General features: G+C 60.4%; 58 protein-coding genes (1 of these 58 only partly in view). 42 read left to right on the top strand and 16 right to left on the bottom strand.

Going from position 1 to position 55830, the window contains the following annotated elements; all coding sequences use genetic code 11:
* A protein-coding gene (gene mrcA, locus BVU99_RS04955; protein WP_049294950.1) for a peptidoglycan glycosyltransferase/peptidoglycan DD-transpeptidase MrcA crosses the window boundary here: on the bottom strand, positions 1–378 show its 5' end (the start). 2181 nt of this gene lie to the left of the window's left edge; only the first 378 of its 2559 coding nucleotides appear in the window; it begins with the start codon at positions 376–378; its stop codon lies off the left edge, out of view.
* Between the two features lie 121 nt (positions 379–499).
* On the opposite strand from mrcA, the gene pilM reads away from it, so the two are divergent.
* From pilM to trpS, 12 genes are all read left to right on the top strand, one after another.
* Complete coding sequence (gene pilM / locus BVU99_RS04950; RefSeq protein WP_099817005.1) at positions 500–1333, top strand: pilus assembly protein PilM; 834 nt, start codon at positions 500–502, stop codon at positions 1331–1333.
* Positions 1333–1872, top strand: a complete 540-nt coding sequence (locus BVU99_RS04945; protein ID WP_049208842.1) for a PilN domain-containing protein — start codon at positions 1333–1335, stop codon at positions 1870–1872. Before pilM ends, BVU99_RS04945 begins: the two co-directional genes overlap by 1 nt.
* A complete protein-coding gene (locus tag BVU99_RS04940) occupies positions 1865–2359 on the top strand; it encodes a hypothetical protein (RefSeq protein WP_099817004.1) in 495 nt (164 codons plus the stop codon). The genes BVU99_RS04945 and BVU99_RS04940 overlap by 8 nt, the downstream gene beginning before the upstream one ends.
* The gene (locus tag BVU99_RS04935) at positions 2352–2714 is read left to right on the top strand and encodes a HofP DNA utilization family protein (RefSeq protein ID WP_099817003.1); all 363 of its coding nucleotides are present in this window, start codon (positions 2352–2354) and stop codon (positions 2712–2714) included. The genes BVU99_RS04940 and BVU99_RS04935 overlap by 8 nt, the downstream gene beginning before the upstream one ends.
* Positions 2711–3955: a DNA uptake porin HofQ gene (hofQ, locus tag BVU99_RS04930; RefSeq protein ID WP_099817002.1), complete on the top strand. Its 1245-nt coding sequence runs from the start codon at positions 2711–2713 to the stop codon at positions 3953–3955. Before BVU99_RS04935 ends, hofQ begins: the two co-directional genes overlap by 4 nt.
* 349 nt (positions 3956–4304) lie before the next feature.
* Entirely contained in the window at positions 4305–4826 is a 522-nt protein-coding gene (gene aroK, locus BVU99_RS04925; RefSeq protein WP_004391482.1) for a shikimate kinase AroK, read from the top strand.
* A 106-nt stretch (positions 4827–4932) separates the two neighbouring features.
* Positions 4933–6033 carry a 3-dehydroquinate synthase gene (aroB, locus tag BVU99_RS04920; RefSeq protein ID WP_043138898.1) on the top strand — a complete coding sequence of 367 codons (1101 nt, stop codon included), beginning with the start codon at positions 4933–4935 and terminating at the stop codon, positions 6031–6033.
* 156 nt (positions 6034–6189) lie between these two features.
* The gene (locus BVU99_RS04915) at positions 6190–7203 is read left to right on the top strand and encodes an SPOR domain-containing protein (protein ID WP_099817742.1); all 1014 of its coding nucleotides are present in this window, start codon (positions 6190–6192) and stop codon (positions 7201–7203) included.
* A gap of 84 nt (positions 7204–7287) precedes the next feature.
* Positions 7288–8100, top strand: a complete 813-nt coding sequence (dam, locus tag BVU99_RS04910; RefSeq protein ID WP_025304536.1) for an adenine-specific DNA-methyltransferase — start codon at positions 7288–7290, stop codon at positions 8098–8100.
* Between the two features lie 50 nt (positions 8101–8150).
* Positions 8151–8828, top strand: a complete 678-nt coding sequence (gene rpe / locus BVU99_RS04905; RefSeq protein WP_004930320.1) for a ribulose-phosphate 3-epimerase — start codon at positions 8151–8153, stop codon at positions 8826–8828.
* Entirely contained in the window at positions 8821–9519 is a 699-nt protein-coding gene (locus BVU99_RS04900; RefSeq protein ID WP_043138894.1) for a phosphoglycolate phosphatase, read from the top strand. The genes rpe and BVU99_RS04900 overlap by 8 nt, the downstream gene beginning before the upstream one ends.
* Before the next feature lie 2 nt (positions 9520–9521).
* Complete coding sequence (trpS, locus tag BVU99_RS04895; protein WP_099817001.1) at positions 9522–10529, top strand: tryptophan--tRNA ligase; 1008 nt, start codon at positions 9522–9524, stop codon at positions 10527–10529.
* 51 nt (positions 10530–10580) lie between these two features.
* On the opposite strand, the gene cysG is transcribed toward trpS, so the two are convergent.
* The 4 genes from cysG to nirB are packed head-to-tail and all read right to left on the bottom strand — an operon-like array spanning position 10581 to position 15725.
* Positions 10581–11984, bottom strand: a complete 1404-nt coding sequence (gene cysG / locus BVU99_RS04890) for a siroheme synthase CysG (protein WP_089196325.1) — start codon at positions 11982–11984, stop codon at positions 10581–10583.
* A gap of 51 nt (positions 11985–12035) precedes the next feature.
* Positions 12036–12836 carry a nitrite transporter NirC gene (nirC, locus tag BVU99_RS04885; RefSeq protein WP_049206055.1) on the bottom strand — a complete coding sequence of 267 codons (801 nt, stop codon included), beginning with the start codon at positions 12834–12836 and terminating at the stop codon, positions 12036–12038.
* A gap of 16 nt (positions 12837–12852) precedes the next feature.
* Positions 12853–13179 (bottom strand): nitrite reductase small subunit NirD, encoded by a 327-nt coding sequence (nirD, locus tag BVU99_RS04880; protein WP_049294944.1) that lies wholly within the window; start codon positions 13177–13179, stop codon positions 12853–12855.
* Positions 13176–15725, bottom strand: a complete 2550-nt coding sequence (gene nirB / locus BVU99_RS04875) for a nitrite reductase large subunit NirB (protein WP_043138880.1) — start codon at positions 15723–15725, stop codon at positions 13176–13178. Before nirB ends, nirD begins: the two co-directional genes overlap by 4 nt.
* Positions 15726–16013: 288 nt before the next feature.
* Here nirB and BVU99_RS04870 point away from each other — a divergent pair, with 288 nt between their 5' ends.
* Entirely contained in the window at positions 16014–17297 is a 1284-nt protein-coding gene (locus BVU99_RS04870; protein WP_060441380.1) for a cytosine deaminase, read from the top strand.
* A gap of 54 nt (positions 17298–17351) precedes the next feature.
* Here the strand turns inward: BVU99_RS04870 and tsgA are convergent, their stop codons facing one another.
* From tsgA to BVU99_RS04850, 4 genes are all read right to left on the bottom strand, one after another.
* Positions 17352–18536, bottom strand: a complete 1185-nt coding sequence (gene tsgA / locus BVU99_RS04865) for an MFS transporter TsgA (protein ID WP_025304528.1) — start codon at positions 18534–18536, stop codon at positions 17352–17354.
* 191 nt (positions 18537–18727) lie between these two features.
* Positions 18728–19708 carry a LacI family DNA-binding transcriptional regulator gene (locus tag BVU99_RS04860; protein ID WP_025304527.1) on the bottom strand — a complete coding sequence of 327 codons (981 nt, stop codon included), beginning with the start codon at positions 19706–19708 and terminating at the stop codon, positions 18728–18730.
* Between the two features lie 70 nt (positions 19709–19778).
* Complete coding sequence (locus tag BVU99_RS04855) at positions 19779–21086, bottom strand: 6-phospho-beta-glucosidase (protein WP_025304526.1); 1308 nt, start codon at positions 21084–21086, stop codon at positions 19779–19781.
* Positions 21083–21421, bottom strand: a complete 339-nt coding sequence (locus BVU99_RS04850) for a PTS lactose/cellobiose transporter subunit IIA (protein ID WP_025304525.1) — start codon at positions 21419–21421, stop codon at positions 21083–21085. Before BVU99_RS04850 ends, BVU99_RS04855 begins: the two co-directional genes overlap by 4 nt.
* Positions 21422–21774: 353 nt before the next feature.
* Between BVU99_RS04850 and ppiA the strand changes: the two genes are divergently transcribed.
* The 6 genes from ppiA (at position 21775) to BVU99_RS04815 (ending at position 28582) form a co-directional block, all read left to right on the top strand.
* Positions 21775–22344 (top strand): peptidylprolyl isomerase A, encoded by a 570-nt coding sequence (gene ppiA / locus BVU99_RS04840; RefSeq protein WP_025304524.1) that lies wholly within the window; start codon positions 21775–21777, stop codon positions 22342–22344.
* Positions 22345–22499: 155 nt separating this feature from the next.
* On the top strand, positions 22500–24185 hold the full coding sequence (locus tag BVU99_RS04835) for a sensor histidine kinase (protein WP_043138870.1): 1686 nt from the start codon (positions 22500–22502) through the stop codon (positions 24183–24185).
* Positions 24185–24910, top strand: a complete 726-nt coding sequence (btsR, locus tag BVU99_RS04830) for a two-component system response regulator BtsR (protein ID WP_046688553.1) — start codon at positions 24185–24187, stop codon at positions 24908–24910. Before BVU99_RS04835 ends, btsR begins: the two co-directional genes overlap by 1 nt.
* Positions 24911–25061: 151 nt before the next feature.
* The gene (locus BVU99_RS04825; RefSeq protein WP_060448457.1) at positions 25062–26585 is read left to right on the top strand and encodes a helicase HerA-like domain-containing protein; all 1524 of its coding nucleotides are present in this window, start codon (positions 25062–25064) and stop codon (positions 26583–26585) included.
* Positions 26586–26657: 72 nt separating this feature from the next.
* A complete protein-coding gene (locus tag BVU99_RS04820) occupies positions 26658–27233 on the top strand; it encodes an aminodeoxychorismate synthase component II (RefSeq protein WP_089196324.1) in 576 nt (191 codons plus the stop codon).
* A 131-nt stretch (positions 27234–27364) separates the two neighbouring features.
* Positions 27365–28582: an aspartate aminotransferase family protein gene (locus tag BVU99_RS04815; protein ID WP_089196323.1), complete on the top strand. Its 1218-nt coding sequence runs from the start codon at positions 27365–27367 to the stop codon at positions 28580–28582.
* Positions 28583–28622: 40 nt separating this feature from the next.
* Here BVU99_RS04815 and BVU99_RS04810 read toward each other — a convergent pair whose 3' ends face one another.
* Both BVU99_RS04810 and crp read right to left on the bottom strand, forming a co-directional pair.
* Entirely contained in the window at positions 28623–30701 is a 2079-nt protein-coding gene (locus tag BVU99_RS04810) for a YccS/YhfK family putative transporter (RefSeq protein WP_025304518.1), read from the bottom strand.
* A 50-nt stretch (positions 30702–30751) separates the two neighbouring features.
* Positions 30752–31384 (bottom strand): cAMP-activated global transcriptional regulator CRP, encoded by a 633-nt coding sequence (gene crp, locus BVU99_RS04805; protein WP_004090925.1) that lies wholly within the window; start codon positions 31382–31384, stop codon positions 30752–30754.
* 382 nt (positions 31385–31766) lie between these two features.
* On the opposite strand from crp, the gene BVU99_RS04800 reads away from it, so the two are divergent.
* Positions 31767–32174 (top strand): OsmC family protein, encoded by a 408-nt coding sequence (locus BVU99_RS04800; RefSeq protein ID WP_025304517.1) that lies wholly within the window; start codon positions 31767–31769, stop codon positions 32172–32174.
* A gap of 38 nt (positions 32175–32212) precedes the next feature.
* On the opposite strand, the gene BVU99_RS04795 is transcribed toward BVU99_RS04800, so the two are convergent.
* The 3 genes from BVU99_RS04795 to BVU99_RS04785 all read right to left on the bottom strand — a co-directional run bounded on the left by BVU99_RS04795 (position 32213) and on the right by BVU99_RS04785 (position 34444).
* Complete coding sequence (locus tag BVU99_RS04795; RefSeq protein WP_025304516.1) at positions 32213–33082, bottom strand: phosphoribulokinase; 870 nt, start codon at positions 33080–33082, stop codon at positions 32213–32215.
* 151 nt (positions 33083–33233) lie between these two features.
* Positions 33234–33467, bottom strand: coding sequence for a YheU family protein (locus tag BVU99_RS04790; RefSeq protein WP_004930376.1), 234 nt, complete (start codon positions 33465–33467; stop codon positions 33234–33236).
* A complete protein-coding gene (locus BVU99_RS04785; protein WP_025304515.1) occupies positions 33464–34444 on the bottom strand; it encodes a hydrolase in 981 nt (326 codons plus the stop codon). The genes BVU99_RS04790 and BVU99_RS04785 overlap by 4 nt, the downstream gene beginning before the upstream one ends.
* Positions 34445–34562: 118 nt before the next feature.
* Here BVU99_RS04785 and BVU99_RS04780 point away from each other — a divergent pair, with 118 nt between their 5' ends.
* The 6 genes from BVU99_RS04780 to tauD all read left to right on the top strand — a co-directional run bounded on the left by BVU99_RS04780 (position 34563) and on the right by tauD (position 39523).
* Complete coding sequence (locus BVU99_RS04780; protein WP_025304514.1) at positions 34563–35165, top strand: LysE family translocator; 603 nt, start codon at positions 34563–34565, stop codon at positions 35163–35165.
* A gap of 10 nt (positions 35166–35175) precedes the next feature.
* On the top strand, positions 35176–35958 hold the full coding sequence (locus BVU99_RS04775; protein ID WP_099816999.1) for a PhzF family phenazine biosynthesis protein: 783 nt from the start codon (positions 35176–35178) through the stop codon (positions 35956–35958).
* 114 nt (positions 35959–36072) lie between these two features.
* Positions 36073–37068, top strand: a complete 996-nt coding sequence (tauA, locus tag BVU99_RS04770) for a taurine ABC transporter substrate-binding protein (RefSeq protein ID WP_025304512.1) — start codon at positions 36073–36075, stop codon at positions 37066–37068.
* A 9-nt stretch (positions 37069–37077) separates the two neighbouring features.
* On the top strand, positions 37078–37845 hold the full coding sequence (gene tauB, locus BVU99_RS04765) for a taurine ABC transporter ATP-binding subunit (RefSeq protein ID WP_025304511.1): 768 nt from the start codon (positions 37078–37080) through the stop codon (positions 37843–37845).
* Positions 37842–38678, top strand: coding sequence for a taurine ABC transporter permease TauC (tauC, locus tag BVU99_RS04760; RefSeq protein ID WP_033631937.1), 837 nt, complete (start codon positions 37842–37844; stop codon positions 38676–38678). The genes tauB and tauC overlap by 4 nt, the downstream gene beginning before the upstream one ends.
* On the top strand, positions 38675–39523 hold the full coding sequence (gene tauD, locus BVU99_RS04755) for a taurine dioxygenase (RefSeq protein WP_043138862.1): 849 nt from the start codon (positions 38675–38677) through the stop codon (positions 39521–39523). The genes tauC and tauD overlap by 4 nt, the downstream gene beginning before the upstream one ends.
* 3 nt (positions 39524–39526) lie before the next feature.
* Here the strand turns inward: tauD and BVU99_RS04750 are convergent, their stop codons facing one another.
* A complete protein-coding gene (locus BVU99_RS04750) occupies positions 39527–41440 on the bottom strand; it encodes an ABC transporter ATP-binding protein (protein ID WP_060435113.1) in 1914 nt (637 codons plus the stop codon).
* 129 nt (positions 41441–41569) lie between these two features.
* Between BVU99_RS04750 and kefG the strand changes: the two genes are divergently transcribed.
* The 7 genes from kefG (at position 41570) to BVU99_RS04715 (ending at position 48707) form a co-directional block, all read left to right on the top strand.
* The gene (gene kefG, locus BVU99_RS04745) at positions 41570–42121 is read left to right on the top strand and encodes a glutathione-regulated potassium-efflux system ancillary protein KefG (RefSeq protein WP_025159909.1); all 552 of its coding nucleotides are present in this window, start codon (positions 41570–41572) and stop codon (positions 42119–42121) included.
* Positions 42122–42123: 2 nt separating this feature from the next.
* Complete coding sequence (gene kefB, locus BVU99_RS04740) at positions 42124–43932, top strand: glutathione-regulated potassium-efflux system protein KefB (protein WP_049294935.1); 1809 nt, start codon at positions 42124–42126, stop codon at positions 43930–43932.
* Between the two features lie 14 nt (positions 43933–43946).
* Positions 43947–44150: a YheV family putative zinc ribbon protein gene (locus tag BVU99_RS04735; RefSeq protein WP_015379274.1), complete on the top strand. Its 204-nt coding sequence runs from the start codon at positions 43947–43949 to the stop codon at positions 44148–44150.
* A gap of 112 nt (positions 44151–44262) precedes the next feature.
* Entirely contained in the window at positions 44263–44850 is a 588-nt protein-coding gene (slyD, locus tag BVU99_RS04730; protein WP_004930407.1) for a peptidylprolyl isomerase, read from the top strand.
* Between the two features lie 92 nt (positions 44851–44942).
* Entirely contained in the window at positions 44943–45971 is a 1029-nt protein-coding gene (locus BVU99_RS04725; RefSeq protein WP_025304506.1) for a LacI family DNA-binding transcriptional regulator, read from the top strand.
* 122 nt (positions 45972–46093) lie between these two features.
* Entirely contained in the window at positions 46094–47533 is a 1440-nt protein-coding gene (gene nhaC, locus BVU99_RS04720) for a Na+/H+ antiporter NhaC (RefSeq protein WP_099816998.1), read from the top strand.
* A gap of 1 nt (position 47534) precedes the next feature.
* Complete coding sequence (locus BVU99_RS04715) at positions 47535–48707, top strand: MalY/PatB family protein (protein ID WP_049208852.1); 1173 nt, start codon at positions 47535–47537, stop codon at positions 48705–48707.
* 15 nt (positions 48708–48722) lie between these two features.
* On the opposite strand, the gene BVU99_RS04710 is transcribed toward BVU99_RS04715, so the two are convergent.
* A complete protein-coding gene (locus BVU99_RS04710; RefSeq protein WP_025304503.1) occupies positions 48723–48950 on the bottom strand; it encodes a SlyX family protein in 228 nt (75 codons plus the stop codon).
* A 356-nt stretch (positions 48951–49306) separates the two neighbouring features.
* Between BVU99_RS04710 and fkpA the strand changes: the two genes are divergently transcribed.
* From fkpA to BVU99_RS04665, 9 genes are all read left to right on the top strand, one after another.
* Entirely contained in the window at positions 49307–50146 is an 840-nt protein-coding gene (gene fkpA, locus BVU99_RS04705) for an FKBP-type peptidyl-prolyl cis-trans isomerase (protein ID WP_025304502.1), read from the top strand.
* A gap of 373 nt (positions 50147–50519) precedes the next feature.
* Positions 50520–51242 (top strand): transcriptional regulator, encoded by a 723-nt coding sequence (locus BVU99_RS04700; protein ID WP_004930418.1) that lies wholly within the window; start codon positions 50520–50522, stop codon positions 51240–51242.
* Complete coding sequence (gene tusD, locus BVU99_RS04695; protein ID WP_033636259.1) at positions 51242–51631, top strand: sulfurtransferase complex subunit TusD; 390 nt, start codon at positions 51242–51244, stop codon at positions 51629–51631. Before BVU99_RS04700 ends, tusD begins: the two co-directional genes overlap by 1 nt.
* Positions 51632–51638: 7 nt before the next feature.
* A complete protein-coding gene (gene tusC, locus BVU99_RS04690; protein WP_043138837.1) occupies positions 51639–51998 on the top strand; it encodes a sulfurtransferase complex subunit TusC in 360 nt (119 codons plus the stop codon).
* Positions 51999–52007: 9 nt separating this feature from the next.
* A complete protein-coding gene (gene tusB, locus BVU99_RS04685; protein WP_025304499.1) occupies positions 52008–52295 on the top strand; it encodes a sulfurtransferase complex subunit TusB in 288 nt (95 codons plus the stop codon).
* Between the two features lie 143 nt (positions 52296–52438).
* Positions 52439–52813: a 30S ribosomal protein S12 gene (gene rpsL, locus BVU99_RS04680; protein WP_004930426.1), complete on the top strand. Its 375-nt coding sequence runs from the start codon at positions 52439–52441 to the stop codon at positions 52811–52813.
* Between the two features lie 96 nt (positions 52814–52909).
* Complete coding sequence (gene rpsG, locus BVU99_RS04675) at positions 52910–53380, top strand: 30S ribosomal protein S7 (protein ID WP_004956203.1); 471 nt, start codon at positions 52910–52912, stop codon at positions 53378–53380.
* 93 nt (positions 53381–53473) lie between these two features.
* Complete coding sequence (gene fusA / locus BVU99_RS04670; RefSeq protein ID WP_025304497.1) at positions 53474–55588, top strand: elongation factor G; 2115 nt, start codon at positions 53474–53476, stop codon at positions 55586–55588.
* Between the two features lie 70 nt (positions 55589–55658).
* A partial coding sequence (locus BVU99_RS04665; protein ID WP_227255718.1) for a GTP-binding protein occupies positions 55659–55830 on the top strand: 172 nt, incomplete at its 3' end.

The following is a 55830-nucleotide window of genomic DNA, read 5'->3' as shown; positions in this document are numbered from 1 at the left end:
CGCCAGCTGTTGGGTAATGGTACTGGCCCCCTGCGAAGCGTGGCCGGAGACCAGCGCGATTGAGGCGGCGCGGAAGATGCCGACCGGATCGACGCCATGGTGATCATAGAAGCGGCTGTCTTCGGTGGCGATAAATGCGTGCACCATCACCGGCGGAATTTGTTCCAGTTTCAGCGGAATGCGGCGCTTCTCACCGTATTGGGCGATCAGTTCGCCATCGGCGCTGTAAACCTGCATCGGTATCTGCAGCCGTACGTCTTTCAGCGTTGCGACGTCGGGCAGCTGCGGCTCGACATATTTGTACAAGCCGAAAATCGAGGCTGCTCCCAGCACGATGCAACATACTGCAAGGATTAGTAAATACTTTACGAACTTCACCTGAGATTTCCCATTTCTAAGTCATTTGGGCAGTTTATAAACAACCGCGCGGTAGTATAAAGGCAAGCCTGCGACATGGATATGTTCTTTTATCATCTGATGTTATGGAGGCTTGCGAAACATGTTCCCTCAAGCATGGCAGGTGGGGCTGGATATACAAATCGACTGCGTGCGCGCGGTGGCGGCCCAACGCCGCCGCAATGGCTGGCAGTTGCGCCACTGGTGGCAGCAGGCGCTGCCGCAGGCGGTTTTACGCGATGGCTGCCTGGAACCTTCCGAATTCCTGAACCGGGCGCTGCGGCAATGGCGCGTTCAACTGCCGCGACATATTTCCTTACGCATTGCTCTGCCGGCGCAGCGCGTGTTGCAGCAGCGCATGGCGCAGCCGGACGCGCGGCTGCGCGAGCCGGAACGCAGCGACTATATCGGTGGCCACGGTTTGAAGCAGTTTCCGCTCGATGGCCAGACGCTGGCGCTCGACTATCGCACCGCGCCGGCGGATGAGGCGGCGCTGTTGCTGACCGCCGCGCGGCGGCAGGAGCTGCAGCAGTGGCTGCATTGTTTGCGTCAGGCTGGCCTGCATCCGCAAGCGGTCGATATCACCCCTTGTGCGCTGCGGATGATGGCGACGGCGGCAGGCGTACCGCCCGCTGCGGGGCTGATGCACCGTCTCGAACGAGAATGGCTGTGGGTGGCGCCGGCTGACGGCGCGTTCGCCTTTGGTCTGGCGCCGGGCGACGATGACGCGCAGGCGCTGCGGGCGCTGCAAGCCCAGATGCCGGCGGGCGACGATCGGCCGGTCTATGCCGGCAGCGTGCTGGCAGGTGCCTTGCCCACCGGTTGCCTTGCCTGGTCGCCGCTCAGCGCCTTCACGCAGTTGCGCCCACCGTTGCCTGCGCATCCTGCGGCGTTCGCATTGGCCGGTGGTCTGGCGCTGCGCGAGGAGGATCGCTGATGTATCAGGTCAACTTTCTGCCCTGGCGACAGCGCCGCGATCGGCGGCGCGGCTGTTTCTGGCTGGGTGCGCTGCTGTTGCAGGTAACGCTACTGCTGCTGGCGCTGTTTCTGGTTGCCGGCCAACTGCGTCACCAACAGGCGCAGCGGCAGGCGCGGCTAACGATGCTGGGTGAAGAGCTGGCGGCCTTGACGTTGCTCGCCCATCAGCAGCAGCAAGAGCGGGCGCAGCGAGCGCTGCACAGCGCCCGCGCCGAACGGCAGGCGCGCAACGGCCAACATAACCGGCGTTATTTGCAGTTGCTTCAGCAATTGTCCTTCAGCATTCCTCCACCGCTGTGGCTCACGGCGCTGGACAGCGATGCGACGAACGGTCTGCGGCTGCGTGGATTGAGCCGCTCTCCTGCGGCCATCACGCAGTTCGAACGGCGGCTGGCGGGGATGCCTGCGTTGCCACGGCTGCGTTTGGCTGAGGTAACGCAACGGGACGACGGTCTGTATTCCTTTCATCTGGCGGCGCAGTGGGGGCGTGATGGATAGCCGTTTGTCATCCGGGCTGCGCTTTTGGCTGAACTTGCCGGGCTGGCTATTGCTGGTGGCGCAAGGGCTGGGCATCGGCACGCTGGCGCTGTTGGGCGGCGGTTGGCTGCTGCAAGACGAATGGCGTCAGCGGGAAAACGCGGCGGAGCGGCAACAGCGCCTGTTGCAACAGATTTCCATGGTACAGCACCAACTGGACGAGGCGCCGGAAGCCCCTATGCCGCCAACGCCGATCGGTCCGACCACCGCCGGCGATCTGGCGAACGTGCTGCAACAAGCGGGGGGCGCCTTGTTGCGCTGGCAGCGGCAGGAAAAACCGCTGCGGCAAACGCTGAGTTTGCGCATTGATTATGCCGGTTTGTTGGCGCTGTTGGAGGCGCTGCCCGCCGATTTGCGTCTCGAACAATTGAGCGTGGAAACGCCGCCGCAGGGCATGACGGCGCGGTTGGTGTTGCAGGATGCCGCCGAGGAGCAGGCCGATGAGTAAAAGACCGGGCCGTTGGTGGTGGCTGCTATGGCCGTGGGCCTTGTGTGCAGAACCGCGCGATCCGTTTGCGCCGCCTCCGCTGCCTGTTTGTGCCCATAAGGAGGCATCGCCGGCGGGTTGGCGACTGAAAGGCGTCATCGGGCAACCGCCGCTGCGCTATGGCTGGGTGGTGACGCCGGCAGGGCAGTGGTTGCGCCTGCGGCCGCAGCAGTGGGTGCTGGACGAGCGTTGGCAGGTGGCGCAGGTGCGGGCGCGCAGCCTGACGTTAACGGCGCTGGCGGCCGAACCGGATTGTCCGGCGAGCCAGGGCGACATCTCGCTCATGATGGGCAACAACAAGGATGGCAAACCATGAAAGGACTCGCTGGATTGGGCGTGGCGTTGTGGTGTCTGTCGCTCGGCATCGTCCAGGCGCAGGATAAACAGCAGGTTTCCCTGGAGTTCCAGGATGCGCCAGTGACGGTCATCCTGCAGGCGCTGGCGGATTATCGGCAGATGAACCTGATCGTCGCGCCCGGCGTAAGCGGCAACCTGACGCTGCGGCTGGAGAATGTGCCCTGGCCTCAGGCGCTGGCGCTGACCCTGCGTATGGGCAAGCTGACGATGACGCGGGAGGGGTGCGTGATGCTGGTCGCCCCGGAGCCGGACGCGCAGGAAAAAAAACAGCAACGAGAAGCGCTGGCGCAGCGGCAGCCTTTGCACAGCCTGACCCTGACGTTACAAAACGGCGATGCGGCGGAGATTGCCGAAAGCCTCAATGCTCAACGCGGCGCCTTGCTCAGCGAGCGTGGCAGCGTGCTGGCGGATAAGCGCACCAATACGCTGTTACTGCGCGACACGGCGCCAATCCTGGCGCAGTTGAAAAAAAGGGTGACGGAAATGGACGCGCCGCTGGCACAGGTGCAGCTGGCGGCGCATATCGTGACCATCAACAGCGAAAGCCTGCGTGAACTTGGCGTGCGTTGGGGATTGGCGGCCGACGAAAAACCGACGCGGCCGCTGCGGCCGGGCAATCTCGGCGTTAATCTGCCGTTGGAGCGCAGCGCGGTGAGCGCCGGTTTCCATTTGGCGCGCATCAGCGGGCGTTTGCTGAGCCTCGAGCTGACGGCGCTGGAGCAGGAGAATCAGGTGGAGATCATCGCCAGCCCGCGTTTGCTGACGGCGCACCTGCAAACCGCCAGCATCAAACAGGGGACGGAGATCCCTTATGAAGTGTCGAGCGGCGCCAGCGGTGCGACCGCGATTGAGTTCAAAGAGGCGGTGCTGGGCATGGAGGTGACGCCGAAAGTGTTGCCGGACGGGCGCATCACGCTGACGTTGCACATCAGCCAAAATATGCCGGGACGCGCCATCAGCCGCGGGGCGGGGGAGGCATTGACCATCGATAAACAGGAGATTAAGACGCAGATCACGGTGAAAAGCGGTGAAACCCTGGTGCTCGGCGGTATTTTTCAACGGCATAGCGGCAAGACGGCGGACAAGGTGCCGGGATTGGGAGATGCGCCACTGCTGGGGGGCTTGTTCCGGCAAAGTGGCGTACAACAGAAAAAACGCGAGCTGGTGATCTTCATTACGCCGACCTTGATTAAGGGATAAGCGGCTGCCTGTCGGCTGGGCGGCAAATCTCCTAAAGTTGATGAGCAGATACACTTTTTTATCCCCTTGGGGGGATCTGCGTTTGACGCTGCGGCCGATTTAGCTTACAAGGGTTACCGAATTGAGCACCGAGGTTTTTTGTTAGCGTCAAGACGCCGTTAAAAACATATGGTTTCCCTCCCGCGGCGTGGATTGCGATTTATTCGGTTGCCAAACTACCAAGAGTGTTGAGATAATTTTTCGTCTGATCTCGCACTATCGCTCATGAGGTTTCAGTTTAGGTCCCGCCGCTGATTTGATTGGCGGGGCGGGTTAACATTAACGAATTGTCTTAGTAATACCGAAAAACATGGCAGAGAAACGCAATATCTTTCTGGTTGGGCCTATGGGTGCCGGCAAAAGCACTATTGGCCGTCAGTTAGCTCAGCAACTCAATATGGAGTTCTTCGACTCCGATCAAGAAATTGAGCGACGTACCGGAGCTGACGTGGGCTGGGTATTCGACGTGGAAGGGGAAGAAGGTTTCCGCGATCGTGAAGAAAAAGTCATTAATGAACTGACGGAAAAACAAGGGATTGTGTTGGCGACCGGCGGCGGTTCGGTGAAGTCGCGCGAAACGCGCAACCGTCTGTCCGCGCGCGGCGTGGTGGTCTATCTGGAAACCACGATCGAGAAGCAGCTGGCTCGCACTCAGCGTGATAAAAAACGCCCGCTGCTGCAGGTTGATTCTCCGCCGCGTGAAGTGCTGGAAGCCTTGGCGAAAGAACGTAATCCGTTGTATGAAGAGATTGCCGATGTCACCATCCGCACCGACGATCAGAGCGCTAAAGTGGTTGCTAACCAGATCATCAACATGCTGGAAAGCAACTGATTGCCAATTTTCGCGTTCGCCGTCGGCCAATGCGAAAAACTGATTTGTGTTCCCCGCTGTTGCGGGGATCAACCACCGCCGCACCATACAGAGAACTGAGCGCGACATGGAGAGAATTACTGTAACGCTTGGGGAGCGCAGCTACCCGATTACCATTGCCGCCGGATTGTTTAACGATCCGGCTTCTTTTATGCCGTTAAAGGCGGGTGAGCAAGCGATGTTGGTCACCAACCAGACCCTGGCGCCGCTCTATCTCGAGCGTGTCCGGCAGGTGCTGGAGCAGAGCGGCGTCGTGGTGGATCAGGTGATTCTTCCCGATGGTGAGCAGTACAAATCTCTGGCGGTGTTGGAGCAGGTGTTTTCGGCGCTGCTCGAAAAACCGCACGGTCGCGATACCACGCTGATCGCCCTCGGTGGCGGCGTTGTCGGCGATCTGACCGGTTTTGCCGCCGCGTGTTACCAACGCGGCGTGCGCTTCATTCAGGTTCCCACCACGCTGTTGTCGCAGGTGGACTCCTCCGTAGGCGGCAAGACCGCCGTCAACCACCCGCTCGGCAAAAACATGATCGGCGCTTTCTATCAACCCGCTTCGGTGGTGGTTGATCTGGATTGCCTGAAAACGTTGCCGATGCGTGAACTCTCTTCCGGCCTGGCCGAAGTCATCAAATACGGGATCATCCTCGATCGCGAGTTCTTCGTCTGGTTGGAAAATAACATCGATGCGCTGATGGCGTTGGATATGCAGGCGTTGGCCTACTGTATCCGCCGCTGCTGCGAACTGAAGGCCGAGGTGGTGGCCGCCGACGAACGCGAAAGCGGTCTGCGCGCCCTGCTGAATCTGGGCCATACTTACGGTCATGCTATCGAAGCCGAGATGGGCTACGGCGTGTGGCTGCACGGTGAAGCGGTGGCTGCAGGCATGGTGATGGCGGCGGAAACCGCGCACCGTCTCGGCCAGTTCTCTGTTGAAGACATCGAACGTATCAAAGCGCTGCTGCTGCGCGCCGGCTTGCCGGTCTGCGGGCCGCAGGAAATGACGCCGGAATCCTATCTGCCGCACATGTTGCGTGACAAGAAAGTGCTGGCGGGTGAACTGCGTCTGGTGCTGCCGACCATGATCGGTGCGGCGGAAGTGCGCGGCGGCGTAGGGCATGAGCTGGTGCTGGCGTCGATCGCCGCCTGCTTGCCTGAGCAGCAGCGTAATTAAATCGGACTAAGTAACAGTGGCTTAGCCGCCATTTGCATCTATATTAATACAGTGAGCAGAGCACGACGGGTGTCGCTTTGCCATCATCGGGTTAATCTGCCCGTGCCACGGTAGGTCTACGGTGGTGGGCTTTTGCCTCTAGTTGGAGGGTTTCAGATGGACGAGTTTAAACCGGAAGACGATCTCAGACCTGATAGCAGCGATCGTCGTCCTACGCGTTCGCGCAAGCCGGCCGCCGCGCCGCGCTTCGCCGTTTCGCGCCAGCATTTGATGATTGGCATCGGCATTTTGGTGCTGTTGCTGCTGATTATCGGCATCGGTTCCGCCCTGAAGGCGCCAACCAAACATGAAGCGGCTCAGGAGAGCGGCGCGCAAAACGGCGCGGCCCGCGATATCAACCTGTCCGGTTCTTCGTCGCTGACCACCGCCAATAACGGCGTGCCGGGCGGCACGACGGATACCCACGATAACAACGGCGTGAGCGCGACTCAGCCGCAGCAACCGCAGAACGGCAGCGTTCCGCCGATCTCCGGCACACCGACCGAAGCGCAAACGCAGCCTCAGCAGGGCGGCGCGCAGCAGCGCGTCGATTTGCCGGGCAACATGGCGGATGCGCTGTCGCAGCAGCAGGGGCAGGTGGATGCCGCGACTCAAGGCATGACCGGCGCAGCGTCGACGCTGCCGACCGCACCGGCGACGGTGATGAGCGGCGCCGCGGCGCGCGAAGCGACGCGTCCTGTGCAGGGCACCGCACCGCAACAGCATAAAACGCCGGCGAAAACCGCCGCCACCAAACCGACCGCGACGCAGCATAAATCACCGACCACGGTGTATACGCCGCCGGCCAAGCCGTCTTCCACCGCGAAAGCGGGAGCGGTCGCCAGCAGCGGCAGTTCACTGCAGTCTGCGCCGGGCAGCCACTATACCTTGCAGCTGAGCAGCGCTTCGCGTTCCGACACGCTGAACGCCTACGCCAAACAGCAGAAGCTGCAGAACTACCTGGTGTACGCCACCAAGCGTGACGGCAAACCGTGGTACGTGCTGGTGAGCGGCAACTATGCGTCTTCTGCGGAAGCGAAGCGCGCCATTGCTTCGTTGCCGGCGGATGTGCAGGCGAAAAAACCGTGGGTCCGACCTGTACACCAAGTGCAGCAAGATCTTAAAAAATAAATCATTTAAATTTGTGCGCTGATGTGCTGTCTGAAACAGAGTACAATCCGCCGCTCTGAATTGTATAAGTAGCTAATTGACGGCATGAAGAAAAACCGCGCTTTTTTAAAATGGGCTGGTGGAAAATACCCGCTGGTAGATGAGATTCGTCGCCATCTGCCGGCGGGAGACTGCTTAATCGAGCCCTTCGTGGGTGCGGGATCCGTCTTTCTGAATACGGATTACGACGCCTACATTCTCGCCGACATCAATAGCGATCTTATCAACCTGTATAACATCGTTAAGCTGCGCACGGATGACTTCGTGCGCGATGCCCGCACGCTTTTCGCCGATGAATTCAATAACTCGGATCAGTTTTACCTGCTGCGAGAAGAGTTCAATACTAGCACCGAGCCTTACCGCCGGGCGCTGCTGTTCCTGTACCTGAACCGTCACTGCTATAACGGCCTGTGTCGCTATAACCTGCGCGGCGAGTTCAACGTGCCGTTTGGCCGGTACAAGAAACCGTACTTCCCGGAAGAAGAGCTCTACTGGTTTGCCGAAAAATCGCGCAATGCCACTTTTGTCTGCGAGCATTACCGCGATACCATGGCGAAGGCCGTGGCCGGTGCCGTGGTGTATTGCGATCCGCCTTATGCGCCGCTGTCGGCGACGGCGAATTTCACCGCTTACCACACCAACAGCTTCAGCATCGCCGATCAGCAGAGCCTGGCGCAACTGGCGCACCAGCTCTCGGTAGAGAGCCAGGTACCGGTATTGATCTCCAATCACGATACCGAGCTGACGCGCGACTGGTACCAGAATGCTGCGCTGTATGTGGTGAAAGCGCGCCGCACAATCAGCCGCAACATTCTCGGCCGCAGCAAAGTGAACGAGCTTTTGGCGCTGTATCGCTAAGCCGGGGCACCCCGGCGCATAACAACTCGACCCTACGTTTGGAGAAGCGGATGAAAAAGTTCTTGATTGCCCCGTCCATTCTGTCGGCAGATTTTGCCCGGTTAGGTGAAGATACCGCTAACGTGCTGGCTGCAGGCGGCGACGTGGTGCACTTCGACGTGATGGATAACCACTACGTGCCCAATCTGACCATCGGTCCGATGGTGTGCGAAGCGCTGCGCAACTACGGCATTACTGCGCCGATTGACGTGCACCTGATGGTCAAGCCGGTGGACCGCATCGTGCCTGATTTCGCCAAGGCAGGCGCGTCTTATATCTCTTTCCACCCTGAAGCTTCCGAGCATGTCGATCGCACCATTCAGCTAATTAAAGAGCACGGCTGTAAAGCCGGCCTGGTGTTCAACCCGGCGACGCCGCTGAGCTACCTCGATTACGTGATGGATAAAATCGACGTGATCCTGCTGATGTCGGTCAACCCGGGCTTCGGCGGCCAATCGTTCATCCACGGTACTCTGGACAAGCTGCGCCAGGTGCGCAAATTGATCGACGACAGTGGTCGCGATATCCGCCTGGAAGTCGACGGCGGTGTGAAGGTGGATAACATCGCTGAAATCGCCGCCGCGGGCGCCGATATGTTCGTCGCCGGTTCCGCCATCTTTGGCCAGCCGGACTACCGCAAGGTGATCGACGAGATGCGCAGCGAGCTGGCGAAGGTTACCCATGGCTGATTTCGGCGCGATCCGCGCATTGGCCTTCGATCTGGACGGCACGCTGGTCGACAGCGCGCCGGGTCTGGCGGCGGCCATCGATATGGCGCTGGAAGAGACGGGCCTGCCGCAAGCGGGTGAGGAACGGGTCGGCACCTGGATCGGCAACGGCGCCGACGTGCTGGTGCAACGCGCGCTGCGCTGGGCGGAAGCGGAAGGCACGCCGGCGCAGTGCAGCCGGCTGCGTGAGCGTTTCGACCATTTCTACGCGCAGACCGTTGACAGCGGCAGCCGCCTGTTCCCGCAGGTGCAAGAGACGCTGGTCCGCCTGGCCGCACACGGTTACCCGATGGCGCTGGTGACTAACAAGCCGACGCCGTTCGTGGCGCCGCTGCTGGCATCGTTGGGCATTGGCGATTATTTCTCGCTGGTGATCGGCGGCGACGACGTGACGGAAAAGAAACCGCACCCGGCACCGCTGTACCTGGTGCTCGGCAAGCTTGGGCTGCGCGCGCATGAACTGCTGTTCGTTGGCGACTCGCGCAACGATATTCAAGCCGCACAGGGCGCCGGTTGCCCGAGCGTCGGCTTTACCTACGGTTATAACTACGGTGAATCGATCGCCCTGAGCCACCCCGATCGGGTGTTGGAGCGCTTCGCCGATTTGTTGCCCGCTCTTGGGCTGTCATCTTTAGAGAATCAGGAAATTTAAACATGAGTAAGCCCATCGTATTTAGCGGCGCGCAGCCGTCCGGCGAACTGACCATCGGCAACTACATGGGTGCGCTGCGTCAGTGGGTGCAGATGCAGGACGACTACGACTGCATCTACTGCATCGTCGATCTGCATGCCATCACCGTTCGCCAGGACGCCGAGAAGCTGCGCAAGGCCACGCTGGATACGCTGGCGCTGTACCTGGCCTGCGGTATCGATCCGGAAAAAAGCACCATCTTCGTGCAGTCGCACGTGCCTGAGCACACGCAGCTGAGCTGGGTGCTGAACTGCTACACCTATTTCGGCGAACTGAGCCGCATGACGCAGTTCAAGGACAAATCCGCGCGCTACGCGGAGAACATTAACGCCGGGCTGTTCAGCTATCCGGTGCTGATGGCGGCAGACATCCTGCTGTATCAAACCAACCAGGTGCCGGTGGGCGAAGACCAGAAACAACACCTGGAGCTGAGCCGCGACGTGGGCCAGCGTTTCAACGCGCTGTACGGCGGCGTGTTCAAAGTGCCGGAGCCGTTTATTCCTAAATCCGGCGCGCGCGTGATGTCGCTGCAGGAGCCGACCAAGAAGATGTCCAAGTCGGACGACAACCGCAACAACGTGATCGGCCTGCTGGAAGATCCGAAAGCGGTGACCAAGAAGATCAAACGCGCAATGACCGACTCGGAAGAGCCGCCTGTCGTGCGTTACGACGTGGTCAACAAGGCGGGCGTCTCCAACCTGTTGGATATTCTCGCCGGTGTGACCGGCAAGAGCATCGCGCAGCTGGAAGCCGAGTTCGAAGGCCAGATGTATGGCCACCTGAAAGGCGCGGTGGCGGAAGCCGTCTCCGGCATGCTGGGTGAGCTGCAGGAGCGCTATCACCGCTTCCGCAACGATGAAGCCTACCTGCAGCAGGTGATGCGCGACGGCGCCGCCAAAGCCCGCGCACGCGCGCAGGAAACCCTGGCGAAGGTGTATCAGGCCGTCGGTTTCGTACCGCCGCAGGCATAACGCCGGCGCAAATAGAAAAAGCGGCCATAGGCCGCTTTTTTTACGTCGGTATTATGCCATTTGCGCCAGGCTGGCAGGCGATTCTTCGCTGGCGAACCAATTGAGCTTGCTGCGCAGACTGACCACGCTGCCGACGATGATCAGGCTGGGGCTGGTGGCCTGAAGGGACAAGGCGCCCAGTTGGCGGAGCTCCCCTTCGATCACCCGTTGGCGGCAAGAGGTGCCGTTTTCCACCAGTGCCACCGGCGTGGCGGCTGGCAACCCGTTAGCGATCAGCTGGCGTTGGATTTCAGCCGCTTGCGATAGCCCCATATAGAACACCAGCGTCTGTTGCCCGGCGGCCAGCGTCGCCCAATCCAATCCACCGTCGGCCTTGGCGTGGCCGGTCACCAGGCGCACGCTCTGCGCGTGGTCGCGGTGGGTGAGCGGGATGCCGCTGTAGGCGGAACAGCCCGAGGCGGCGGTAATGCCCGGCACCACCGAGAACGGCACGTTGGCGTCTGCCAGCGTCTCCAGCTCTTCGCCGCCGCGGCCGAAGATAAAGGGATCGCCCCCTTTCAGGCGCACCACGCGTTTGCCTTGCTGCGCCTGCTGCAGCAGGATTTGATTGATCTGCTCCTGCGGCACGCAGTGGTGGCCGGCGCATTTGCCGACGAAGATACGCTCGGCGTCGCGGCGCACCAGCGTCATGATCTCTTCGGAGACCAGCCGGTCGTAAACCACCACGTCGGCCTGCTGGATTTGTTGCAGCCCTTTCAGCGTAAGCAGGCCGGCATCGCCCGGCCCGGCGCCCACCAGCACCACTTCACCGCGATCTGCCGGCTGTTCGCTGAACAGCTGCTCGAGCTGGCGTTCAGCCAGCGCGGCGTCGTCGTTGGCCAGCGACTGCGCCAGCCGATCGTGAGCGAACAACCGTTCCCAGAAGCGCCGACGCGCGCCGAGGCTGCTGAAGCGTTGTTTTACCCGCTGGCGCAGCGAGCCGCCCAGTTGGGCCAGCTTGCCGAGGTGCTGTGGCAGCATCGCTTCCAGCTTCTCGCGCAGCAGCCGCGCCAACACCGGTGCTTTGCCGCCGGAGGACACCGCGACCATGATCGGCGAACGGTCGATAATCGACGGCATGATAAAGCTGGCGCGTTTCGGATCGTCCACCACGTTGCAGAACACCCGCTGCTGGTTGGCGCACTGATACACCCGTGCGTTGACCTCTAGCCGGTCGGTAGCGGCGATCACCAGCCATTTTTCCACCAGCAGGGCCGGGCTGAATTCGCCTTCGGCCAGCGTCAACCGGCCTTCTGCCGCCCACAGGCGGAACTGCGGGGTGAAGTCTACGGCGTTGACGGTCAGCGCCGCACCGGCGTCCAGCAGCAGGCGCGCCTTGCGTTCGGCGATCTCGCCGCCGCCGACCAGCAGGCAGGCTTTGTGTTGCAGTTGGCAGAAAATCGGCAGGTAGTCCATCGGCACTCCTCGGGGGTAATCAGTGTGGGGGCGAAATGCGCCCCCGAAAACTTAGGCGGTCTGACGTACGGCGGCTTTCGCCGCCTGCGGGCGTTCGGCGCGCGGCGTGGCGTACCAATACCCCAGACCCATTAGCACCGAGCCGGACAGGATGTTGCCCAGCGTCACCCACAGCAGGTTGTGGCCGATGCCGGTGAGGGTGTAGGCCTCGCTGTGGTTGCCGAACCAGGAGAGGGCAAACAGCGTCATGTTGGCGACGGAGTGTTCGTAACCCGAGGCGATAAAGGCCAGCAGACACCACCAAATGGCGATGAACTTGGCGGCGCCTTCTACGCGGATCGCCATCCAGATCGCCAGGCAAACCAGCCAGTTGCACAGCACGCCCTTGAAGAACAGCACCTCGGCCGGCGCGGTGGTTTTTGCCAATGCGGCGCTGTGCACCAGACTGGTATCCACCGGCAGCAGGCTACCGCCGCCGTAGTAATACATCAGCGCCACCAGCACCGAGCCGAGCAGGTTGCCGAACCAGGTTTGCGGCAGCACTGCCCACATCTGGCTTTGGCGGATGGTGCCGGCCTTGACGCCGAGCGTCAGGAACATCGTATGGCCGGTGAACAGTTCGGAACCGGCGATGATCACCAGCGTCAGCGCGATGCCGAAGGTGGCGCCCATCACCAGCGGCCGCACGCTTGGGTCGGCCAGGTTGCCGAGGGTGAAGATCAGGATGATGCCGAGGCCGACGTAGGCGCCCGCCATCGCCGAGCTGATCCAGAAGCCGAGCGGGCTCTCCTTCGCCAGGCGGACGATGCGCGCCGCGTTGGCGGCGCATTTGTTGATCGTGTCGGTAAACATGTTGCCTCCCGAAAGGTTATGCCGCGACTTGCACGATGCCGTCGATCACCCGGCTGGTGAAGCTGGCGACGGAACGGCTGTCATCTTCCAGACAGTGTCCGTCGTACAGGCGGAAATGCTGTTTCTTCAGCGGGCTGGCGACCCACAGTTCGCCTTGATGCTCGGCGATCAGCCCGCGTGACAGCACGCTGGCCTGGGCGAACGGGTCGATATTGCTGATGGCGAACACCTGTTCGTCGGCATAGGGGCGGAACACCGCCACCTGCCGATCGCCGATCAGGGCGCACACGCCGGTGCCGGGCAGAATGTCGGCGACGGGACAAACGGTAATCCACTGGCTCATGCGTGGCTCTCCTCGGTATCGATCAGGGTGACGGGAATGCGCTCATCAGGGCGCGCCGGGCGGTGCTGGTCGCGTTCGGCCACTACCTGCACATTCGGATCGCGCAGCGGGCTGTTGATGAAGTGAGCGAAGCGAAGCTGCGTTTCCGGATGCTCGACGGTCTCTTTCCACTCGCAGACCACCGCGTCGCGCAGGCGGGCGATCTCCGCTTCCAACTGCTCGTTGATGCCGAGCTTATCGTCGACGATCACCTTGCGTAGGTAATCGATGCCACCTTCCAGGCTCTCCAGCCATACCGAGGTACGCTGCAGCTTATCGGCGGTGCGGATATAGAACATCATGAAGCGGTCGAGGTAGCGCACTAGGGTCTCGCGATCGAGATCGGCGGCCAGCAGATCGGCGTGGCGCGGTTTCATGCCGCCGTTGCCGCAAACATACAGGTTCCAGCCGTTCTCGGTGGCAATGATGCCGACGTCCTTACCCTGCGCCTCGGCGCATTCGCGGGTGCAGCCCGAGACGCCGAACTTCATTTTGTGCGGGGTGCGGATGCCTTTGTAGCGATGTTCCAGCGTGACGCCGAAGCCGACGCTGTCGCCGACGCCGTAGCGGCACCAGGTGCTGCCGACGCAGGTTTTCGCCATGCGTAGCGCCTTGGCGTACGCGTGGCCGGTTTCAAAGCCGGCGGCGAGCAGCTTGCTCCAGATGGCCGGCAGATCGTCTTTCTGCGCCCCGAACATGCCGATACGCTGCGAGCCGGTCATTTTGGTGTAGAGATTGTACTCCTTGGCGATCTGGCCGATGGCCAGCAGGCCGTCCGGGGTGATTTCGCCGCCGGCGGAGCGCGGGATCACCGAGTAGGTGCCGTCTTTTTGGATATTGCCGAGGAAGTTGTCGTTGGTATCCTGCAGCGGCGTATGCTGCGGCTTGAGGATGTACTCGTTCCAGCATGAGGCCAGCAGCGAGCCGACGGTCGGTTTACACACTTCGCAGCCGTAGCCTTTGCCGTATTTGGCCAGCAATGCCTCGAACGACTTGATGCCTTCGACGCGGATCAGGTGGAACAGCTCCTGGCGTGAATAGGCGAAGTGTTCGCACAGGTGGTGGTTGACCTCGATGCCTTGCTTGCTCAGCTCGGCGTTCAGTACCTGGGTGAGCAGCGGGATGCAGCCGCCGCAGCCGGTGCCGGCCTTGGTTTCGGCCTTCAGCGCCGCCACGGTGTGGCAGCCTTTGTTGACCGCCTGGATGATGTCACCTTTGCTGACGTCGAAGCAGGAGCAGATCTGCGCGCTTTCCGGCAGCGAGTCCACGCCGATGGCTGGTTTGCTGCCCGCATGGGCCGGCAGGATCAGGCCGTCCGGGTTCTCCGGCAGCTCGATGCCGTTCAACGCCAGCTGCAGCAGGTTGCCGTAGTCGCTGGTGTCGCCCACCAGCACTGCGCCGAGCAGGGTTTTATTGTCGGCGCTGACCACGATGCGTTTGTAGACTTCTTTGCTTTCATCCAGATAAACGTAGCTGCGGGCGCCTTCGGTGCGGCCGTGTGCATCGCCGATGCCGCCGACGTCCACGCCCAGCAGCTTCAGCTTGGCGCTCATGTCGGCGCCCTGGAAGCCATTTTCGCGGCCCAGCAGGCGATCGACGGCCACCTGCGCCATTTTGTACCCCGGGGCCACCAGACCGAAGGTGCGATCGCGCCAGGCGGCGCACTCACCGATGGCGTACACGTCCGGATCCGACGTCTGGCAGCTGTCGTTGATGGCGATGCCGCCGCGGCGGCCGATCTCCAGCCCGCACTGGCGCGCCAGCTTGTCCTGGGCGCGGATGCCGGTGGAGAACACGATGAAATCCACTTCCAGCAGGCTGCCGTCGGCGAAATGCATGGTTTTGCGCGCCGTGCCGCCGCCGTTGACGATCTCCTGGGTATTTTTGCCGGTGTGTACCTTGACGCCCATGCGCTCGATCTTACGGCGCAGCTGGTCACCGCCCATCGGGTCGAGCTGTTCGGCCATCAGCATCGGAGCGAACTCGATCACGTGCGTTTCCACCCCCAGGCTTTTCAGCGCGCCGGCGGCTTCCAGCCCCAACAGCCCGCCTCCGACCACCGCGCCCCGTTTGCTGCGGCGCGCGCAGGCTTCGATGGCATTCAGGTCTTCGATGGTGCGGTAAACGAAGCAGTCCTGGCTATCCGAGCCTTTAATCGGCGGGATCCACGGATAGGAACCGGTGGCCATGATTAGCTTGTCGTAATAGACGGTGCGGCCGGTGTTGGAGTGGATCACTTTCTCGTCACGATTGATGGTGATAGCGCGTTCGCCGACCAGTACCTTTACGCCGTGTTTTTCGTAAAAGCCTTCGCGCACCAGCGACAGCTCTTCGGCGGTGTGGTGAGAGAAGTAGGAAGAGAGGTGCACGCGATCGTAAGCGATACGCGGCTCTTCGCAAAATACGGTGATTTCGAACTGGTCTTTGTCTGCTTTATCCAACAGATCTTCGATGAACCGGTGGCCGACCATGCCATTGCCGACGACGGCAAGTTTGACTCTGCTCATTATTGCCTCAAAATTCTGGTTTCCTAGGGTTACCTTATCCCTCCCGATGAGCAATTTATTGATGCAAATCAATCACACTCCCATATACCTCCAATGTGGTATATAAATGATTTTTCACGTTTTTTGATAAGTTGCGGATTTTATTCATCTTTAGCTGAAGCGAGTCAGTTTGCAGGTAAATTACCCCGCAGGGAGTAAACGCAAGGGGTAGGCATGGCACGGCGACTTTGTCAGCGCGATCCGCTGCCAGTATGATGAAGAAAACCAGCGCAACGGCAGAGGTGAAGGGTGGCGAAACGTCCATTGAAGTTTATCGACAACCTGCGTTTAAGCGGGCATGAAGGATTGTGGCAACTGGCAATCGAGCAGGGGCGCATCGCGCATCTGGTGCCACAGCCGGAAGGACAGGAGTGGCGCAGCGACGTGCTGGATGCGCAGGGCGGGTTGGCGTTGCCGGCGTTCGTCGAACCGCATATCCACCTGGATACCACGCAGACCGCCGGTCAGCCGGCCTGGAACCAGTCCGGCACGCTGTTCGAGGGCATTGAGCGCTGGGCTGAACGCAAAGCGCTGCTGACTCATGAAGACGTCAAACAGCGCGCCTGGCAAACGCTTAAGTGGCAGATCGCCAACGGCGTGCAGTATGTGCGTACCCACGTCGACGTTTCCGATCCCACGCTGACCGCGCTGCGCGCCATGCTGGAGGTGAAGCAGGAAGTGGCGCCTTGGGTGACGCTGCAGATTGTCGCCTTCCCGCAGGAGGGGATCCTTTCCTACCCCAACGGCGAAGCGTTGCTTGAAGAAGCGTTGCGGCTCGGGGCCGACGTGGTGGGCGCCATTCCGCACTTCGAATTCACCCGCGAGTACGGCGTGGAGTCGCTGCATAAGGCGTTCGCGCTGGCGCAAAAATACGATCGGCTGGTGGACGTGCACTGCGATGAAATCGACGACGAGCAATCGCGCTTCGTCGAGACCGTGGCGGCGCTGGCACTGAAGCTGGAGATGGGAGCGAAAGTCACCGCCAGCCACACCACGGCGATGCACTCTTACAACGGCGCTTACGCCTCGCGGCTGTTCCGTCTGTTGAAGATGTCCGGCATCAACTTCGTCGCCAATCCGCTGGTGAACATTCACCTGCAGGGCCGTTTCGACAGTTACCCGAAACGGCGCGGCGTGACCCGAGTGAAGGAGATGCTGGAGGCGGAGATCAACGTCTGTTTCGGCCATGACGACGTGTTCGATCCTTGGTACCCGCTCGGCACCGCCAACATGCTGCAGGTGCTGCACATGGGGCTGCACGTGTGCCAGCTGATGGGCTATGGCCAAATCGACGACGGACTGAAGCTGATCACCCACCATAGCGCGCGCACGCTTAACCTGAGCGACTACGGCCTGGCGGCCGGCAACAGCGCCAACCTGGTGATCCTGCCGGCGGAAAGCGGCTTCGACGCGGTGCGTCGCCAGACGCCGGTGCGTTATTCGATTCGCCAGGGTGCGGTGATCGCCGAAACGCGGCCGGCGGAAACCACGCTGCATTTGCAGCAGGATGAGACGGTGGATTTTCGGCGCTAAGGCGCAAAAAAAGGGCGCCTTGCGGGCGCCCTTGATGTATTTGATGCGAAGAAATCAGTGCGTCACGTGACCGTGGCTGCGGTGCTTGGTCACGAAGCCCAGCAGCAGACACATCACGAACACCGCCAGATACAGGCCGTTAGCGGTGGTCAGCGCCGCATGCGCGCCGCCTTTCGCCACGATCGGGCCGGTGACCACGAAGGTCAGCATGGTGCCGATGGTACCGCAGGTCAGGATAAAGTTGACCAGCTTCGGCGAGGAGACCTTAGTCTGCAGCGAGCCGAGGGTGATCAGCGTGGTGTAGATGGCGCTGGAAACGAAGCCCAGGGCCATGATGTAGTAGCCCAGGTGCTCCGGATTGTCGGTGCTGACGAACAGGTACATCGCGCCGGTAGCCAGCGCGGCCAGCACGGTGACGATGCGTTGCAGATCGAAGAAGCGCAGGATGAAGCTGAACACCCACATGCCAACCATATAAGAGGTCCAGAAGTCGCTCACCAGCTTACCGGCCTGGCCGATGTCCATGTTGAACGACTTGGTGGCGTACTCAGGCACCCACTGAATGAAGCCCAACTGGCCGAGGATGTAGCACAGCGCGGCGATCGACAGGAACAGCACGCCGATGCCCCATTTTTCTTTCTCGACTGGTTGACCGGCATCGGCGCCTTTCTTGCCCAGCACCGGGAAGTCGGAGCACAGGGTCAGCACGAAGATCCCCACGTACAGCAGGCCGATGCAGGCATAAACCCAATACCAGCCGATATGGCGGGCCAGCAGCATCGCGGCGACGATCGGGAAGATCATCCCGGCCATGCTGAAGAAGGAATCGGTGAACAACAGGCGCGAACCGCGCTGGCGGCCGGCATACATGTGGGTGATCAGGAAGGTGCCGATCGACATGGTGATGCCGCTCACCACGCCGAGGATAAACATGCACAGCGAGAACATGGTCAGGCTCTTGCCGAGCATCAGCCCTGCGACCGCCAGCACCATCAGGACAAAGCCGAAGATCAACTGACGCTTCAGCGGGATGATTTCCATCAGCCAGGCATTGAGGAAGATCGAAATCAAAATACCGGCGTTGAGGAAAGTAAAGGTGTTACTCATGCTGGAAACCGGCAGATTAAAGTATTCTGCAATGTTTCCCATCACCATCCCTGTGACGATCACTAAAGCACCGGTCAGCGCGTACGAAAAGAAGCTGATCCAGGTAAGCCGTATGCGGTTACTGTCATTCATTTTATAGGCCTGAATATGTCTGTTAGAGGTTTTAAAGCTGGCATAAGGCCGCTGGCTTTTCCTGGCAAACGCAGAAAAAAGTCCCGATCAGGCCACCAGGGGGCGGATCCTAGCACAGACAACGGGATTTTTTGTGATGGCTGTCGATTTTTTGATGCAACCCATGAAGGGATGATACGCATTATTGTGATCTATTTGCGTACCGTCACAATGGAATCACGGTTGATGATCGTCGGCTCAAACCGGTGCGCCGGGGTGGCAGGGTCGATCAGCCTGCGCGCCGCGTATTGGGCCATTTCGCTGATGGGAAAATGTACGCTGCTCAACGCCGGGCGCACGAAAGGTGCGCGTTCGCCGCTGTCGTAACAGATCAAGGAGATATCCTGCGGTACCCGCAGGCGGTGCTCGTTGATCGCCAGCAGCGCGCCGATCGCCATCTCTTCGTTGCAGCAGTAGATGGCGCTGGGCAGTGCGGTTTGCTGCAGCAGATGATCGGCGCAGCGGTAACCGCTTTCCAGATCGTAGACGCCCTCCAGACAGGCTACCGGCTCGATATTCGCCGCCTGCATCGCCTCTTCAAATCCTTGCAGCCGCAGGCGGCTCGACGGGCGCTCGCGCGGGCCGCTGATGCAGGCGATGCGCCGGTGCCCGGCGTCGAGTAACTGCTGCGTCGCCATGCGGCTGGCAAGCGGGTGATCGAAGGTGACGCAGCGGTCTTCCAGCCCCGGCACCAGACGATCGAGCAACACGAAATCACGTTGCTCCGCCGCCAGCTGGCGCAGCCGATCGTCGCTGAGAAAACGCACGTGCAGGATCACGCCGTCGCAGCGCAGGCTGAACAGCCGCTGCACCGCCTGCCATTCGTTTTCGGCACTGTTGCGGCCCTGGGTCACCAGCAGCTGCTTGCCGTGGGATTCGGCCTCGGTCTGCACGAAGTCCATCAGCGCGCCGAAGAAGCCACCGCGGTACGACGTGGTGACCAACCCGAGGGTATTGCTGTGGCTGGAAGCGAGCGCACGGGCCGCCGGGTTGGGGGTATAACCGAGCTGGGCGACGGCGCGTTCAACCTTCTCGCGGGTCGGCGCCTTGACGTTGCTGTCGCCGTTCACTACCCGCGATACGGTGGCGCGCGATACGCCCGCCAGCGCCGCGACATCTTCCAGTGTCACCATCGTCCAACTCCTGATTACGGCTAAAAAAATGGGTTCGGCGTGCCGAACCCCTGTCATACCGCGCCGGCGCTTACCTGAACTGCGGCAAGTACGGCGCGTTTATCGTCAACACCTCGTCCAGCAACGGCTGTGCCAGGTTGGCGTTGCCCACCAGCGGGTTGGCGATCAGCGCCAGCAAGCCGCTGCGGCGATCGCCGTGCACTGCCGCCTCGATGGTCAGGCGCTCGTAGGCTTTTACCTGCTGCGTCAGCGCCTGCATCGGTTCCGACAGCGGGCCGAACGTCAGCGGATGCGCGCCCTGGGCATCGACGATACAGTTGATTTCTATCACAGCATCGTCCGGCAGGCCATGGATTGCGCCGCGGTTTGCGGTGTTGACCACTAATTGCGTGCCGAGATTATTATGGATAGCACGGATCAGCTCCAGCGCAACTTCGGAATAGAAAGAACCGCCGCGGAAGCTGAGTTGCTCCGGTTTACTGTTCAACTGCGGATCGGCATACAGCTCGAACAGCTCTTTTTCTACCTGCATCACCTGCTCGGCGCGGGTGCCGCGCTCGCCGGCGGCAGCCATCTCTTCCGCCAGCATCTCGCGGGTCTGGTAAAAATAGCGGTGGTACGGGCAGGGGATGGCGCCGAGCGCGCGCAGGAAGTCCGGCTGCCAGGGCTCTTCCTTGATGTTGTTCATGGTCAGCGCCGCGCCGTCGCACAGCATGTCGATCACGTTGCCGGTGACGTCGCGCCCCTGCTGCGTGACCTGATGCACCCAGACCATGTGATTCAAACCGGCGAACCGCAGCTGCACGTCGGCGTAAGGCGCCTGCAGCATGTTGGCGATCATGTGATGCATGCTGATCGGTACGTTACACAGGCCGATGATCTTCGCTTTGGTAAAGCGGGACACCGCCTCGGTGACGATGCCGGCCGGGTTGGTGAAGTTGATGATCCAGGCGTCCGGCGCCAGCTTTTCCACCCGACGGGCGATATCCAGCATCACCGGAATGGTGCGCAGCGCCTTGGCGAAGCCGCCGACGCCGGTGGTCTCCTGGCCGAGCAGCTGGTATTTCAGGCCCAGCCGTTCATCGGCGGCGCGCGCCGGCAGTTGCCCGACGCGGAACTGGGTCAGCACGAAAGCGGCGCCGTGAATGGCGTCGTCCAGCGCGAAGTGCACGCTGACCTTCACCTGTTCCAGCCCGTGGCGCGCCAGCATGCGGCGGGTCAGGGCGGCGATGGTTTCCACTTTTTGGCGGCCTGGCTCGACGTCCACCAGCGCCAGTTCGGTGACCGGCAGCTCATCGATGCGTTGGATCAGCCCATCGACCAGTTCGGGAGTGTAGCTGCTGCCACCGCCAATCACCGCGATTTTGAGCGTGTTCATGAGCGGCCCTCCGTCTGTGACTGACGGCGATAGAGTTCGATCATGTCGTCGGCCAGATCCTGGATGACCATGGCGTTCATCAGATGATCCTGCGCATGCACGGTGATCAGGTTGATCGCCAGCTTGCCGCAGCCTTCGTCCAGGCCGATCAGCTCGGTCTGGATCAGGTGCGCCTTCTTCACCCACTCTTTGGATTCGACCATGTGTTTGGCCGCGGCGGCGAAGTCACCGGCGCGCGCTTGCCGCAACGCCATCAACGCATTACTGCGCGCGCTGCCGGAGAACACCAGCAGTTCCATGATGGTGCTTTCAAACTCGGGGCTGACTTCAGTCATCAATTCACTCACGTCATTTCTCCAGGGGTTGCGCGGCAACGCCGCCGTGGGATACCTCAGTATCCGTTCTTTTTATAATGAGAGCGCTCTCATTTATATAGGGTAACGGCAACGGGGGTGCAAACTGGGAGGTAGATCGCAAAAAACGCCCCGGGGCGGCGCTGGGCAAAAAATGCGTGACGCGGTTGGCAAAAAAGCCTTCTGCGCCCATACTTTCCGCAGCAAAATTCAGGGCCGCCTAGGATATGTCCCGTAATTGGGTAAATATAGGTAAATGGCTGGTACTTGCCGATACAGCTCTTTAGAATCAAAGCGCTTTTCCGTTGTTTGTCTCTCAGAGAAAGGACCCGTTAATGTTCAAACGTACTTTAGTGACCTTCGTCGCGCTGTGTTCCCTGACAGCGATGGCGCCAGCGGCGCTCGCTGCCGGTGAAACCCACGTCATGCTGACCACCTCGGCAGGGAATATCGAGTTGGCGCTCGACAGTCAGAAGGCACCGGTTTCCACCCAGAATTTCGTCGATTACGTGAACAGCGGGTACTACAACAACACCATTTTCCATCGCGTGATCCCGGGCTTTATGGTTCAGGGCGGCGGTTTCACCGCTGACATGCAGCAGAAATCCACCAAGGCGCCAATCAAGAACGAAGCCGACAACGGCTTGCGCAACCTGCGCGGCACCATTTCGATGGCGCGCACCGCCGACAAGGACAGCGCCACCAGCCAGTTCTTCCTGAACGTGGCGGATAACGCCTTCCTGGATCACGGCCAGCGCGATTTCGGCTACGCCGTGTTCGGCAAAGTGGTGAAAGGCATGGACGTCGTGGACAAGATCGCTCAGGTGCCGACCGGTAACGTCGGCCCTTACCAGAATGTGCCGACCAAACCGGTGGTGATTCTGTCGGCCAAGGTGTTGCCGTAAGTTTTTTGGCCGATCCCGCCGGGGTCGGCCGCCCTTCCTCACGAAGCCTTGCCTTCATCACTGTTTTCTCCCGTGCCCCATGCTCTAATCGGCAGACAATAACCAGACCGGAAATCCGGCGTTCGCCCTTTGTTGTCTCTGGATGAGTTGCTGCCATGTATGAATTTAACCAGGTGCTGTTGCTGTTGCAGCAGATGTGCGTCTATCTCGTCATCGCCTATCTGCTGAGCAAAACCCCGCTGTTTATCCCGCTGATGCAGGTGACTATTCGCCTGCCGCACAAGCTGCTGTGCTACGTGATCTTCTCGGTGTTCTGCATCATGGGCACCTATTTTGGGCTGCACATTCAGGATTCGATCGCCAACACCCGCGCGATAGGCGCGGTCCTGGGCGGGCTGCTGGGCGGGCCGTCGGTGGGCTTTCTGGTCGGGCTGACCGGCGGCCTGCACCGGTATACGCTCGGCGGCATGACCGACGTGGCCTGCGCGATTTCCACGGTGTCGGAAGGCCTGGTCGGCGGCATCGTACACAGCATCGCCATGCGCCGCGGGCGCATCGAGCTGCTGTTCAATCCGCTGTTCGTCGGCGGCGTGGCGCTGGTGGCGGAAGTGCTGCAGATGGCGATCATCCTCGCGGTGGCGCGCCCCTACGACGAAGCGTTGCAGCTGGTAGAGCACATCGCGCTGCCGATGATGATCGCCAATACCGTCGGTGCGGCGATGTTCATGCAAATCCTGCTGGATCGGCGCGCGATGTTTGAGAAATACACCAGCGCTTTCTCTTCCAAGGCGCTGAAGATCGCCGAGCGCACCGAGGGCATCCTGCGCCAGGGCTTCGATCAAGAAAACAGCATGAAGGTCGCCCGGGTGATTTATCAGGAGCTGGGTATCGGTGCAGTGGCGATCACCGATCGTGACAAGCTGCTGGCGTTTATCGGCATCGGCGACGATCACCACCTGCCGGGCACGCCGATCGCCTCGGTGCATTCGCATCGCGCCATCGACAACAACGAGGTGGTGTACGCCGACGGCAATCAGCTCTCTTACTGCTGCTCGATCAATCCGGCCTGCAAGCTGGGATCGACGCTGGTGATCCCGCTGCGCGGCGAAAACCAGCGGGTCATCGGCACCATCAAGCTGTACGAACCGAAAAGCCAGCTGTTCAGCACCATCAACCGCACGCTGGGCGAAGGCATCGCCAGCCTGCTGTCGGCGCAGATCATGGCCGGACAGTACGAGCGCCACAAGCAGCTGCTGGCACAGTCGGAGATCAAGCTGTTGCATGCGCAGGTCAATCCGCATTTCCTGTTCAATGCGTTAAATACGCTGGTGGCGGTGATCCGCCGCGATGGCGAACGCGCCTGCGATCTGGTGCAGTCCCTCTCGACTTTCTTTCGTAAAAACCTCAAACGTTCGGATGATGAAGTCAGCCTGGCGGACGAGATTGAGCATGTGAACGCCTACCTGCAGATTGAGAAAGCGCGCTTCGCCGATCGGCTGGAGATCGCGGTATCGCTGCCGGAGGCGCTGCTGGCGGCGCGGCTGCCGGCGTTTTCGCTGCAGCCGATCGTCGAGAACGCCATCAAGCACGGCACCTCGCATCTGTTGGGCGTGGGCCGCATCGAAATCGGCGCCTGCTGCGAAGGCGAGCATCTGCTGCTGCAGGTGACGGACAATGCCGGGCTGTTCCAGCCGAAGCCGAACTGCAGCGGGCTGGGGATGAACCTGGTGGATAAGCGCATTCGCGTGCGCTACGGCGAAGGCTATGGCGTGCGGGTGGATTGCCGGCCGGACGCCTATACCCGCATTACGCTCAATGTTCCCATGGAGAGGGCCGCCTGATGTTAAACGCACTGATTGTTGACGATGAGCCTTCCGCGCGCGACAACCTGCGCCATCTGCTGGAGGCCGAAGCGGGGATCGCGATCATCGGCGAATGCGCCAACGCCATCGAAGCCATCAGCCAGATCCACCGGCTGCAGCCGGACGTGGTGTTTCTCGATATTCAAATGCCGCGTATCAGCGGGCTGGAAATGGTCGGCATGCTGGATCCCAATCGGATGCCGCACATCGTGTTTCTGACCGCCTACGACGAATACGCGGTGCAGGCGTTCGAGGAGCACGCCTTCGACTATCTGCTGAAGCCGGCGGAGCCGAAGCGGCTGAGCAAGACGCTGCAACGCCTGCGGCAGCGCAGTGCGCCGCAGGACGTGACGGCGCTGGATGAGAGCGCCGGTTACCTGAAATACATTCCCTGCACCGGCCACAGCCGCATCTATCTGCTGCGGTTTGACGAGGTGTTGGCGATCCGTTCCAAACTGAGCGGGGTATTCGTGGTGCGCAGCGACGGCATGGAGTGTTTCACCGAATTGACGCTGCGCACGCTGGAAAGCCGTACGCCGCTGGTGCGCTGCCATCGGCAGTATTTGGTCAACCTGGAGCAGGTGCGCGAGATCCGCTTCGAAGAAGGCGGCGCGGCGGAGATGATCATGTCCGCCGGCGATCCGGTGCCGGTCAGCCGGCGCTATTTGAAAGCGCTGAAGGAGCAACTGGGGCTGCGGGGGTGATGCAGGTCTTAGGGGGATTCTGAAAAGACAGGCATCATGGGCGTCCCGACGGCGCCCATTTTGTTTGTCCTTGACGGGGTTACGCGGCGCTTATAGCTTTATTGCATCAACAGGCGCGTTTCGCGCCGCGTCAGCGTCAAAGGAACAGAAAATGAGTGAACCACGGATTATCGCCAAAGCGATGAAAGACGGAAAACCGGAGCAGGATCTGGTGATTTTGCCGGCGTTGGCCAACCGCCACGGGTTGATTACCGGGGCAACCGGCACCGGCAAGACGGTGACGCTGCAGAAAATGGCCGAGCAGTTCTCGCGCATCGGCGTACCGGTGTTCCTGTCGGATGTGAAGGGCGATCTGTCTGGCATCGGCGCCGAGGGCGTACCGTCCGAGAAGCTGCAGGCGCGCCTGGCGGCGATCGGCGTCACCGACTGGCAGCCGCAGGCCTGCACCATTATCCCGTGGGATATTTACGGCGAAAAGGGCCACCCGATCCGCGCCACGATTTCCGATCTCGGGCCGCTGCTGCTGGGGCGTCTGTTGGATCTGAACGAAGTGCAAAGCGGCGTGCTGCAGCTGGTGTTCAAAATTGCCGATGACAACGCGCTGCTGTTGCTGGACATGAAAGACCTGCGCGCCATGGTGCAGTTCGTCGGCGACAACGCCAAACAATTCCAAACCCAGTACGGCAATATCTCGACCGCCTCTATCGGCGCCATTCAGCGCGGATTGTTGACGCTGGAAGAGCAGGGGGCCAACCAGTTCTTCGGCGAGCCGATGCTGGACATCAACGATCTGATGAAAACCGACGCCAACGGCCACGGCGTGATCAATCTGCTGGCGGCGGACAAGCTGATCAATCAGCCAAAGCTGTATTCGGTGTTCCTGCTGTGGCTGCTGGCCGAGCTGTTTGAGCACCTGCCGGAAGTGGGCGACCCTGAACAGCCGAAGCTGGTGTTCTTCTTCGATGAAGCGCACCTGTTGTTCAACGATGCGCCGGCGGCGCTGTTGACCAAGATTGAACAGGTAGTGCGCCTGATCCGCTCCAAAGGCGTCGGCATTTACTTCGTCACCCAGAACCCGCTGGATATCCCGGACAGCGTGCTGGGCCAGTTGGGCAATCGCGTACAGCATGCGCTGCGCGCCTTCACGCCGCGCGATCAGAAGGCGGTGAAGACGGCGGCGCAAACCCTGCGCGCCAATCCGGCCTTCGATGCCGAAACGGCGATCACCGAGCTGGGCGTGGGCGAAGCGCTGGTGTCATTCCTCGACGAGAAGGGCCGGCCGAACGTGGTGGAGCGGGCGATGGTCATCGCGCCGGAATCCAAAATGGGCATGCTCGGCGCGGAAGGGCTGAACAGCGCGATCAACAAGTCGCCGCTGTATGGCCGCTATGAAGACATGATTGACCGCGAGTCCGCCTACGAGAAGCTGTCGTCGGGCGGCTTCGCCACCGTCGGCACTGCGCAGCAGGGGCAGCAACCGCAGGCGCAAGCGCAGCAACAGACGGGCGGCGGCCTGATGGACGGATTGAACGAGCTGCTGTTCGGTTCCACCGGCCCGCGCGGCGGCAAACGCGACGGCATCGTCCAGACCGCCGCCAAGAGCATGGCGCGCGATCTCGGCCGACAGATCCTGCGCGGCGTGCTGGGCTCGATCACCGGCGGCCGTAAAAAGTAAGCGGAAATTATCGTCGGCAGCGGCGGGTTAAATCAGTACACTGTGGCGGCGTTTTTCTCTGCCGGACCTAACATGCTGCTGCTGATCGATAACTACGACTCCTTTACCTATAACCTTTACCAGTACTTCTGCGAATTGGGCGCCGAGGTGCTGGTGAAGCGCAACGATGAGCTGCAGCTGGCCGATATCGAGCGACTGGCGCCGCAGCATCTGGTGATTTCCCCTGGCCCCTGTACCCCGAATGAAGCGGGTATCTCGCTGGCCGCCATTCGTCATTTCGCCGGCAAGCTGCCGATCCTCGGCGTATGCCTGGGGCATCAGGCGCTGGGGCAGGCGTTCGGCGCCGAAGTGGTGCGCGCCCGCGCGGTGATGCACGGCAAAACTTCGGCGATTCGCCATCTGGGCGTCGGCGTGTTTCGCGGCCTGAACGATCCGCTGACCGTGACCCGCTATCACTCGCTGGTGCTGAAAGCCGATACGCTGCCGGATTGCTTTGAAGTGACCGCCTGGAGCGAACGCAACGGCGTGCGCGACGAGATCATGGGCATCCGCCACCGCACGCTGGCGCTGGAAGGCGTGCAGTTCCATCCGGAAAGCGTGCTGAGCGAGCAGGGCCATCAACTGCTGGATAACTTCCTCAACCGTTAATCCCGATGCGTTTTTTTCGCTCGTCAGGCGTTTTGCGTTTGCGCTTGATTGGTTTTTTATGCATATTTCGTGATTATGTTTTCAATATAACATTACGATAGCGCTGAAAAACCTTCAGGGTGGAGCCGAAAATGACTGAAAAATCCGCAGTGAGCCGCAGTACCTTTGACCAGGTTATCCTGCCTGTTTATGCGCCTGCCCAGTTTGTGCCGGTGCGCGGCAAAGGCAGCCGGGTCTGGGATCAGCAGGGAAAAGAGTACATCGATTTTTCCGGCGGCATCGCGGTGACGGCGCTGGGACACTGCCACCCGGCGCTGGTCGAGGCGCTCAAACGTCAGGGCGAAACCCTGTGGCATACCAGCAACGTCTTCACCAATGAACCGGCGCTGCGCCTGGCGAGCAAACTGATCGACGCCACCTTCGCCGATCGGGTGTTCTTCGCCAACTCCGGCGCGGAGGCCAACGAGGCGGCGTTCAAACTGGCGCGTCATTATGCCATCACCCGCCACAGCCCGTACAAAACCAAAATCATCGCCTTCTATAACGCGTTCCACGGCCGCACGCTGTTCACCGTATCGGTGGGGGGGCAGGCCAAATATTCCGACGGATTCGGGCCGAAGCCGGCCGACATCGTACACGTGCCGTTCAACGATCTGGCGGCGGTGAAAGCGGTGATGGACGACCACACCTGCGCAGTGGTGATGGAGCCGATTCAGGGCGAGGGCGGCATTACGCCGGTCGACGCCGACTTCCTCAAAGGCGTGCGCAAACTGTGCGACCAACATCAGGCGCTGCTGGTGTTCGACGAAGTGCAAAGCGGCATGGGGCGCAGTGGCAAGCTGTTCGCCTATATGCATTATGGCGTGACGCCGGACATTCTCACCACCGCCAAGGCGCTGGGCGGCGGTTTCCCGGTCAGCGCCATGCTGACCACCGAAGAGATTGCGTCGGTGATGCAGGTGGGCACCCACGGCACCACCTACGGCGGCAACCCGCTGGCCTGCGCGGTGGCGGAGGCGGCGCTGGATGTGATCAATACGCCGGAGGTGCTGAGCGGCATCGAGCAGCGCCATGCGCTGTATGTGCAGGCTTTGCAGAATATCGGCGATAAATACGGTATTTTCACCGCCATTCGCGGCATGGGGTTGCTGATCGGCGCCGAGTTGACGCTGCATTATCACGGCAGAGCGCGCGATTTCCTCACCGCCGCCGCCGCGCGTGGGCTGATGATCCTCAACGCCGGGCCGAACGTGATCCGTTTCGCGCCGTCGCTGGTGGTGGAGCTGCAGGACATCGAGGCCGGCATGGCGCTGTTCGAGCTGGCGGTGCAGGATGTGATCAACGCCTGAAGCCCGTGTGACGAATAACGGGGCGCGGCATGCCGCGCCCTTATTGATCGCGCAGTTTGCGCTTGAGCCAAATACCGTGGTGCGGCCGTTGGCGCCAGGCCAGCGATGAAATGGTGTGCATTACGCTCAGGTGCGACAGAATGCGCCGCAAATGACGCTCCATCTCGGTAACGGGCATCTCCGGATGCAGATCCGGCGGCTGCATGATGCCGCTGCTGCCGCTGCTCGGGCCGTCGTACTCCAGGCGTTGCTGGCAGCTCTGCAGCGCAATTTCACAGGTTTGCAGATACGTTTCCGCCAGCTTCGGCGTCAGCATATAGTGCTCGCGCGCCAAAATGGTCATGGCATTCAGGTGTTCGACGATGAACTGGCTGTGAGTGACCCATAAACGCATATCCGCCAGATAGTTCGACGCGAATCCCGGCTCCTGCATCGCCTGATTGAGCGAGGTGAACAGCGCGTTGTGCGCCTGGTTGACCTGCATGCGGGCATAGGCCAACGCGGTGGCGTCCGGCTCCGGCTGTTCCAGCATCAGCCGCAGCGCGGCTTGATCGTTTTCCAGTGCCTGATGGGCATTCTTGCGCAGCAGCCCGCTTTGCCACTGCGGCCATAGCCAAATGGTGCCGCCGAACGCCAGCACGCAGCCGATCAAGGTATCAATCAGACGAGGCACCAGAAAATGCGAGCCGTTCAGCGCCAGCAGCTGCAAGGTGTAAACCGCCGTCACCGTAAAGCCAATCACCGATAGCCCGTAGTTCTTGCGTGAAACCAGGTAGGCTAGCAGCGTGATCACCAGCATGATGCTCAGCGTTTCGCCTTCCGGTAACTGCAGCTGCAGCAGCCCGGCCGCCAGCAACAGCCCGGCAATCGTGCCCAGCGCACGGTGCTGAATACGCACCCGGGTGGCGTTATACCCGTTTTGGCTCACCAGCATGATGGTGAGCAGGATCCAGTAAGGCTTCGGCAGGTTGAACACCGCCCCCAGACTGCTGCCGACCGCCAGCGTCACCCCCAGCCGCGCGGCGTTGCGCAGGGCGGTAGATTTGAACGACAGATAGCTGGCTAGCGCCGGCCAAAACGGCAGGCGGTGCTGGCCGGGCATCAGATCGCGGCGGTACAGCGGATGCTGGGTGCGCAGCAGGCGGGCGATGCGGCTGAAGTGGTAATAACAAAACTGGCCGACCGGGTTATCGGGATGCTGCGCCGCCATTTTTTCCAGCGCCGCCAGCTCGTGGGCCATGGAAAAGCGCTTCGAATGTTGATGGTAGAGTATATCGTGCGCCACCACGCGCAGCCGGCCGGCGATCACCTGAGCGTTGCGGCGAATGATCGCTTCGGCCTGGCTCTGCTCCACCAGTTTTTGCACTTCCTCCGGCAGATGCAGGCTGACGGTGATGTGCTCCTGCAGATCCATCGCCACCTGAAAGGCGCGCTGCAGTCGCTTTTGATCGAGGTTGTTGGCGTGCGGCAGGAAATTAAGCTGTTGGTACAGCAGGCTGATCAGATCCATCACCTTTTGCTGGCGCACCAGCAGTGGCGGCAGCGCGGTCTGCGGATCGGTGTGCTGAGTCAGCAGGGAGTATTTGGCTTCGAAGTAGTCCGCCAGTTCCAGATAGAGCTGGCTGAGCGTCTCGCGCATCGGTTGCTCTTTCCACAGCCGGAACCAGAACCAGGTGAATAAGCCGTACCAGACGGTGCCGATCGCGTACAGCAGCGGCGCCTGCCAGACAGGCACCGTGCCGGCCGTGCTGAGAGCGAAGATGGCGGCCACCAGCGCCGCCGGCAACAGCCGGGCGTGCAGCGGGCTGATTTCGCCGGTAACGCCGAGCAGCAGCGCCAGGCCCAGCATCAGCGCCGGCAGCGGCACGTGCCACAGCAGTGCCTGTTGCAACAGCACGCTGCTGAAGGCGAACAGCGAGCCGCCGACGATCAGCCGTTTAAAGAAGCGCTTATGCGGCGTGTCCAGACCGGCGATATTGCAGCAGGCGGGCACCAGAGAGAACATCAGGCCGAGCTGCAGCTGGCCTATCAACAAGCCAAACAGCACCGGTAGGCACAACACCAGCGTTTGTCGCAGTGCGTAGTTGATTTCCGGGTGGTAGATCAGGCGGCGCCACATGGCAGAGAGCAGACAAAAAAACGGCGCAGATTGCGCCGTTTCTTCAGGGATTAACGGGTGCCGTAGACGACAATGGTTTTGCCGTGGGCGGAAATCAGGTTTTGATCTTCCAGCATTTTCAGAATACGGCCAACGGTTTCACGCGAGCAGCCGACGATCTGGCCGATCTCCTGACGGGTGATCTTGATCTGCATGCCGTCCGGGTGAGTCATGGCGTCAGGTTGCTTCGCCAGATTCAGCAGGGTTTGCGCGATGCGGCCGGTCACGTCCAGGAAGGCGAGGTTGCCCACTTTTTCGGAGGTAACCTGCAGGCGGCTCGCCATTTGGGCGGACAGGCGCATCAGGATGTCCGGGTTCACCTGGATCAGCTGGCGGAATTTCTTGTAGGAAATTTCGGCCACTTCACAGGCGGTTTTCGCGCGAACCCAGGCGCTGCGCTCCTGGCCTTCTTCGAACAATCCGAGCTCGCCGATGAAATCCCCCTGGTTGAGGTAGGACAGGATCATCTCTTTACCTTCTTCATCCTTGATCAGCACCGCGACGGAGCCTTTCACGATGTAGTAAAGCGTTTCGGCCTTTTCACCTTGGTGAATCAGCGTACTCTTCGATGGATATTTGTGGATATGGCAATGAGACAGGAACCATTCGAGAGTAGGGTCTGTTTGCGGTTTGCCGAGAACCATTCGCTGTTATCCTCTGTTGTTATCGCTGCCTTGTGTCACAGGGGTCAGAGTTCCCTGTAAAACCCGCCTGTAGCCGCAGTCATGAGCGAGGGCTACCGGCAAGTTTTGAGGCGTGTCATAAAAATACGCTGTCGCTCTAGCATATTAACTTGCCGTAAGCGCTGCAAGCTACATTCTGTTAACATACCGGTAAAGGAGCCTTTCTCTGGGCGTTTCCCTGAAATTCAGTGTCCCGGAAAGATTTATTGCGGCTCTGTTTGTAGCACAGAGTAAGGCGGGTGTCTCGTGTTGTCTCGCTTCAGCATGATTAGCATCAGGTTACGTTGCCTGTTTCTATGCGAAAGCGTACTCTGATTTTAAGAAATTAACCGGAGTGACCAGAATGCAGGCAAGAGTTAAGTGGGTGGAAGGGTTAACGTTTTTGGGTGAATCGGCCTCCGGCCACCAGGTGCTGATGGACGGCAACGCCGGCGATAAAGCGCCGAGCCCGATGGAAATGGTGCTGATGTCGGTGGGCGGCTGCAGCGCGATTGACGTGGTGTCCATCCTGCAAAAAGGGCGCAACGACGTGCGCGACTGCGAGGTGAAGCTGACCTCCGAGCGCCGTGCAGAAGCCCCGCGGTTGTTCACCCATATCAATCTGCACTTCATCGTCACCGGTCAGGATCTGACCGACAAAATCGTAGAGCGTGCGGTGAACCTGTCGGCGGAGAAATACTGCTCGGTGGCGCTGATGCTCAACAAGGCCGCCACGGTGACCCACAGTTTCGAGATCCGCCAACCGGCGTAATCGAGACGGAGCGCGGCCCGCCGCCGCGCTCAACGCATTTATTCGATCTTCTTGCCTTCCAGCAATCGCTGCACCAGCGGCGCCATGATCAGCTCCATCGCCAGCCCCATCTTGCCGCCCGGCACCACTAACGTATTGATGTGCGAGATAAACGAGCCCTGCAGCATCGCCAGCAAATAGGGGAAGTCAATCTGATCCAGCCCGCGGAAGTGGATCACCACGAAGCTTTCATCCAGTGAGGGAATGGCTTTGGCGGCGAACGGGTTGGAAGTGTCCACCGTCGGCACGCGCTGGAAGTTGATGTGGGTGCGCGAGAACTGCGGCGTGATGTAGTTGATGTAATCTTCCATCGAACGCACCACCGAATCCATCACCGCCTCGCGGGAGTGGCCGCGCTCGCCGGTATCGCGGATCAGCTTCTGGATCCACTCCAGGTTGACGATCGGCACCACGCCGACCAGCAGATCGACGTGGCTGGCCACGTCATGGTGTTCGGTGACCACACCGCCGTGCAGCCCCTCGTAGAACAGCACGTCGGTCGGCGCCGGCAGTGGCTCCCACGGGGTGAAGGTGCCCGGCACCTGATTGTAGGGCACCGCTTCGTCGTAGGTGTGCAGGTACTTGCGCGAACGGCCGGTGCCGTTTTTGCCGTACTCGATAAAGCTCTGCTGCAGCAGGCCGAAGTCGTTGGCCTCGGGGCCGAAATAGCTGATGTGTCTGCCCAGATCGCGCGCCTTGCGGATCGCCGCGTCCATTTCCGGCCGGGTGTAGCGGTGGAAGCTGTCGCCCTCCAGTTCGGCGGCGCGAATGTTGAGCTGTTGGAAGATTTTGCGGAACGCCACGCTGGTGGTGGTGGTGCCGGCGCCGCTGGAACCGGTCACCGCGATAACGGGATGTTTGGCAGACATGGTGGTTGTCACTCCGTGTTGAATGCGCCGGCGTCAGGGGATTATTGTGGCTCTTGTTGACGCTCTCTATGTCAGGAAAAAATGGCGCTCGCTGGTTTGCAATGTCCCATTGTTACCTGATTTTTTCCGTCAGTCATAGAACCGAACGCCACTAAATTTCTTCCTGCCCGGCGCGGAACTGGCCGCGCGGCATGATGTTGACGCTCTCATGCAGTTCTGACCACACCAGCACCACTTCGCCGTTTTTCAGCTGGCGGCGCACGTCCTCCACCTTCTGTTCCAGCGATCGTTCGTGCTCGCCGTAATCGGTGCCTTCGCGCAGCACAAAGGATTCGATCAGGCTGTTCAGGGTGTCGGTTGCCAGTTCTTGCCAGGGAATGATCACGTCGGGATGTCCAGATAAGGGGAAAGCCAGGCCGGAATGCGATGCTCCAGCCACATGTGCGGTTTTTTCAGCGTGCCGCCGACAAAGCCGACGTGGCCGCCGAACTCGGTCAGCTGATATTCGATATTGCGCGGCAGGCCAGCGACGTCGGGGATCACCTCATGGGTCATGAAGGGATCGTCCTTCGCATGGATGATCAGCAGCGGCGTTTGGATCGCCGGCAACAGCGGCAGAGCGCTGCAGCGGCGATAATAGTCGGTGGCGTCGCTGAAGCCGTGAATGCGCGAGGTGATGGCGTCGTCGAACTCGCGGATGCGCCGCAAACCGTTCAGCTGTGACAGCTTGAGCGGCAGGGTGTCCGGGTAGTGCAACAGTTTGCGGGTGGCGTTTTGTTTCAGTTGCCCCAGCAAATAGCGCTGATAGACACGGGAGAAGCCTTGCTCCATGCGGTAGGCGCAGGGTTCCAGCATCAGCGGCGCTGAGACCACCACCGCCGCCTGCAGCAGGCTGTCGGCGCCTTGCTGCGCCAGATAGCAGGCCAGCATGTTGCCGCCGAGCGAAACGCCTACCGCCGCGGTTGGCACCTCGCCGTAGCGGTCGCGCAGCCAGCGCAGGAAGAAGCGCGCGTCTTCGGTTTCACCGGAGTGGTAGATGCGCTGCTTGCGGTTGGGCACGCCGCTGCAGCCGCGAAAGTGCATCACCACGCCGAGCCAGCCGCGCTCACGCCAGGCGTTGAGCAGGCCATGCGCGTAGGGGCTGTAGAAGCTGCCTTCCAGGCCGTGGAACAGCACCGCGCGCGGTTTGTCGCGCGCCTGCGCCGGATCCTCGCTCCAGGCAAGATCGACGAAGTCGCCGTCGGGCAATTCCAGCCGTTGCCAATGCGGTTTCAATAACACGCGGCGGCGCACCAGCCGCGGCAACAGCGTTTGCAGGTGCGGGTTACTGGCCCCGGTCAGGGGGCGAAAGGTGTTAGGCATAGGCTGAGTAAAATGTTGTGGGCGGCTATTGTGAGATCCCTAGCGCACTGTTAGCTTCAATACCAAGAATTAACAATGATACTGCAAAAAAGCGCCTTGGGTGAGGAGCACCCGTGCCATGGAACCGAGTTTATTCCTTTCGATGCTGGGCTTCCTGTGGGTCGCCGCCATCACGCCAGGCCCCAATAACCTGCTGCTGACCACCTCCGGTGCTAACTTCGGCTTTATGCGTTCGCTGTGGCTGATGATTGGCATCATGCTCGGCATGCAAAGCATTTTGCTGCTGGTGGCCTTCGGCGTCGGCAGCCTGATCCTGGTTTACCCGTCGCTGCACCTGATCCTGAAAATCCTCGGCAGTTTGTACCTGCTGTGGCTGGCGTGGAAAGTCGCCACCGCCGCCTATGAAAAGCTGGAAACCGACGTGGCGCCGCCGCAGCCGGTGCGGCTGTATCAGGGCTGGCTGCTGCAGTTCCTCAACCCGAAAGCCTGGCTGATGGCGCTGGGCGCGGTGGCGAGCTTCAGCCTGGCGGGCGATAAGTACAACGGTTCCATCGCGGCGATCGCGCTGGGCATTTTGGCGGTAAACATCGTCGCCGGCGTTATCTGGCTGGCGTTCGGTACCCTGATCGGCCGCCTGCTGCGCAGCAAAAAGGCCTGGGTTATCTTCAACGTTTCCATGGGGTTGTTGACCGCAGCCTGTGTGTTACTGATCTGGCATTAAGGAGTGAACGATGGCGGAAAATTATTATCACGTGGTTGCTTTTACCGGCAAAGGGCTGCGCGGCAACCCGGCCGGGGTTTGCCTGCTGACGCAGCCGCTGCCGGCGGAGCGGTTGCAGGCGATCGCCAACGAGATCGGCCTGCCGGAAACCAGCTTTGTTTGGGATGACGGCGACATGACCGCCATTCGCTGGTTTACCCCGGAGCGTGAGGTCGATCTTTGCGGCCACGGCACGCTGGCGGCGGCGCATGTGATGTTCAGCGCGGTTAACCCGGCGCTGAAGGATATTCGCTTCCGTTCGGCCGGCGGCGAGCTGTTCGTCAAGCGCGATGAGCGGGACGGGGAGCGGCTGGTGCTTGATTTCCCCGCCAGGCCGCCGCAAAAAGTCGCCGAACCGGCGGGCCTCGCGGCGCTGCTGGGCGTGCAGCCGCAGGAAGTGTGGCAGGCGAAAGCGCTGCTGGTGGTGGTGGAAAATGAGGCGCAGGTGCGCGCTCTGCGCCCGGACATCCCGGCGCTGATCGCATTGGCCGGCCGCGCGGTGATCGTCACCGCGCCGGGTGACACCGTGGACTTCGTTTCGCGCTATTTCACGCTCGACGGCGGCGAGGATCCGGTGACCGGCTCCGCGCATTGCACGTTGATGCCTTACTGGACGGCGCGCCTCGGCCGCCATCGGCTGCATGCGCAGCAGATCTCGGCACGCGGCGGCGAACTGTTCTGCGAACTGCAAGAGGATCGCACGCTGCTCGGCGGCTATGCTCATGTGTTCCTGCACGGAAGTATCGCGCTGTAATCTGCGGTTATATTACTCAAGGTAATAAAGAAGACTTTTTTATTCTTTTATCGCCCGTCATCGCTCAGATAAAACTGTCAGCAACTGAACAGATTTTTATCAACGGAGCGGAACATGGCGGGCAAACTCTTTTCCTTACGTAACGTGGCGCTGCTGGCGTTGTCGCTCAGCGCGGCCAGCGCCTACGCGGTGGACGTGACCGTGGCGTACCAGACGTCGGCAGAGCCGGCCAAGGTGGCGCAGGCGGAAAACAGCTTCGCCAAACAGTCCGGTGCGACCGTCGACTGGCGTAAGTTCGACAGCGGCTCCAGCGTGCTGCGTGCGCTGGCCTCCGGCGACGTGCAGATCGGCAATATCGGCTCCAGCCCACTGGCGGTGGCCGCCAGCCAGAAACTCCCCATCGAAGTGTTCCTCATCGCCTCGCAGCTCGGCAGTTCTGAAGCGCTGGTGGTGAAGAATGACATCAAAAGCCCGCAGGATTTGATCGGCAAGCGCATTGCGGTGCCGTTTATTTCTACGACTCATTACAGCCTGCTGGCCTCGCTCAAACATTGGGGCATCAAGCCTGAACAGGTGAAGATCCTCAATCTGCAGCCGCCGGCCATCGCCGCCGCCTGGCAGCGCGGCGACATCGACGGCGCCTACGTCTGGGCGCCGGTGGTCAACGAACTGGCCAAACAGGGCAAGGTGCTGACCGACTCCGCGCAGGTGGGCGAGTGGGGTTCACCGACGCTGGACGTGTGGGTGGTGCGCAAAGACTTCGCCGAGAAACATCCCGACGTGGTGACCGCCTTTGCCGCCAGCGCTCTGCAGGCGCAAAAGGCCTACCTGACGGCGCCGGAACAGTGGCTGAAAGATCCGAGCCATCTTAGCACCTTGGCGCGCTTGAGCGGCGTACCGGAAGCGCAGGTGCCGGAACTGGTGAAGGGGAACCGTTATCTGCCGGTGGCCGATCAGGTTGCCCAGCTCGGCCAGCCGGTGGACAAGGCAATCCGCGATACCGCCGAATTCCTCAAGCAGCAGGGCAAGATCCCGCAGGTCGACAGCGACTACAGCGCTTACGTCACCGACCGTTTTGTGAAACAGGTGCAGGCTGCGCCGCAGTCGTAAGGAAGCAGGATGCTAAACGTCAATCATCTTTCAGCAGAGTATCAGGGGCGGCCCGCGCTGCGTGACGTGTCGTTCCAGATCGCCGCCGGGCAACTGGTGGTGGTGCTCGGCCCATCGGGCTGCGGCAAGACCACGCTGCTGAATTTGATCGCCGGGTTTATCGAGCCTTCAGCTGGCAGCATCACGCTGGATGGAACGCCTGTTCACGGCCCGGGCGCTGAACGGGGCGTGGTGTTCCAGCATGAGGGTTTACTGCCGTGGCGTAACGTGGTGGACAACGTCGAGTTCGGTCTGCAGCTGGCCGGCGTCGGCAAGGCGCAGCGCCGCCAGGTGGCGGAGCAGATGCTGCAGCGCGTCGGTCTGGCCGGTTACGAGCGGCATTTCATCTGGCAGCTTTCCGGCGGCATGCGCCAACGCGTCGGCATCGCCCGCGCCCTGGCCGCGGATCCGCGCCTGCTGTTGCTGGATGAACCGTTCGGCGCGCTGGACGCGTTTACTCGCGAGCAGATGCAGGAGCTGTTGCTGACTATTTGGCGCGATACCGGCAAGCAGGTGCTGCTGATCACCCACGATATCGAAGAGGCGGTGTTCCTCGCCAGCGAGCTGCTGCTGCTGTCGCCGGGGCCGGGGCAGGTGGTAGAGCGATTGTCGCTGAACTTCGGCCAACGCTATGCCGACGGCGAAGCCTGCCGCTCGATTAAGTCCGATCCTGAATTTATCGCGCAGCGCGAATACGTGCTGGGCAAAGTTTTCCAACAGCGCGAGGCCTTGCTATGAGCCTGCATTCCACGTTAAAGGCCGCGGCGCAGCCGCAGGGCAAAGCGGCGCGCCGTTTCAGCGTGCCGCGCAACGTTTGGTTGAGCGGCGCCACGCTGTTGACGGTGTTGATCGTCTGGTGGGGCGTGACGGCGCTGCAGCTGATCAGCCCGCTGTTCCTGCCGGCGCCGCAGCAGGTGCTGCATCAACTGATCACCATCGCCAGCCCGCAAGGCTTTATGGACGCCACGCTGTGGCAGCATCTGGCGGCAAGCCTGGGGCGCATTTTGGTGGCGCTGCTGGCGGCGGTGATCGTCGGCATTCCGGTGGGCATCGCCATGGGGCTGAACGACACGGTGCGCGGCATCCTCGATCCGCTGATTGAGATCTATCGTCCGGTGCCGCCGTTGGCGTATTTACCGCTGATGGTAATTTGGTTCGGCATCGGCGAGACCTCGAAAATCTTGTTGATTTATCTGGCGATTTTCGCGCCGGTGACGCTGTCCGCTGTGGCCGGTGTGCGCAGCGTGGCGCAGGTGCGGGTGCGCGCCGCCCGCGCGCTGGGCGCCACGCGTTGGCAGGTGCTGCGTTTCGTGGTGCTGCCGAGCGCGCTGCCGGAGATCCTGACCGGCATCCGCATCGGGCTGGGCGTCGGCTGGTCGACGCTGGTGGCTGCCGAACTGATCGCCGCCACGCGCGGCCTGGGATTTATGGTGCAATCCGCCGGTGAGTTTCTGGCGACCGACGTGGTGCTGGCCGGCATCGGCGTGATTGCGGTGATTGCATTTGGGTTGGAGCTGGGGCTGCGCGCCCTGCAGCGCCGATTGACCCCGTGGCATGGAGTACAGCAATGAACGAACGTCTGAATATCACCCCGCTGGGGCCTTACATCGGGGCGCTGGTGGAAAACGTCGAGTTGGCCCGGCCGTTGGGCGATGGCCAGTTTGAACAGCTTTATCATGCGCTGCTCAAGCATCAGGTGCTGTTCTTCCGCAACCAGCCGATCACGCCGCTGCAGCAGCGCGATCTGGCCGGCCGCTTCGGCGATCTGCACATCCATCCGGTCTATCCGCACGCCACCGACGTGGAAGAGATCATCGTGCTCGATACCCACGACGACAACCCGCCGGACAACGACAACTGGCATACCGACGTGACCTTTATCGAGAACCCGCCGCTGGGGGCGATTCTGGCGGCCAAGACCTTGCCTTCCACCGGCGGCGATACGCTGTGGGCCAGTGGCATCGCGGCCTACGAGGCGCTGTCGGCGCCGTTCAGAACGCTGCTCGCGGGGCTGCGCGCGGAACATGACTTCACCAAGTCGTTCCCGGAGTACAAGCATCGCGGCAGTGAAGAAGAACACCAGCGTTGGCAACTGGCGGTGCAGAAAAATCCGCCGCTGCTGCATCCGGTGGTGCGTACTCATCCGGTCAGCGGCCGGCAGGCGCTGTTCGTCAATGAAGGGTTCACCACGCGGATCGTGGATGTGGCGCCGAAGGAGAGCGACGCTTTACTGAACTTCCTGTTTGCTCACATCACCAAACCGGAGTTTCAGGTGCGCTGGCGCTGGCAGGAAAATGACGTGGCGATCTGGGATAACCGCGTGACGCAGCACTACGCCAACGCGGATTATCTGCCGCAGCGGCGCATCATGCACCGCGCGACCATTCTGGGGGATAGGCCTTTTTACAAGGACTGAGGCTTAGGCTTCGAACGCCTGCGTTAACTGCTCCAGCTGTTCCTGTGCATCCAGCCAGGTCATTTCCGTCTCTTCGAGCGCGGATTTGGCCTGGCTTTGCTTTTGCAGGCAGTCGGTCAGTTCGGCCTTGCGGCTGATGTCGTACAGTGCGGGATCCGCCAACTGCTCTTCCACCGCCGCCAGTTCGGCGCCCAGTTTTTCCATCTGCTGTTCCAGCTTGGCGATCTGCTTGCGCAGCGGTTGGGTCTGCGTACGGAACTCCGCCTCGCGGCGTTTTTGGTCCTTGCGCGCCTGCGCGCTGTTGCCGCCGCTCTCTTTTTCCGGTGCATCCTGCTGGTTTTCCTGGCGCTGCAGGTCGACAAGCCACTGCTGGTAGTCGTCGAGATCGCCCTCGAAAGGCTCGACCTGGCCGTCATGCACCAAGTACAGATCGTCGGTGGTGGAGCGCAGCAGGTGACGGTCGTGCGAGACCACCACCAACGCGCCTTCGAAATCGATCAGCGCCTCGGTCAGCGCCTGACGCATGTCGAGATCCAGGTGGTTGGTCGGTTCATCGAGCAGCAGCAGGTTCGGGCGTTGCCAGACGATCAGTGCCAGCACCAGCCGCGCCTTCTCGCCGCCGGAGAAACGTTCGGTCACTTCGCTGACCTTGTCGCCCTGGAACCCGAAACCGCCCAGGTAATCTCGCAGCTGCTGCTCCAGCACCCGTGGCGCGATGCGGCTCAGATGCTGCAACGGCGATTCGTCGGCGCGCAGGAATTCCAGCTGGTGCTGGGCGAAGTAACCCAGCTTGATGCCTTTCGCCAGGCCGATCTCGCCGCTCAGCGGTTCCAGGGTGCCGGCCAGCAGTTTGATCAACGTCGATTTACCGGCGCCGTTGCGGCCGAGCAGGCCAATGCGTGAACCGGGTACCAGGTTCAGCTTGATTGACTTCAAGATCACTTTATCGCCATATCCGGCGCTGACTTTTTCCATGCGCAGCAGCGGGTTCGGCAGGCTTTCCGGCGGGCGGAAGCTGAAGGTGAACGGGTTGTCGACGTGCGCCGGGGCGATCAGCTCCATGCGCTCCAGCATCTTGATGCGGCTCTGCGCCTGCTTGGCCTTGGAGGCCTTCGCCCGAAAACGGTCGATATAACTTTGCAGGTGCGCCACTTTTTCTTGCTGATGCTGATACAGCGACTGTTGCTGCGCCAATTTGGTGGCGCGCTGGCGTTCGAACGACGAGTAGTTGCCGGTGTATTCGTTCAGGGTCTGCTGTTCGATATGCAGGATCTTGTCGACAATCGGATCGAGGAAGTCGCGGTCATGCGAGATCAGCACCAGCGTGCCGGGGTAGCTTTTCAGCCAGCGCTCCAGCCAGATCACCGCATCGAGATCCAGGTGGTTGGTCGGTTCGTCGAGCAGCAGCAGGTCGGAACGGCACACCAGCGCCTGCGCCAGGTTGAGACGCATGCGCCAGCCGCCGGAAAAGTCGCGCACCGGGCTTTGCAGCTGTTCGTTGGAGAAGCCTAGGCCGTGCAGCAGGCTGGCGGCGCGGGAACGGATGGTCCAGGCGTCGATGGCGTCCAGCTTACCGTGCAGGGTGGCGATGGCGTGGCCGTCGTTGCGGTCGTTGGCGGCCTGCAGTTCGGCTTCGAGCTGGCGAAACTCGCGGTCGCCGTCGATAACATACTCGATCGCCGGCACGTCCAGCGCCGGCGTCTCCTGGTTGACCCAGGCCAGCGCCCAGTTGCCGGGGAAGGTAAAGCTGCCGCCATCCGCCGCGATCTCGCCCTTCAGCAGCGACAGCAGCGTGGATTTGCCGCAGCCATTTTTGCCCACCAGGCCGACCTTCTGACCTGGATTAACCGTCGCCGTGGCGTTGTCCAGCAGGACGCGGATGCCGCGTCGGATTTGTAGCGAGGAGAATACAATCATAAAGCGCCGTATGTTCAGAGTATGTTAAATTATCATTAAGGTAACAGAACGCGCACCGCGCGCTGTTTTTGTCTTTGCGATGCATGGTAGCGGAAAACCGCTACTCTGACGACGCTTTGGAGGGGAATGATGTCGCAGCCGCCCAAGGTCTTGCTGCTGTATGCCCATCCGGAATCCCATGACTCGGTGGCGAACCGGGTTTTGCTTCGACCGGCGCAGCAGTTGGAACATGTCACCGTGCACGATCTCTACGCGCACTACCCTGATTTTTTTATCGATATTCATCACGAACAACAGCTGCTGCGTGAGCATCAGGTCATCGTGTTTCAGCACCCTCTGTATACCTACAGCTGTCCGGCGCTGCTGAAGGAGTGGCTGGATCGCGTGCTGTCGCGCGGCTTCGCCAGCGGGGTGGGCGGCAATGCGCTGGCGGGCAAATACTGGCGCTCGGTGATCACCACCGGTGAGCCGGAAGGCGCCTACCGCACCGGCGGTTATAACCACTATCCGATGGAAGATATCCTGCGGCCGTTCGAGCTGACCGCCGGGATGTGCCATATGCACTGGCTGACGCCGTTCGTGGTCTATTGGGCGCGGCGGCAGAAGCCGGAGGTGTTGCGCAGCCATGCAGACGCCTACGGCGAGTGGCTGAGCCACCCGCTGCCGCACGGAGGGCGGTGACCATGGAAGGATCGACCTTACTGACCGCCATTTTGCTGTTCCTGTTTGCCGCGGTGGTGACGGTGCCGATCGCCCGTCGCCTGGGGATCGGCGCGGTGCTGGGCTATCTGATCGCCGGCATTGCCATCGGCCCTTGGGGATTGGGCTTCATCCGCGACGTTGACGAGATCCTGCACTTCTCCGAGCTGGGCGTGGTGTTCCTGATGTTCATCATCGGTCTGGAGCTGAACCCCAGCAAGCTGTGGGAACTGAGGCGCTCGATTTTCGGCGCCGGCGCCGGCCAGGTGTTGCTCACCGCGGCGGTGCTGGGCGCGTTGCTGTACCTGACGCACTTCGCCTGGCAGGCGGCGGTGATCGGCGGTATCGGCCTGGCGATGTCTTCCACCGCCATGGCGCTGCAGCTGATGCGCGAAAAGGGCATGAACCGCAACGAAGGGGGGCAGCTCGGTTTCTCGGTGCTGCTGTTCCAGGATATGGCGGTGATCCCGGCGTTGGCGTTGATCCCCATTCTGGCCGGCGCCGGCGGCACCAGCGACGACTGGGCGAAGATCGCGCTCAAGGTCGCGGCGTTCGGCGGTATGCTGATCGGCGGACGCTTTCTGCTGCGGCCGCTGTTCCGCTATATCGCCGCCTCCGGCGTGCGCGAGATTTTCACCGCCGCGGCGCTGTTGTTGGTGCTCGGCTCGGCGCTGTTTATGGAGGCGCTCGGCCTGTCGATGGCGCTCGGCACCTTCATCGCCGGGGTGCTGTTGGCGGAGAGCGAATATCGCCACGAACTGGAGATCTCCATCGAGCCGTTTAAAGGGCTGCTGCTGGGGCTGTTCTTTATCTCGGTGGGCATGGTGTTGAATATCGGCGTGCTCTACACCCACCTGGCCGAGGTGTTGATCGGCGTACTGGCGCTGGTGGCGGTCAAATCCGGCGTGCTCTATGGCGTGTCGCGTCTGTTCGGCCTGCGTAGCTCGGTGCGGCTGCAGTTTGCCGGGGTGCTCAGCCAGGGCGGTGAGTTTGCCTTCGTGCTGTTTTCGGCGGCGGGGGCGCAAAAGGTGCTGCAGCCGGATCAACTCTCTTTGCTGCTGGTGGTGGTGACGCTGTCGATGATGACCACGCCGCTGCTGATGCAGGCCATCGACCGCATTTTGGCGCGCCGCTATAACGCTAAAGGCGAAGACGAGGAAACGCCGTACGTAGAGGATGACGATCCGCAGGTGATCATCGTCGGCTTCGGGCGTTTCGGCCAGGTGATCGGCCGCCTGTTGATGGCCAACAAAATGCGCATTACCGTACTGGAGCGCGACGTCAGCGCCGTCGGCGTGCTGCGGCGTTACGGTTACCAGGTTTATTACGGCGACGCCACCGAGCTGGAACTGTTGCGCGCGGCGGGCGCCGAAAAGGCCAAGTCGATCGTGATCACCTGCAATGAGCCGGAAGACACCATGGAGATCGTGCGGCTGTGCCAACAGCACTTCCCGAACCTGAGCATTCTGGCGCGCGCGCGCGGCCGCGTGGAGGCGCATGAGCTGCTGCAGGCGGGCGTGAAACAGTTCAGCCGCGAAACCTTCTCCAGCGCGCTGGAACTGGGGCGCAAGGCGCTGATGGAGTTGGGCATGCACCCGCATCAGGCTTTCCGCGCCCAGCAGCATTTCCGCCGCCTGGATATGCGCATGCTGCGTGAGCTGATGCCGCCGCATCAGGGCGACGTGGCGCAAATTTCCCGCGTGAAAGAGGCGCGGCGCGAGCTGGAAGAGCTGTTCCATCGCGAAATGCAAAAAGAAAGTCGCCAGTTCGACGGCTGGGACGAATACGAATAAGCGGGAGCATAACGATGTCTGCAACACGTAAGAGATTTATCGCCGGGGCGGTGTGCCCGAGCTGTAGCGCTATGGATACGTTGGCGGTATGGCGGGAGGATCAGGTGGAAGTGGTGGAGTGCGTCAAGTGCGGACACCATCAGCGCCAGACCGAACAACAGGTGGAAAAACACGTTCGCCCGCAAGAGCAGGTGATCGGCATTTTCCAGCCGAAGTAGCGTTTTTTTATCCCGGAGGGTACAGCGAGGCAGATTTCCGTTACAATCTGTCCGGAAAAGGCGCGCATCCCGATAACGGTGCGCGTCCTAGTAGCCAACGGTAGGAGATATCATGAAAGTAGCAAAAGACTTGGTGGTCAGCCTGGCTTACCAAGTACGTACAGAAGACGGTGTTTTGGTTGATGAGTCTCCGGTGAGCGCACCGCTGGACTATCTGCACGGGCATGGTTCTCTGATCGCAGGTCTGGAAAAAGCACTCGAAGGCCACGACGTTGGCGATCGTTTTGACGTTCACGTCGGCGCGAACGACGCGTACGGCAACTACGACGAAAACCTGGTGCAGCGCGTACCGAAAGACGTCTTCATGGGCGTTGACGAACTGCAGGTCGGCATGCGTTTTCTGGCTGACACCGATCAGGGCCCGGTACCGGTTGAAATCACCGAAGTTGACGGTGACCACGTCGTGGTTGACGGCAACCACATGCTGGCCGGCCAAAACCTGAACTTCAACGTGGAAGTTGTCGCGATCCGCGAAGCGACCGCAGAAGAGCTGGCGCACGGTCACGTACACGGCGAGCACGACCATCACCACGAGCACGGTGAAGGTTGCTGCGGCGGTCACGGCCACAGCCACGATCACGACCATGGTCACGACCACGGTAAAGGCGGTTGCGGTAACGGTGGTTGCGGCTGCCACTAAGCAGAACGCAATCCCGAGACAAGAGGGCGGCCATTGGCTGCCCTTTTTTATGCGCGGCGCACCAGGCGCCGAACGGCAAAACAGGACATGCCATGGCCACCATGAAAGACGTTGCGCGCCGCGCCGGCGTTTCCACGGCCACCGTCAGCCGGGTGATCAATAATACCGCCTACGTTGAACCGGTGACCCGCGAACGCGTCGAGAAAGCGATGCGCGAGTTCAATTACCACCGCAACGCCGCCGCGCTGGCACTGGCGAAAAGAAGCGGCAATATGCTGGGGTTGCTGACCGGCAACCTCGACGATCCGTTTTTCTCGCGCCTGGCGCGGGGCGTGGAAGACATCACGCGGCAGGCCGGCGTGCGTTTGATGTTGTGCAGCGGCGGGCATCAGGCCGAACTGGAAAAAAGCGGCCTCGACTTTCTCATCAATCAGGGATGCGAAGCCATTGTGGCGCACGTCACGCGCATGGGAGAAGAGGAGCTGCTGCGCTACGCCGCCCACACGCCCGCGTTGGTGCTGGTCAATCGCTACCTGCCGGCCATCGCCAATCGTTGTATTTGGCTCGACAATGCCAAGGCGGCACAGGCGGCGACCGAGCTACTCATTCGTCAGGGGCATCGGAGAATCGCCTGCGTGACGGCGGATTTGCCGATCGACGACCGCGCACAGCGGTTAGCGGGTTACCGCAAGGCCATGGCCGCCGCTGGTATTGAGGTGCCCGGAGCCTGGATCATCAGCGTGCCCTTCAACGAGAAAGGGGGCGAGTTAGCGGCCGAGCGCGTGCTGGCCAGCGACCCACGCTTCACCGCCGCAGTGACGTTCAACGACGTGATGGCCGCCGGCATGATGCGCACCTGCCATCAACGGCACATTCAGTTGCCCGAGGCGCTGTCGATCGTTGGCTTTGACGACATTGCCCTGGCGAAATATCTCCACCCTTCGCTGACCACTGTGCATTACCCCATCGAGAAAATGGCCCGACGCGCCGCGCGCCTCGCGCTGCAGATCCACAGCGGCAGCGACGTCGCGCCGCAGAACAACCGCTTTTCGGCCGAGCTTATCCTGCGAGACTCTGTCACCGATGGCGAGCCGCATGAGCAAAGCAAGCGCGGCGAATGAGAGACAAGTCACACAATGTGAGCGCATGAAACCGATTACATGGCCGGTTGCCTGCGCTCACATCCTCCGATTATCGAAGCCATTACGCTGTTGCAGTACCCCATCTTCAACAGGAGCCGTATATGGATAATAAGAAAACGCTCAACCTTGGGTTGGCGACGCTGCCGATTGTGGCCATGCTGTTGCTGCTCATCATCGGCTATGGCCAGTTTGGCCTGCGCATTGAACCGCTTCTGCTGGTTTCCGCCGCCATCACCGCCGCGCTGGCCTGGTGGCAAGGTTACCGCTGGGACGACATCATCGAGGCCATCGTGGCCAAGCTGGCGAAGGCCATGCCGGTGATCATGATCCTGATCTGCGTAGGTGGCCTGATCGGCACCTGGATGATCAGCGGTACAATCCCTTACATGGTGTATTGGGGGCTGAAGCTGATCAGTCCGCAATATATTCTGATTGCCGCGTTCTTCATCACCAGCGTGATCTCGGTGTGCACCGGCACCTCGTGGGGGGCAGCCGGCACCGTGGGCGTGGCGCTGATGGGCGTGGCCGCCGGTTTAGACGTGCCGCTGGCCGCCGCGGCTGGGGCGGTGGTGTCCGGCGCCTACTTCGGCGACAAAATTTCGCCGTTGTCCGATTCGACGAACTTCGCGGCTATCGTTGCGGATACCGATCTCTACAGCCATATCCAGCATCTGATGTACACGACGTTGCCGAGCTTCATCCTGGCCGCCGTGGTGTACCTGATCGCCGGCCACACCGGCGCGGTGGGCAGCGTGGCAACGCCGGAAAAAGTGACCGAAATCGTCAGCGCGCTTGAGGGGCTGTACCATTTCAACCTGCTGTTGATCCTGCCACCGGTGCTGGTGCTGTGGGGCGCGGTGACCAAACGGCCGGTGATCCCTGTCATGCTGGCCGCCTGCGCGCTGGCGATTGCCATCGGCGTCGCGCTGCAGGGTTTTAGCCTGCAACAGGGGCTGAATGCGTTGATGGACGGTTTCAATCTGTCGATGTTCGCCAGCCAGGGCCATAACGTCGAAGGGATCGTCGCCGATGTGCCGCGCCTGCTGAACCGCGGCGGCATGTTCTCGATGATGAGTACGATCCTGCTGGTGTTCTGCGCCTTTTCCTTCGCCGGCGCCCTGACGCTGACCGGCGCCCTGACGGTGATCATCAGCCGGCTGCTGCACGTGGTGCACACCACCGGCCAACTGATCGCCGCCACCGTTGCCACCACGATCCTGGTGACCGGCGCGACCAGCGACGGCAAGCTGGCGCTGCTGATCCCAGCGGAGCTGTTCAAAGGGGCCTATCGGCGCATGGGGCTGGACAACAAAAACCTGTCGCGCACCGTCGAGGATGCGGGCACCGTTATCGAGCCGCTGATCCCGTGGACGGCCGCCGGTATTTACATGGCGACCACGCTGGGGGTCAGCACGCTCGATCTGCTGCCGTGGGTGATCCAATGTTATGCCGCGGTGGTGTTCGCCCTGATTTATGGGTTCACCGGCTTCGGTATCGCCAAACTTCAACCTCAGAACGATTTGCAGCGTAAGGAAGCCTGACATGACGAGTCATTTCAACGCCATCATCGATCGCCACAACACCAGCTCCGTGAAGTGGGACTTCATCGACCGCTATCTGCAACTGGATGGCAGCGAACTGTTGCCGATGTGGGTGTCCGATTTCGATTTTCCATGTCCGCCAGAGGTGCAACAGGCGCTGCATCAGCGGGTGGACCACGGGGTCTTTGGCTACAGCGAACGTGACGACGCCTACTATCAGGCGGCGATCGACTGGTTCGCCAAACGGCACGACTTGCCGCTGCGGCGTGAGTGGTTTACGTCGATTGAGGGGGTGGTGCCCGGATTGGCGATGCTGATCCAACTGCTCAGCAAGCCGGGGGACGGTGTGGTGGTGCAGGGGCCGTATTATGGCTCGTTCGCCAAGATAGTCACCATGAATGGCAGAGAGGTGCTTGAGAATCCTCTGTTGAAAACTCCGCAGGGATATCGGATCGATTTCGACCAGTTGGCTGCCTGTCTGGCACAGCGTAAACCGCCGCTGTTGTTGCTGTGCAATCCGCACAATCCGACAGGCCGTTGCTGGCGCCGCGATGAACTGGAGCGGCTCATGGCGCTTTGCCATACCCACGACGTTACGGTGATCTCCGATGAGATCTGGGCCGATCTGCTGCTGCCCGGCGAGACGTTTACGTCGGTGTTGCATCTGGACAAGAAATATCGCGAGCGAGCGATTGCGGCGACGTCCGCCAGCAAAACGTTCGGCCTTTCCTCGCTGCGCATTTCGAATTTCCTGATCCCCAACGCTCGGCTTCGGCAGGCGTTTGTCGATCGGCTGAATGCCCACGGGCTGGATGTGTTCAACGCGCTATCGATGACGGCGGCGACCGCGGCCTATCAACGGGGTGCTGTCTGGCTTGATGAGCTGCTCGGCTACCTGGCGGAGAATCGGCGTTGGTTTGAACGGGCGCTGGCGGCCGCCGCGCCCTGGTGCACGATGACCCAGGCAGAAGGGACCTATCTCGCCTGGCTGGATTGCCGTGCACTGGGTTTGAGCGATGCTGACTTACAGCAGGCGCTGGTAGCGGTGGCAAAGCTGGCTCCGTCGATGGGCAGCGGTTTCGGCCCGCAGGGGAGCGGTTTTATCCGCATCAACCTGGGGTGCCCGCGCCGGTATCTCGAGCGTGCCGTCGATGGGTTGGCACGCCTGAAATAACCGCGCAACGGACCCTCAATAGTGCGGCGGAGGGGTTTCTTCCGATTGCGAGGCGATCATTGAGGTTTGGGTCGAGCGCAGCTTGTCGGTCAACATGCGCAGGTGTTCGCGCATCTTCAGCATTTCCATTTGATGCTGGGTAACGGTCTGGTTGAGCTCTTCGATGGTGAGCTCTTGGAAAGCCTGACGGCTCTCCAGTTCTTCAAGCCGCTGTAGCAGGCGTTGAATGTCGGCGTTGTGCATGAGGCTACCTCTGACGCGATAAAATCCTGATTCGGCGCTATGGTAACAGCTGGCGCCGGGTTTGCTCGCGCTATTTCTTCAGACGGCGCGCAACGTTGCGATCGGCAGTGTAAAGTGCTGAAAAGTTGCGCGCCCGATACGCCGTTTTTTGCTAACCTCGCCGAATATTCTGCAAGAAAAATCTGATTTATCATACGAGTAGCACGCAGGGGGAAACTTCTCGGCAAAGTGGGAGTCACACTTTGACTCGATTGGTTACCTGTGCGACTGTTTTGTTTTGTTTCAGGCAGCTATAGTAGCCCGGTTATCTTACCTAATGATTGTTTGGGGCATTGCTTCAGACACTGGAGAAATGGATGAAATCTTTGTTTAAAGTCACGCTTCTGGCAACCACCATGGCTTTTGCTCTGAATGCGACCCAGGTCATGGCAGCCGATGCCGCCAAACCGGCAGAAGCCGCTAAACCAGCGGACGCGGCAGCAGCGCCAAGCACCGGCAAGTTCAAAAACGACGACGAGCAAGCGGCCTACGCACTGGGCGCCTCTCTCGGCCGTTACATGGACAACTCTCTGAAAGAGCAAGAGAAGCTGGGCATCAAGCTGGACAAAGATCAGCTGATCGCCGGCGTTCAGGACGCGTTCGCCAACAAGAGCAAGCTGAACGATGCCGACATCGAGAAGACCCTGCAGGGCTTCGAAGCGCGCGTGAAGGCTTCCGCTCAGGCGAAGATGGAGCAGGACGCCAAGGACAACGAAACCAAAGGCGCCAAGTATCGCGACAGCTTTGCTAAAGAAAAAGGCGTGAAGAAAACTGAATCCGGCCTGCTGTATCAGGTAGAGAAACCGGGCGCGGGTGAAGCGCCGAAAGACAGCGACACCGTGGTGGTGAACTACAAAGGCACCCTGACCGACGGCACCGAGTTTGATAACTCCTATACCCGCGGCGAGCCGCTGTCGTTCCGTCTGGACGGCGTGATCCCTGGCTGGACCGAAGGTCTGAAGCACATCAAGAAAGGCGGCAAAATCAAGCTGGTGATCCCACCGGCGCTGGCCTACGGCAAAACCGGCGTTCCGGGCATCCCAGCTAACTCCACGCTGGTCTTCGACGTTGAGCTGCTGGACGTGAAAGCGGCGCCGAAAGCCGACGCTAAAGCCGAAAAACCGGCTGACGCGAAAGCCGATACCAAAGCGAAATAATCTCGTCGCTTTGTTTGCCACCGCCGCGGATGCCCTCCGCGGCGGTTTTCATTTTGGCCGCCGCCGCCTCTCTCGCCATTGAACGCTTGACGCCTGCCGGGCATCGGGCTTAACGTCAATACCACGCGCAAACGCAAGGACTTTGCTCCGGCCGCTTTGCTAGACTAATAATTCTGACTTATCAGTCATGCGTCTGCCCCTTAGGGCGTGTACCTAAAATTGTTCCCGGCCGCCTCGCCCGCGGATGTCATCGTGCCGTTTTATGCGGCTCTCAGCCAGCCGCGCGGCGGCATGCCGACGACGGCAGCGATCCGGTCCGAGCGGTTTTAGCTGCGCCCCCTGGCACAGGCGATCTATGAGGGTGGTATCTTCGATGTCGAATTCGCTTTTATCCAGCGAAGCCAGCGAACTTGATTTGCTGAATGAACGTCCGTTTACTCAAACGGATCATGAAATCCTGAAATCCTATGAAGCGGTGGTCGACGGGCTGGCGATGTTGATCGGCGGCCACTGTGAGATCGTATTGCACGCGCTGGAAGACCTGAACAGCTCGGCGGTGCGCATCGCCAACGGGGAACACACCGGGCGCAAAATCGGCTCGCCGATCACCGACCTGGCGCTGCGCATGCTGCACGACATGGCCGGCGACGACAGCAGCGTGTCGAAAGCCTACTTTACCCGCGCCAAGAGCGGCGTGTTGATGAAATCGGTGACCATTGCCATTCGCAATCGCGAGCAGCGGGTGATCGGTTTGCTGTGCATCAACATGAACCTCGACGTGCCGTTCTCGCAGATCATGCAGACTTTTATGCCGCCGGCCACGCAGGACGTGCCGTCGTCGGTGAATTTCGCCTCTTCCGTCGACGATCTGGTGGCGCAGACGCTGGAGTTCACCATCGAAGAGGTGAACGCCGACCGCTCGGTGTCCAATAACGCCAAGAATCGCCAGGTGGTGCTCAACCTCTATGAGAAAGGCATCTTCGATATCAAGGATGCGATCAATCAGGTGGCGGATCGCCTGAATATCTCCAAACACACCGTGTATCTGTACATCCGCCAGTTCAAGAGTGGCGATCTGTTGGGAAGCGACCGTTGATGCTCGATTATTGTCTGTTGGTCACCGGCCCGGCTTACGGCACGCAGCAGGCCAGCAGCGCCTATCAGTTCGCTCAGGCTTTGCTGGCGAAAGGGCACCGGCTTTCCAGCGTTTTTTTCTACCGTGAAGGGGTGTTGAACGCCAACCAACTGACCGCGCCGGCCAGCGACGAATTCGACCTGGTGCGCGGCTGGACGCAGCTGGCGCAGCAACACGGCGTGGCGCTCAACGTCTGCGTTGCTGCCGCGCTGCGCCGTGGCGTCACCGACGAGCAGGAGGCGGCGCAACAGGGGCTGGCAAGCGCCAACCTGCAGCCCGGCTTTACCCTGAGCGGGCTGGGTTCCCTGGCCGAAGCGTCGCTGAGTTGCGACCGTCTGGTGCAGTTCTGAGGATATGATGAAACGAGTCGCTTTTGTTTTCACCCACGGGCCGCACGGCGGTGCCGGCGGCAGGGAAGGGCTGGATGCGCTGCTTGCCACATCGGCGCTCAGTGAGGATTTGGGGGTGTTTTTTGTCGGCGATGGCGTATTGCAGCTGTTGCCGGGCCAGCAACCGGAAAAAATCTTGGCGCGCAATTACATCGCCACCTTCGGCGTGCTGCCGTTGTATGACGTGGAGCGCTGCTATCTATGCCAGGCTTCGCTGCAGGAGCGTGGGCTGAGTCAGGTGACCGATTGGGTGCTGGATGCCGAGGTGCTGGCGCCGGATGAATTGCGCCGCCAATTGACCGGTTACGACGCCGTGATGACGTTTTAGGATCTTCTGATGCTGTATACCCTGAGCCATTCGCCAAACCAATGTGACTTACCTGCGCTGCTGCGCCTGGCGGCGGAGGGCGACGCGCTGTTGCTGCTACAGGACGGCGTGCTTGCAGGCCTTGCCGGCAGCGCTCATCTTGAATTGCTGCTCGCCGCCCCCATATCCCTTTATGCGCTGCAGGATGACCTGGAAGCCCGGGGATTGGTTGGTCATTTTTCGCACAAAATCACTGTCATCGGCTATAATCACTTCGTTGAATTAACCGAACAACACCGCAGCCAAATGGCCTGGTAATGAGAGTGATGTTGTATATTTCTTGACACCCATACTGGTCAGCCCTAAAATTCTGCGTCCTCGTACTCTGCCAATAGTGCATACGAGGGGATTTATCACATGTTTACGAAGCTAGTACGAAGCAAAAACCAGGAGCTTTTTTAATGGCAACAATTAACCAGCTGGTTCGCAAACCACGCTCTGTGAAGGCTGCTAAAAGCAACGTTCCAGCGCTGGAAGCCTGCCCGCAGAAACGTGGCGTATGCACCCGCGTATATACCACTACCCCGAAAAAACCAAACTCCGCACTGCGTAAAGTTTGCCGTGTGCGTTTGACCAACGGTTTCGAAGTGACTTCCTACATCGGTGGCGAAGGCCACAACCTGCAGGAACACTCCGTAATCCTGATCCGTGGCGGTCGTGTAAAAGACCTGCCAGGTGTGCGTTACCACACCGTCCGTGGTGCACTTGACTGCTCCGGTGTTAAAGACCGTAAGCAAGCTCGTTCCAAGTACGGCGTGAAGAAGCCAAAGGCTTAATGGTTCTCCGTTAAGTAAGGCCAAACGTTTTAACTTTAATGTCAAAATAAACTCGTAGAGTTTTGGACAATCCTGAATTAACAACGGAGTATTTCCATGCCACGTCGTCGCGTAATCGGCCAACGTAAAATTCTGCCAGATCCTAAGTTCGGATCTGAGCTGCTGGCCAAATTTGTAAATATCCTGATGGTAGACGGTAAAAAATCTACTGCAGAAGCAATCGTCTATACCGCGCTGGAGACCCTGGCTCAGCGTTCTGGTAAAGATCACCTGGAAGCTTTCGAAGTCGCTCTCGACAACGTTCGCCCGACTGTAGAAGTTAAGTCGCGTCGCGTTGGCGGTTCTACTTATCAGGTACCAGTTGAAGTCCGCCCGGTTCGTCGTAATGCTCTGGCAATGCGTTGGATCGTTGATGCTGCACGTAAACGCGGTGATAAATCCATGGCTCTGCGCCTGGCGAACGAGCTGTCTGACGCAGCAGAGAACAAAGGTTCTGCTGTTAAGAAGCGTGAAGACGTTCACCGTATGGCCGAAGCCAACAAGGCGTTCGCCCACTACCGCTGGTAATCACCTGGCTGTAGTCATGCTAACCAAGCGGGCGCGTCAAATCGGCCCGCTTGGGTTAACTGAACTTGAACGCCCTAGGAATAGAGGAATCAAATGGCTCGTACAACACCCATTGCACGCTACCGTAACATCGGTATCAGTGCTCACATCGACGCCGGTAAAACCACCACTACCGAACGTATTCTGTTCTACACCGGTGTAAACCACAAAATCGGTGAAGTTCATGACGGCGCTGCCACCATGGACTGGATGGAACAGGAGCAGGAGCGTGGTATTACCATCACTTCTGCAGCGACTACTGCTTTCTGGTCTGGTATGGCCAAGCAGTTCGAACCGCATCGCGTAAACATCATCGACACCCCAGGGCACGTTGACTTCACCATCGAAGTAGAACGTTCCATGCGTGTGCTGGATGGCGCGGTAATGGTTTACTGTGCTGTTGGTGGTGTTCAGCCACAGTCTGAAACCGTATGGCGTCAGGCTAACAAATACAAAGTGCCACGTATCGCGTTCGTTAACAAAATGGACCGTATGGGCGCTAACTTCCTGAAAGTTGTTGGCCAGATCAAATCTCGTCTGGGCGCTAACCCTGTTCCTCTGCAGCTGGCTATCGGCGCAGAAGACAAATTCACCGGCGTTATCGACCTGGTGAAAATGAAGGCGATCAACTGGAACGAAGAAGACGCAGGCGTAACCTTCGAATACGAAGACGTCCCGGCTGACATGATGGATCTGGCTGAAGAATGGCGCCAGAACCTGATCGAGTCCGCTGCGGAAGCTTCCGAAGAGCTGATGGAAAAATACCTGGGCGGCGAAGAGCTGACCGAGGAAGAAATCAAAGCAGCTCTGCGTCAGCGCGTACTGAACAACGAAATCATCCTGGTTACCTGTGGTTCTGCGTTCAAGAACAAGGGCGTGCAGGCGATGCTGGATGCGGTAATCGAATACCTGCCGGCACCAACTGACGTTCCTGCGATCAACGGTATCCTGGACGACGGTAAAGACACTCCGGCTGAGCGTCACGCAAGTGATGACGAGCCGTTCTCTGCGCTGGCGTTCAAAATCGCTACCGACCCGTTCGTAGGTAACTTGACCTTCTTCCGCGTGTACTCCGGCGTTGTTAACTCCGGCGACACCGTGCTGAACTCCGTTAAGTCTGCGCGCGAGCGTTTTGGCCGTATCGTTCAGATGCACGCCAACAAGCGTGAAGAGATCAAAGAAGTTCGCGCAGGCGACATCGCCGCTGCGATCGGTCTGAAAGACGTGACCACCGGGGACACCCTGTGTGATCCAGACTCTCCAATCATCCTGGAGCGTATGGAATTCCCTGAGCCGGTAATCTCTATCGCCGTTGAACCGAAAACCAAAGCTGACCAAGAAAAAATGGGTCTGGCTCTGGGCCGTCTGGCTAAAGAAGACCCGTCGTTCCGCGTATGGACTGACGAAGAGTCTAACCAGACCATCATCGCCGGTATGGGTGAACTGCACCTCGACATCATCGTTGACCGCATGAAGCGTGAATTCAACGTTGAAGCTAACGTGGGCAAACCTCAGGTAGCTTACCGCGAAGCGATTCGCGCGAAGATTACCGACGTTGAAGGTAAGCACGCCAAGCAGTCTGGTGGTCGCGGTCAGTACGGTCACGTTGTGATCGACATGTACCCACTGGAGCCGGGCTCTAACCCGAAAGGTTACGAGTTCGTCAACGACATCAAAGGTGGTGTAATTCCTGGCGAATACATCCCTGCCGTTGATAAAGGCATCCAGGAGCAGCTGAAGTCTGGTCCGTTGGCTGGTTACCCGGTAGTAGACATGGGTATTCGTCTGCACTTCGGTTCTTACCACGACGTTGACTCCTCTGAACTGGCGTTTAAACTGGCCGCGTCTATCGCCTTTAAAGAAGGCTTTAAGAAAGCGAAACCAGTTCTGCTTGAGCCTATCATGAAGGTTGAAGTTGAGACTCCAGAAGAGAACACCGGTGACGTTATCGGTGACTTGAGCCGTCGTCGCGGCATGCTGCGCGGTCAGGAATCTGAAGTGACTGGCGTTAAGATCCACGCTGAAGTACCGTTGTCCGAAATGTTCGGCTACGCAACTCAGCTGCGTTCTCTGACTAAAGGTCGCGCATCATACACCATGGAATTCCTGAAGTATGATGATGCACCGAACAACGTCGCTCAGGCCGTAATCGAAGCCCGTGGCAAATAAGCCGCAGGGTTAAAACCAAAGTCCCGTGCTCTCTCCAGAAGGGGAGAGCGCTATAGTAAGGAATATAGCCGTGTCTAAAGAAAAATTTGAACGTACAAAACCGCACGTTAACGTTGGTACTATCGGCCACGTTGACCACGGTAAAACTACCCTGACTGCAGCGATCACCACCGTTCTGGCTAAAACCTACGGCGGTTCTGCACGTGCTTTCGACCAGATCGATAACGCGCCAGAAGAAAAAG

The sequence above is a fragment of the Serratia sp. OLAL2 genome, from assembly GCF_002752475.1.
Classification (GTDB): Bacteria; Pseudomonadota; Gammaproteobacteria; order Enterobacterales; family Enterobacteriaceae; genus Serratia; species Serratia bockelmannii.
The sequence above is the reverse complement of the archived record's forward strand: the minus strand, read 5'-3'. Positions and strand labels throughout refer to the sequence as shown.

Bases quoted from the DNA above. Each gene is read 5' to 3' on its own strand.
- pilM (WP_099817005.1), top strand. From the start codon at position 500: ATGTTCCCTCAAGCATGGCAGGTGGGGCTGGATATACAAATCGACTGC.
- BVU99_RS04945 (WP_049208842.1), top strand. From the start codon at position 1,333: ATGTATCAGGTCAACTTTCTGCCCTGGCGACAGCGCCGCGATCGGCGG.
- BVU99_RS04940 (WP_099817004.1), top strand. From the start codon at position 1,865: ATGGATAGCCGTTTGTCATCCGGGCTGCGCTTTTGGCTGAACTTGCCG.
- BVU99_RS04935 (WP_099817003.1), top strand. From the start codon at position 2,352: ATGAGTAAAAGACCGGGCCGTTGGTGGTGGCTGCTATGGCCGTGGGCC.
- hofQ (WP_099817002.1), top strand. From the start codon at position 2,711: ATGAAAGGACTCGCTGGATTGGGCGTGGCGTTGTGGTGTCTGTCGCTC.
- aroK (WP_004391482.1), top strand. From the start codon at position 4,305: ATGGCAGAGAAACGCAATATCTTTCTGGTTGGGCCTATGGGTGCCGGC.
- aroB (WP_043138898.1), top strand. From the start codon at position 4,933: ATGGAGAGAATTACTGTAACGCTTGGGGAGCGCAGCTACCCGATTACC.
- BVU99_RS04915 (WP_099817742.1), top strand. From the start codon at position 6,190: ATGGACGAGTTTAAACCGGAAGACGATCTCAGACCTGATAGCAGCGAT.
- dam (WP_025304536.1), top strand. From the start codon at position 7,288: ATGAAGAAAAACCGCGCTTTTTTAAAATGGGCTGGTGGAAAATACCCG.
- rpe (WP_004930320.1), top strand. From the start codon at position 8,151: ATGAAAAAGTTCTTGATTGCCCCGTCCATTCTGTCGGCAGATTTTGCC.
- BVU99_RS04900 (WP_043138894.1), top strand. From the start codon at position 8,821: ATGGCTGATTTCGGCGCGATCCGCGCATTGGCCTTCGATCTGGACGGC.
- trpS (WP_099817001.1), top strand. From the start codon at position 9,522: ATGAGTAAGCCCATCGTATTTAGCGGCGCGCAGCCGTCCGGCGAACTG.
- cysG (WP_089196325.1), bottom strand. From the start codon at position 11,984: ATGGACTACCTGCCGATTTTCTGCCAACTGCAACACAAAGCCTGCCTG.
- nirC (WP_049206055.1), bottom strand. From the start codon at position 12,836: ATGTTTACCGACACGATCAACAAATGCGCCGCCAACGCGGCGCGCATC.
- nirD (WP_049294944.1), bottom strand. From the start codon at position 13,179: ATGAGCCAGTGGATTACCGTTTGTCCCGTCGCCGACATTCTGCCCGGC.
- nirB (WP_043138880.1), bottom strand. From the start codon at position 15,725: ATGAGCAGAGTCAAACTTGCCGTCGTCGGCAATGGCATGGTCGGCCAC.
- tsgA (WP_025304528.1), bottom strand. From the start codon at position 18,536: ATGAATGACAGTAACCGCATACGGCTTACCTGGATCAGCTTCTTTTCG.
- BVU99_RS04860 (WP_025304527.1), bottom strand. From the start codon at position 19,708: ATGGTGACACTGGAAGATGTCGCGGCGCTGGCGGGCGTATCGCGCGCC.
- BVU99_RS04855 (WP_025304526.1), bottom strand. From the start codon at position 21,086: ATGAACACGCTCAAAATCGCGGTGATTGGCGGTGGCAGCAGCTACACT.
- BVU99_RS04850 (WP_025304525.1), bottom strand. From the start codon at position 21,421: ATGACTGAAGTCAGCCCCGAGTTTGAAAGCACCATCATGGAACTGCTG.
- ppiA (WP_025304524.1), top strand. From the start codon at position 21,775: ATGTTCAAACGTACTTTAGTGACCTTCGTCGCGCTGTGTTCCCTGACA.
- BVU99_RS04835 (WP_043138870.1), top strand. From the start codon at position 22,500: ATGTATGAATTTAACCAGGTGCTGTTGCTGTTGCAGCAGATGTGCGTC.
- btsR (WP_046688553.1), top strand. From the start codon at position 24,185: ATGTTAAACGCACTGATTGTTGACGATGAGCCTTCCGCGCGCGACAAC.
- BVU99_RS04825 (WP_060448457.1), top strand. From the start codon at position 25,062: ATGAGTGAACCACGGATTATCGCCAAAGCGATGAAAGACGGAAAACCG.
- BVU99_RS04820 (WP_089196324.1), top strand. From the start codon at position 26,658: ATGCTGCTGCTGATCGATAACTACGACTCCTTTACCTATAACCTTTAC.
- BVU99_RS04815 (WP_089196323.1), top strand. From the start codon at position 27,365: ATGACTGAAAAATCCGCAGTGAGCCGCAGTACCTTTGACCAGGTTATC.
- BVU99_RS04810 (WP_025304518.1), bottom strand. From the start codon at position 30,701: ATGTGGCGCCGCCTGATCTACCACCCGGAAATCAACTACGCACTGCGA.
- crp (WP_004090925.1), bottom strand. From the start codon at position 31,384: ATGGTTCTCGGCAAACCGCAAACAGACCCTACTCTCGAATGGTTCCTG.
- BVU99_RS04800 (WP_025304517.1), top strand. From the start codon at position 31,767: ATGCAGGCAAGAGTTAAGTGGGTGGAAGGGTTAACGTTTTTGGGTGAA.
- BVU99_RS04795 (WP_025304516.1), bottom strand. From the start codon at position 33,082: ATGTCTGCCAAACATCCCGTTATCGCGGTGACCGGTTCCAGCGGCGCC.
- BVU99_RS04785 (WP_025304515.1), bottom strand. From the start codon at position 34,444: ATGCCTAACACCTTTCGCCCCCTGACCGGGGCCAGTAACCCGCACCTG.
- BVU99_RS04780 (WP_025304514.1), top strand. From the start codon at position 34,563: ATGGAACCGAGTTTATTCCTTTCGATGCTGGGCTTCCTGTGGGTCGCC.
- BVU99_RS04775 (WP_099816999.1), top strand. From the start codon at position 35,176: ATGGCGGAAAATTATTATCACGTGGTTGCTTTTACCGGCAAAGGGCTG.
- tauA (WP_025304512.1), top strand. From the start codon at position 36,073: ATGGCGGGCAAACTCTTTTCCTTACGTAACGTGGCGCTGCTGGCGTTG.
- tauB (WP_025304511.1), top strand. From the start codon at position 37,078: ATGCTAAACGTCAATCATCTTTCAGCAGAGTATCAGGGGCGGCCCGCG.
- tauC (WP_033631937.1), top strand. From the start codon at position 37,842: ATGAGCCTGCATTCCACGTTAAAGGCCGCGGCGCAGCCGCAGGGCAAA.
- tauD (WP_043138862.1), top strand. From the start codon at position 38,675: ATGAACGAACGTCTGAATATCACCCCGCTGGGGCCTTACATCGGGGCG.
- BVU99_RS04750 (WP_060435113.1), bottom strand. From the start codon at position 41,440: ATGATTGTATTCTCCTCGCTACAAATCCGACGCGGCATCCGCGTCCTG.
- kefG (WP_025159909.1), top strand. From the start codon at position 41,570: ATGTCGCAGCCGCCCAAGGTCTTGCTGCTGTATGCCCATCCGGAATCC.
- kefB (WP_049294935.1), top strand. From the start codon at position 42,124: ATGGAAGGATCGACCTTACTGACCGCCATTTTGCTGTTCCTGTTTGCC.
- BVU99_RS04735 (WP_015379274.1), top strand. From the start codon at position 43,947: ATGTCTGCAACACGTAAGAGATTTATCGCCGGGGCGGTGTGCCCGAGC.
- slyD (WP_004930407.1), top strand. From the start codon at position 44,263: ATGAAAGTAGCAAAAGACTTGGTGGTCAGCCTGGCTTACCAAGTACGT.
- BVU99_RS04725 (WP_025304506.1), top strand. From the start codon at position 44,943: ATGGCCACCATGAAAGACGTTGCGCGCCGCGCCGGCGTTTCCACGGCC.
- nhaC (WP_099816998.1), top strand. From the start codon at position 46,094: ATGGATAATAAGAAAACGCTCAACCTTGGGTTGGCGACGCTGCCGATT.
- BVU99_RS04715 (WP_049208852.1), top strand. From the start codon at position 47,535: ATGACGAGTCATTTCAACGCCATCATCGATCGCCACAACACCAGCTCC.
- BVU99_RS04710 (WP_025304503.1), bottom strand. From the start codon at position 48,950: ATGCACAACGCCGACATTCAACGCCTGCTACAGCGGCTTGAAGAACTG.
- fkpA (WP_025304502.1), top strand. From the start codon at position 49,307: ATGAAATCTTTGTTTAAAGTCACGCTTCTGGCAACCACCATGGCTTTT.
- BVU99_RS04700 (WP_004930418.1), top strand. From the start codon at position 50,520: ATGTCGAATTCGCTTTTATCCAGCGAAGCCAGCGAACTTGATTTGCTG.
- tusD (WP_033636259.1), top strand. From the start codon at position 51,242: ATGCTCGATTATTGTCTGTTGGTCACCGGCCCGGCTTACGGCACGCAG.
- tusC (WP_043138837.1), top strand. From the start codon at position 51,639: ATGAAACGAGTCGCTTTTGTTTTCACCCACGGGCCGCACGGCGGTGCC.
- tusB (WP_025304499.1), top strand. From the start codon at position 52,008: ATGCTGTATACCCTGAGCCATTCGCCAAACCAATGTGACTTACCTGCG.
- rpsL (WP_004930426.1), top strand. From the start codon at position 52,439: ATGGCAACAATTAACCAGCTGGTTCGCAAACCACGCTCTGTGAAGGCT.
- rpsG (WP_004956203.1), top strand. From the start codon at position 52,910: ATGCCACGTCGTCGCGTAATCGGCCAACGTAAAATTCTGCCAGATCCT.
- fusA (WP_025304497.1), top strand. From the start codon at position 53,474: ATGGCTCGTACAACACCCATTGCACGCTACCGTAACATCGGTATCAGT.